Origin of the sequence: Thiomicrospira sp. S5, assembly GCF_003991075.1 — a bacterium.
Taxonomy (GTDB): domain Bacteria; phylum Pseudomonadota; class Gammaproteobacteria; order Thiomicrospirales; family Thiomicrospiraceae; genus Hydrogenovibrio; species Hydrogenovibrio thermophilus.
On the sequence record NZ_CP014470.1, the window covers coordinates 1,265,387 to 1,323,057 of the forward strand.

The 57,671-nt window shown below is 48.9% G+C and carries 44 protein-coding genes, 2 tRNA genes and 3 rRNA genes (2 of these 49 running past the window's edge); 33 read left to right on the forward strand and 16 right to left on the reverse strand.

All coding sequences use genetic code 11. From position 1 onward, the window contains the following. Both AYJ59_RS05695 and trpS read right to left on the reverse strand, forming a co-directional pair. A protein-coding gene (locus tag AYJ59_RS05695; protein ID WP_127119525.1) for an efflux RND transporter periplasmic adaptor subunit crosses the window boundary here: on the reverse strand, positions 1-279 show its start. The gene continues 945 nt to the left of window position 1, outside the view; only the first 279 of its 1,224 coding nucleotides appear in the window; its start codon is at positions 277-279; its stop codon lies beyond the left edge, outside the window. A gap of 332 nt (positions 280-611) precedes the next feature. Then, positions 612-1,616 (reverse strand): tryptophan--tRNA ligase, encoded by a 1,005-nt coding sequence (gene trpS / locus AYJ59_RS05700; protein WP_029938416.1) that lies wholly within the window; start codon positions 1,614-1,616, stop codon positions 612-614. 309 nt (positions 1,617-1,925) lie between these two features. On the opposite strand from trpS, the gene pcnB reads away from it, so the two are divergent. The 6 genes from pcnB (at position 1,926) to AYJ59_RS05730 (ending at position 7,170) form a co-directional block, all read left to right on the forward strand. Beyond that, positions 1,926-3,365, forward strand: a complete 1,440-nt coding sequence (gene pcnB, locus AYJ59_RS05705) for a polynucleotide adenylyltransferase PcnB (RefSeq protein ID WP_029938415.1) — start codon at positions 1,926-1,928, stop codon at positions 3,363-3,365. Positions 3,366-3,376: 11 nt separating this feature from the next. Continuing rightward, on the forward strand, positions 3,377-3,877 hold the full coding sequence (gene folK / locus AYJ59_RS05710) for a 2-amino-4-hydroxy-6-hydroxymethyldihydropteridine diphosphokinase (RefSeq protein ID WP_127119526.1): 501 nt from the start codon (positions 3,377-3,379) through the stop codon (positions 3,875-3,877). Between the two features lie 35 nt (positions 3,878-3,912). After that, the gene (gene panB / locus AYJ59_RS05715; protein ID WP_029938413.1) at positions 3,913-4,704 is read left to right on the forward strand and encodes a 3-methyl-2-oxobutanoate hydroxymethyltransferase; all 792 of its coding nucleotides are present in this window, start codon (positions 3,913-3,915) and stop codon (positions 4,702-4,704) included. Between the two features lie 2 nt (positions 4,705-4,706). Then, positions 4,707-5,561: a pantoate--beta-alanine ligase gene (gene panC / locus AYJ59_RS05720; protein WP_127119527.1), complete on the forward strand. Its 855-nt coding sequence runs from the start codon at positions 4,707-4,709 to the stop codon at positions 5,559-5,561. 68 nt (positions 5,562-5,629) lie between these two features. Continuing rightward, positions 5,630-6,391 carry a motility protein A gene (locus tag AYJ59_RS05725; RefSeq protein WP_127119528.1) on the forward strand — a complete coding sequence of 254 codons (762 nt, stop codon included), beginning with the start codon at positions 5,630-5,632 and terminating at the stop codon, positions 6,389-6,391. Next, positions 6,391-7,170 (forward strand): OmpA/MotB family protein, encoded by a 780-nt coding sequence (locus AYJ59_RS05730; RefSeq protein WP_127119529.1) that lies wholly within the window; start codon positions 6,391-6,393, stop codon positions 7,168-7,170. Before AYJ59_RS05725 ends, AYJ59_RS05730 begins: the two co-directional genes overlap by 1 nt. Before the next feature lie 54 nt (positions 7,171-7,224). Here the strand turns inward: AYJ59_RS05730 and panD are convergent, their stop codons facing one another. From panD to AYJ59_RS05755, 5 genes are all read right to left on the reverse strand, one after another. Beyond that, entirely contained in the window at positions 7,225-7,614 is a 390-nt protein-coding gene (gene panD / locus AYJ59_RS05735) for an aspartate 1-decarboxylase (protein ID WP_029938409.1), read from the reverse strand. 122 nt (positions 7,615-7,736) lie between these two features. After that, positions 7,737-10,526: a phosphoenolpyruvate carboxylase gene (gene ppc, locus AYJ59_RS05740; RefSeq protein ID WP_029938408.1), complete on the reverse strand. Its 2,790-nt coding sequence runs from the start codon at positions 10,524-10,526 to the stop codon at positions 7,737-7,739. A gap of 385 nt (positions 10,527-10,911) precedes the next feature. Further along, on the reverse strand, positions 10,912-11,847 hold the full coding sequence (locus AYJ59_RS05745; RefSeq protein ID WP_127119530.1) for a lysophospholipid acyltransferase family protein: 936 nt from the start codon (positions 11,845-11,847) through the stop codon (positions 10,912-10,914). Beyond that, complete coding sequence (msbA, locus tag AYJ59_RS05750) at positions 11,840-13,579, reverse strand: lipid A export permease/ATP-binding protein MsbA (RefSeq protein WP_127119531.1); 1,740 nt, start codon at positions 13,577-13,579, stop codon at positions 11,840-11,842. Before msbA ends, AYJ59_RS05745 begins: the two co-directional genes overlap by 8 nt. A 1-nt stretch (position 13,580) precedes the next feature. Then, positions 13,581-14,243, reverse strand: a complete 663-nt coding sequence (locus AYJ59_RS05755; RefSeq protein WP_127119532.1) for a fused DSP-PTPase phosphatase/NAD kinase-like protein — start codon at positions 14,241-14,243, stop codon at positions 13,581-13,583. A gap of 101 nt (positions 14,244-14,344) precedes the next feature. On the opposite strand from AYJ59_RS05755, the gene rfaD reads away from it, so the two are divergent. The 11 genes from rfaD (at position 14,345) to AYJ59_RS05810 (ending at position 26,185) form a co-directional block, all read left to right on the forward strand. Then, positions 14,345-15,313, forward strand: coding sequence for an ADP-glyceromanno-heptose 6-epimerase (gene rfaD, locus AYJ59_RS05760; protein WP_127119533.1), 969 nt, complete (start codon positions 14,345-14,347; stop codon positions 15,311-15,313). 14 nt (positions 15,314-15,327) lie between these two features. Continuing rightward, on the forward strand, positions 15,328-16,362 hold the full coding sequence (gene waaC / locus AYJ59_RS05765; RefSeq protein ID WP_127119534.1) for a lipopolysaccharide heptosyltransferase I: 1,035 nt from the start codon (positions 15,328-15,330) through the stop codon (positions 16,360-16,362). 8 nt (positions 16,363-16,370) lie between these two features. Continuing rightward, positions 16,371-17,486 (forward strand): polysialyltransferase family glycosyltransferase, encoded by a 1,116-nt coding sequence (locus AYJ59_RS05770; protein ID WP_127119535.1) that lies wholly within the window; start codon positions 16,371-16,373, stop codon positions 17,484-17,486. 74 nt (positions 17,487-17,560) lie between these two features. After that, complete coding sequence (locus tag AYJ59_RS05775; RefSeq protein ID WP_164730741.1) at positions 17,561-18,412, forward strand: glycosyltransferase family 2 protein; 852 nt, start codon at positions 17,561-17,563, stop codon at positions 18,410-18,412. 18 nt (positions 18,413-18,430) lie between these two features. Further along, positions 18,431-19,498, forward strand: coding sequence for a hypothetical protein (locus AYJ59_RS05780; RefSeq protein ID WP_127119537.1), 1,068 nt, complete (start codon positions 18,431-18,433; stop codon positions 19,496-19,498). Beyond that, positions 19,491-20,540 (forward strand): polysialyltransferase family glycosyltransferase, encoded by a 1,050-nt coding sequence (locus AYJ59_RS05785; RefSeq protein ID WP_164730742.1) that lies wholly within the window; start codon positions 19,491-19,493, stop codon positions 20,538-20,540. The genes AYJ59_RS05780 and AYJ59_RS05785 overlap by 8 nt, the downstream gene beginning before the upstream one ends. Then, positions 20,527-21,642, forward strand: a complete 1,116-nt coding sequence (locus tag AYJ59_RS05790) for a glycosyltransferase (protein ID WP_164730743.1) — start codon at positions 20,527-20,529, stop codon at positions 21,640-21,642. Before AYJ59_RS05785 ends, AYJ59_RS05790 begins: the two co-directional genes overlap by 14 nt. A 20-nt stretch (positions 21,643-21,662) precedes the next feature. Beyond that, complete coding sequence (locus AYJ59_RS05795; protein WP_127119540.1) at positions 21,663-22,955, forward strand: O-antigen ligase family protein; 1,293 nt, start codon at positions 21,663-21,665, stop codon at positions 22,953-22,955. Continuing rightward, positions 22,933-23,994 carry a lipopolysaccharide heptosyltransferase I gene (gene waaC / locus AYJ59_RS05800; RefSeq protein WP_127119541.1) on the forward strand — a complete coding sequence of 354 codons (1,062 nt, stop codon included), beginning with the start codon at positions 22,933-22,935 and terminating at the stop codon, positions 23,992-23,994. The genes AYJ59_RS05795 and waaC (AYJ59_RS05800) overlap by 23 nt, the downstream gene beginning before the upstream one ends. A gap of 8 nt (positions 23,995-24,002) precedes the next feature. Further along, positions 24,003-25,175 carry a nucleotide sugar dehydrogenase gene (locus AYJ59_RS05805; protein ID WP_127119542.1) on the forward strand — a complete coding sequence of 391 codons (1,173 nt, stop codon included), beginning with the start codon at positions 24,003-24,005 and terminating at the stop codon, positions 25,173-25,175. After that, on the forward strand, positions 25,175-26,185 hold the full coding sequence (locus tag AYJ59_RS05810) for an NAD-dependent epimerase (protein ID WP_206197909.1): 1,011 nt from the start codon (positions 25,175-25,177) through the stop codon (positions 26,183-26,185). The genes AYJ59_RS05805 and AYJ59_RS05810 overlap by 1 nt, the downstream gene beginning before the upstream one ends. A 24-nt stretch (positions 26,186-26,209) precedes the next feature. Here AYJ59_RS05810 and AYJ59_RS05815 read toward each other — a convergent pair whose 3' ends face one another. After that, positions 26,210-26,608, reverse strand: a complete 399-nt coding sequence (locus AYJ59_RS05815; protein ID WP_127119544.1) for a hypothetical protein — start codon at positions 26,606-26,608, stop codon at positions 26,210-26,212. Between the two features lie 114 nt (positions 26,609-26,722). Here AYJ59_RS05815 and AYJ59_RS05820 point away from each other — a divergent pair, with 114 nt between their 5' ends. The 9 genes from AYJ59_RS05820 to rrf all read left to right on the forward strand — a co-directional run bounded on the left by AYJ59_RS05820 (position 26,723) and on the right by rrf (position 38,441). Then, a complete protein-coding gene (locus tag AYJ59_RS05820; protein WP_127119545.1) occupies positions 26,723-27,301 on the forward strand; it encodes a Maf family protein in 579 nt (192 codons plus the stop codon). Positions 27,302-27,303: 2 nt separating this feature from the next. Then, positions 27,304-28,776, forward strand: coding sequence for a ribonuclease G (rng, locus tag AYJ59_RS05825; RefSeq protein WP_127119546.1), 1,473 nt, complete (start codon positions 27,304-27,306; stop codon positions 28,774-28,776). Continuing rightward, positions 28,776-32,276, forward strand: coding sequence for a YhdP family phospholipid transporter (locus AYJ59_RS13145; protein WP_127119547.1), 3,501 nt, complete (start codon positions 28,776-28,778; stop codon positions 32,274-32,276). The genes rng and AYJ59_RS13145 overlap by 1 nt, the downstream gene beginning before the upstream one ends. Further along, entirely contained in the window at positions 32,264-32,611 is a 348-nt protein-coding gene (locus AYJ59_RS13150) for a YhdP family protein (protein ID WP_127119548.1), read from the forward strand. The genes AYJ59_RS13145 and AYJ59_RS13150 overlap by 13 nt, the downstream gene beginning before the upstream one ends. A 421-nt stretch (positions 32,612-33,032) precedes the next feature. After that, positions 33,033-34,588, forward strand: a 16S ribosomal RNA gene (locus AYJ59_RS05840). Between the two features lie 78 nt (positions 34,589-34,666). Beyond that, positions 34,667-34,743: transfer RNA gene (locus AYJ59_RS05845), tRNA-Ile, on the forward strand. Positions 34,744-34,749: 6 nt separating this feature from the next. Further along, positions 34,750-34,825, forward strand: a tRNA-Ala gene (locus AYJ59_RS05850). Between the two features lie 442 nt (positions 34,826-35,267). Further along, a 23S ribosomal RNA gene (locus AYJ59_RS05855) occupies positions 35,268-38,125 on the forward strand. 201 nt (positions 38,126-38,326) lie between these two features. Next, positions 38,327-38,441 (forward strand): 5S ribosomal RNA (gene rrf, locus AYJ59_RS05860). Together the 16S, 23S and 5S rRNA genes with 2 tRNA genes alongside form the textbook arrangement of a ribosomal RNA operon. A 454-nt stretch (positions 38,442-38,895) precedes the next feature. Here rrf and AYJ59_RS05865 read toward each other — a convergent pair. From AYJ59_RS05865 to AYJ59_RS05875, 3 genes are all read right to left on the reverse strand, one after another. Continuing rightward, entirely contained in the window at positions 38,896-39,528 is a 633-nt protein-coding gene (locus AYJ59_RS05865) for a TIGR04211 family SH3 domain-containing protein (protein ID WP_237260382.1), read from the reverse strand. Continuing rightward, positions 39,506-42,280, reverse strand: coding sequence for a valine--tRNA ligase (locus AYJ59_RS05870; protein WP_127119549.1), 2,775 nt, complete (start codon positions 42,278-42,280; stop codon positions 39,506-39,508). The genes AYJ59_RS05865 and AYJ59_RS05870 overlap by 23 nt, the downstream gene beginning before the upstream one ends. 277 nt (positions 42,281-42,557) lie before the next feature. Further along, positions 42,558-43,352 carry a flagellin N-terminal helical domain-containing protein gene (locus tag AYJ59_RS05875; RefSeq protein WP_127119550.1) on the reverse strand — a complete coding sequence of 265 codons (795 nt, stop codon included), beginning with the start codon at positions 43,350-43,352 and terminating at the stop codon, positions 42,558-42,560. Between the two features lie 115 nt (positions 43,353-43,467). On the opposite strand from AYJ59_RS05875, the gene AYJ59_RS05880 reads away from it, so the two are divergent. Beyond that, complete coding sequence (locus tag AYJ59_RS05880; protein WP_029938386.1) at positions 43,468-43,896, forward strand: hypothetical protein; 429 nt, start codon at positions 43,468-43,470, stop codon at positions 43,894-43,896. Positions 43,897-43,963: 67 nt separating this feature from the next. Here the strand turns inward: AYJ59_RS05880 and AYJ59_RS05885 are convergent, their stop codons facing one another. Further along, on the reverse strand, positions 43,964-45,208 hold the full coding sequence (locus AYJ59_RS05885; protein WP_127119551.1) for an ammonium transporter: 1,245 nt from the start codon (positions 45,206-45,208) through the stop codon (positions 43,964-43,966). Positions 45,209-45,263: 55 nt separating this feature from the next. Then, a complete protein-coding gene (locus tag AYJ59_RS05890; RefSeq protein WP_011370920.1) occupies positions 45,264-45,602 on the reverse strand; it encodes a P-II family nitrogen regulator in 339 nt (112 codons plus the stop codon). Between the two features lie 145 nt (positions 45,603-45,747). On the opposite strand from AYJ59_RS05890, the gene AYJ59_RS05895 reads away from it, so the two are divergent. Next, the gene (locus AYJ59_RS05895; protein ID WP_237260384.1) at positions 45,748-46,578 is read left to right on the forward strand and encodes a class I SAM-dependent methyltransferase; all 831 of its coding nucleotides are present in this window, start codon (positions 45,748-45,750) and stop codon (positions 46,576-46,578) included. Between the two features lie 57 nt (positions 46,579-46,635). Continuing rightward, entirely contained in the window at positions 46,636-49,377 is a 2,742-nt protein-coding gene (gene glnE / locus AYJ59_RS05900; RefSeq protein WP_127119552.1) for a bifunctional [glutamate--ammonia ligase]-adenylyl-L-tyrosine phosphorylase/[glutamate--ammonia-ligase] adenylyltransferase, read from the forward strand. Positions 49,378-49,482: 105 nt separating this feature from the next. Here glnE and ppa read toward each other — a convergent pair whose 3' ends face one another. Further along, positions 49,483-50,031 carry an inorganic diphosphatase gene (gene ppa / locus AYJ59_RS05905; RefSeq protein ID WP_029938382.1) on the reverse strand — a complete coding sequence of 183 codons (549 nt, stop codon included), beginning with the start codon at positions 50,029-50,031 and terminating at the stop codon, positions 49,483-49,485. Positions 50,032-50,168: 137 nt separating this feature from the next. Next, positions 50,169-51,143 carry a class 1 fructose-bisphosphatase gene (locus tag AYJ59_RS05910; RefSeq protein ID WP_029938381.1) on the reverse strand — a complete coding sequence of 325 codons (975 nt, stop codon included), beginning with the start codon at positions 51,141-51,143 and terminating at the stop codon, positions 50,169-50,171. 223 nt (positions 51,144-51,366) lie between these two features. Here AYJ59_RS05910 and AYJ59_RS05915 point away from each other — a divergent pair, with 223 nt between their 5' ends. Beyond that, positions 51,367-52,245: an HDOD domain-containing protein gene (locus tag AYJ59_RS05915; RefSeq protein WP_029938380.1), complete on the forward strand. Its 879-nt coding sequence runs from the start codon at positions 51,367-51,369 to the stop codon at positions 52,243-52,245. Positions 52,246-52,296: 51 nt separating this feature from the next. Next, positions 52,297-53,745 (forward strand): tRNA uracil 4-sulfurtransferase ThiI, encoded by a 1,449-nt coding sequence (gene thiI, locus AYJ59_RS05920; protein WP_127119553.1) that lies wholly within the window; start codon positions 52,297-52,299, stop codon positions 53,743-53,745. A gap of 17 nt (positions 53,746-53,762) precedes the next feature. On the opposite strand, the gene AYJ59_RS05925 is transcribed toward thiI, so the two are convergent. After that, positions 53,763-55,286: a lytic transglycosylase F gene (locus AYJ59_RS05925; protein ID WP_127119554.1), complete on the reverse strand. Its 1,524-nt coding sequence runs from the start codon at positions 55,284-55,286 to the stop codon at positions 53,763-53,765. A gap of 241 nt (positions 55,287-55,527) precedes the next feature. Between AYJ59_RS05925 and AYJ59_RS05930 the strand changes: the two genes are divergently transcribed. Together AYJ59_RS05930 and rnr are read left to right on the forward strand one after the other, a co-directional pair. Then, complete coding sequence (locus tag AYJ59_RS05930; RefSeq protein WP_127119555.1) at positions 55,528-56,931, forward strand: dihydrolipoyl dehydrogenase; 1,404 nt, start codon at positions 55,528-55,530, stop codon at positions 56,929-56,931. 309 nt (positions 56,932-57,240) lie between these two features. Continuing rightward, positions 57,241-57,671, forward strand: the 5' end (the start) of a protein-coding gene (rnr, locus tag AYJ59_RS05935) for a ribonuclease R (protein ID WP_127119556.1). Its footprint extends 1,939 nt past the window's final position; 431 of the gene's 2,370 nt are visible here — the first part of the coding sequence; the start codon lies at positions 57,241-57,243; the stop codon falls past the right edge of the window.

The following is a 57,671-nucleotide window of genomic DNA, read 5'->3' on the forward strand; positions in this document are numbered from 1 at the left end:
TTCAAACAAACGCTCGGTGATGATGCCGTCGACCTGTGGGCGGACTTCGGCGATGGTGAACGGCACCGCGCGCCCGGTAAAGGAAAGTGTGTTCGGGACTTGGGTAGGTTCGGCTTTTTGAATGCCGACTTGCGGCATACGGTGCATGCCGGCACCGGCGTTTTGTTTTGCATCGCCGCCACCCGTTAGGCTGTCACAGCCGTTGAGCGTGACCGCAAGCCCGGCCGATAAAACCAGGGCGCTGAATTTGAGTGCTGAACGAGATGTAAAATTTTTCATTATTTTACCTACCATTTGTTATGTTCTTTGAATGAGGGGTCAGAGCATTACGGCATCGACTGTGTTGAGCGGCGCTTTGAGCCGGGCAGAGGAGGCCAGAAAATATACTGTTATGGGATTATAAATTAAATGCGTTACTTTTGTGTAACATTTTAGGTGAAAAAGGGGAAAAGAATCAAGCCTGAAAAAAGTGCGGTTGAATTGGGCGAATTCCTGAGCGCTTGATAAGGGTATTTAACCATAAAAAAACGCCGTGTGGAAAGTGGCGTTTGTATACGCAAAAAACGACCAGGCCTGGTCGTTTTTATGAAAGATCGATGAAACCGTCGTGCTTACGGTAGGACGAAGCCAATCGCTTCCTGAACGTCACGCAACGTTTTTTGGGCGCTTTCACGTGCCGTGTCGGCGCCTTTTTTCAAAATCGCTTTCAGTTCGGCTTCATCGTTACGAATCGTGTGATAACGTTCTTGAATCGGTTGCAGGTAGTCGGCGACCAATTCTCCCAGCTCGACTTTCAAGTGGCCATACATTTTGCCTTCAAAGTGTTTGACTACCTCGTCAATGGATTGTCCGCTGATGACCGAGTAAATGGTCAGCAGGTTGGAAACGCCCGGTTTGTTTTCCACATCGTAGGTGATTTCCGTGCCGGAATCGGTTTGCGCTTTTTTGAATTTTTTGATGATGGTTTTCGGGTCATCCAACAAGGCGATGAAGTTGTTTTTGTTTTCGTCGGACTTGGACATTTTCGAGGTCGGGTCCTGCAAACTCATAATACGTCCGCCGGACGTCGCCGGTGGGATGAACGGTTCCGGTACCTTGAAAATTTCCCGGTCGAAACGGTTGTTGTAACGTACCGCCAAGTCACGAGTCAGTTCCAAATGCTGTTTTTGATCCGCGCCGACCGGCACCATTTCGGTTTGGTACAGCAGGATGTCAGCCGCCATCAGAACCGGGTAGTCGAACAGCCCGACATTGATGTTCTGGGCGTGTTTCTGCGATTTGTCCTTGAATTGTGTCATACGGTTAAGCTCGCCCATGTAAGTCGAGCAGTTCAGCAACCAGGCCAGTTCGGCGTGTTCCGGGACGTGCGACTGAATGAAGACAGTGCTTTTTTCCGGGTCGATTCCGCTAGCGAGATACAAGGCGACAAAATCCAGACTGCGCTTTGCCAGCTCTTGCGGACTTTGTTCGACGGTGATGGCGTGCATATTGACCAACGAAAAAAGACAGTTGTAATCATCCTGCATCTGCACCCAGTTTTTGATGGACCCGATGTAGTTGCCAATCATAAGGTCGCCTGAAGGCTGGATGCCGCTGAATAATGTCGGTTTGTTCATGGTATTTTCCGTTGGTTTCGTTAACGTTTGTTTAAAAAGAGCCTATTAATAATTTTTAAAGGTCACAATTGTTTTTTCGCCGAATGGCGGTGAAATCGGCCTTGTCATGCAAGGACTTAGCCGATTATTTTCGCACTTTTAAAATGAAAAAGCGAGCGGTCAAGGCGTCTGTTGGTCTGGAAACGGAAAGAAAGCATTTCGAGTTTAGTGGACTTGTAAAAGTGTGAATCGTGCGCAAGTGGATTGCAGTCTGTGGAAAAGTCGTTAAAATGTTTTCTTTAACCACTCGAAAATCCTATCCTTATAAATATGCAACGATTGATTCATAAAATAAAATCCTTTTTCTCTGCCTCTGATTCAGACCTTTCTTTTCAATCGCCTTCCAAACTCAAGATTATTGATCGTAAACAGCATGGGATTTCCCGTAAGCAAATCGATAAGGAAGCGTTGGATGTACTTTACGGCTTGAAGCGTGCCGGTTATGAGGCTTATCTGGTCGGTGGCGGGGTACGTGACATTTTGTTAGGTTTGGAACCGAAGGATTTCGATGTGGTGACCAATGCCGAGCCGGAGCAGGTCAAAGCGGTGTTTAAGAGCCGTTGTCGCTTGATTGGGCGCCGTTTTCGTTTGGCCCATGTGTATTTCGGGCGAAACGTCATTGAGGTGGCGACCTTCCGTGGCGATGGCGAAGGGCGTCAGTCGGGCAATCGTAAGCAAGTCAACAATACCCGCGCGGTGGACGATTCCGGGCGTTTGGTGCGTGATAATGTGTATGGTTCCATCGATGAAGACGTTTGGCGCCGTGACTTTACCATCAACAGTCTCTATTACAATATTCGCGATTTTTCAGTAGTGGATTACGCTGACGGCATGACCGACTTGCGCAATGGACAACTGCGTTTGATTGGTGATCCGGAAACCCGTTACCGGGAAGACCCGGTCCGCATGATTCGTGCGGTGCGTTTTGCCGCCAAACTGGGCTTCGAAATCGAGCCACGCACCAAGGCGCCGATTTACGAGTTGGGACATTTGTTGAAAGACGTGTCGCACGCCCGTATGTTCGAAGAGGTTCTGAAGCTGTTTCACAGTGGGGTGGCGATTGAAGTCTTTGAAAAACTGCGCCACTTCGGGCTTTTTACCTTTTTGTTCCCGCAGACGCATCACCTATTGTCGCAAGAGTCGGAAGGCTTTCCGCGCATGCTGGTCATCGAAGCCCTGAAGAGTACCGATGCCCGTATTCAGGCCGAAAAAGGGGTTAATCCGTCGTTCTTGTTCGCAGCCATGCTGTGGGAGCCGATGTTGCAGCGTATGGAGCAGCATTTGGCGGAAGGCTTTTCCCGTCAGGATGCGATGTTTGCTGCGGCCAACGATGTGATTGAACAACAAATTTATTCCACATCGATTCCGAAGCGTTTCATTTCCCAAATCAAGGAAATCTGGAGCCTGCAATTCCGACTGCTGAACCGGCACGGTAATCGGCCGCAGAAGTTGTCGGAGCACCCACGCTTCCGAGCGGCTTATGATTTTATGGGCATTCGCGTTGCGGCGGGTGACGACAGTCTGAAAGAAGTGTTCGACTGGTGGACGGAATATCAAAATTTGGATGCGGTGGATCAGGTGGCGTTTGCCAATGATGTGGAAAAACCGAAAGGTCGGAGCCGTCGTCCTCGACGCAATCGAAACCCTTACCGTAAACGCAGCCACGGTCGTGGCGACCAGGCGGAAACGGTGTCGTCGGACGACGCCTGAAGCCTACAGCGATGACAACGACCATAACGGCGAGGGAAACCGATGCCTTTATCGGCATTGGCAGTAACCTGGAAAACCCCAGGCAGCAGGTTTTGACTGCGATTGAGCGTTTGAAAAAGTTACCGGAAACTCACTGGCAAGGTGTGTCTCAATTGTATGGCTCTCGCCCGCAAGGACCTCAGGATCAACCGGATTTTGTCAATGCCGTCGCTTGGGTCAGAACCGGACTGTTGCCTTTGGCATTGTTGGATGCATTACAGGACATCGAGCGTACGCAGGGCAAAGTCAAAAAACGCCATTGGGGCGAGCGCTTGATTGATTTGGATGTGCTGCTGTATGGCGAAACGGTTATTGACGGACCGCGTTTGCAGGTGCCGCACCCGTTTATGACGGAACGGGACTTTGTATTGTTGCCGCTACTGGATTTAAAACCGGATGGTTGCATGCCGGACGGTCGGTCGTTTCAAGAATTGGCCGACCGGGTGTCGGACGTTTTCGTTAAACCGATTTGATTCCAAAATCGGTTTCACTCACACTGGAAATTATTATGAAAACCTTATCGAAGCTCAGAAAGATGAAAGTCGAAGGCGAAAAAATCGCCTGTTTGACGGCTTATGAAGCCAGCCAAGCCTATTGGGGCGTGGAAGCGGGGGTCGATGTTCTGCTGGTCGGCGATTCGCTCGGTATGGTGGTGCAAGGGCATGAGAATACCTTGCCGGTTTCGTTGGATGACATGGTTTATCACACCCAAATGGTACAACGTAAAAACCACCAGGCCTGGTGTGTCACCGATTTGCCGTTTATGGCGGATGCCGACGTGTCGCAAGGTTTGGCCGCGGCGAGCCGTTTGATGAAGGAAGGTTTGGCCAATATGGTCAAGGTCGAAGGCGGCAAGCGGGTTTTGTCGCTGGTGCGTGCCTTGACTGATTTGGGTGTGCCGGTTTGTGGGCACTTGGGGCTATTGCCGCAATCGGTGCAGCTGAAAGGGTATCAAGTCGCCGGACGTGAAAAACAGGCCGCGCAAAAGTTGTTGGACGATGCAATCGCTTTGCAGGAATCCGGGGCGGAAATGCTGGTCTTGGAATGTGTGCCGGCCAGCTTGGCAAAAACCGTTACCGACCGTTTGTCGATTCCGGTGATTGGTATTGGTGCCGGTGTGGATACGGATGGACAGGTACTGGTTTGGCATGATGTGCTGGGCTTGACGCTGGGAAAAGCGCCGAAATTCGCCAAAAACTTTTTGCAGGAAGCCGATTCCGTACAAACGGCCTTGGCGCAATACGTGGCCGATGTGAAGCATCAGCGTTTTCCGGGGCCGGAACACTGGATGGGCGAATAAAAATGCTGCAGCTGGACAAAGTGTCGTCTCTGAGAGAGGCGGTGATGGAATGGAAGCGTGCCGGACAACGGGTGGCACTGGTGCCGACGATGGGCAATTTGCATGCGGGCCATCTCAGTTTGGTGGACAAGGCTCGGCAAAAGGCCGACCGGGTGGTGGTCAGCGTTTTTGTGAATCCTTTGCAGTTTGGACCGAATGAAGATTTTGACCGTTACCCCCGCACCTATGAGCAGGATTGTGCTTCTTTGCGGGAAAAACGCGTGGATGCCGTATTTGCGCCCTCCGTCGAGGAAATGTATCCAAATGGACAAGAACAGACATTGGTGGTGGCGCCGTCGCATTTGACCACGATTTTGGAAGGTGCCACCCGGCCAGGGCACTTTGATGGCGTCACCACGGTGGTGAATAAGTTGTTCAATATGGTTCAACCGGATGCGGCGGTTTTTGGTCAGAAAGATTTTCAACAGGTGGCGGTGTTAAAACGTATGGTCGAAGATTTGTCCATGCCCGTCGAGTTGATTCGGGCCGAGATTATGCGGGATGCGGACGGTCTCGCATTGAGCTCCCGAAATCAGTATCTGGATGAAGCTCAACGTCGGATCGCGCCCAAACTGTTTGTGGTGTTGCAATCGGTTCGGATGGCGATTGAGTCCGAAAACGATGATTTCAGGGCATTGGAAGCAACAGCCACGCAACAGTTGCTGGCAGAAGGGTTTGACGCTGTGGATTATGTGAATATCCGTCAAGCCGACTCGCTGGAACCGGTTGATTCCGTGGGCGAGAACTGTGTGATTGTGGCCGCCGCCCGTTTAGGGAAGACGCGCCTGTTGGATAATGTGCTGGTGGCGCCGCATTAAAAAACAAAAATAACCAGGCCTGGTCAGAACAGGTCTTTCGATGACACTCTAACAATAAGATATTAACCATGAGTTTTTCTACCTTTATAGGCCTCTTTCTCGGGGTGGCCATCGTTCTCGTCGCCATGTCGATGGGATCTTCCATTCTGATCTTTATTAATATTCCCGGTTTGATGATTGTCATCGGCGGTACCATCGCCGCGACCATGATTCGGTATTCCTATCATGAAGCCATGCATGCCGTAGCGATGTCGTTTCGCATTTTGATGCCGTCTAACGATATTAAAGACAAAAATGAATTGATTGATTTGACGGAAGATTTGCTGAGAACGTCGCGTTCGAAAGGCTTTTTGGCTTTAGAAAACATGGACGTTGATCACGAATTTTACCGTCGCGGCATTCGCATGATGGTGGACGGTTATTCCAAGGATTTGATTCGTCAGACTTTGTTGGAAGAGAACAAACTGCTGGTGGAACGTGCGGAAACCAGTGCCGGGGTGTTTGCTTCCATTGGCGGTGCGGCACCGGCTTTCGGTATGATCGGGACACTGGTGGGTTTGATTCAAATGTTATCGAATCTGTCGGACCCGGCGTCGATTGGACCGGCGATGGCCGTTGCCATGCTGACGACCTTATATGGGGCGATGATTGCCAACCTGTTTGCCTTGCCGATGGCCGATAAAATCACAACCTGGGGGCAGGAAGAATCCTTGCGTCAGTTGATGATTGTCGATGCTTTGGAAGCCATCAGTCAGGGACAAAATCCAAATATCATGCGGGACATGCTGTCACCTTATTTGGAAACCAAACCTTTGGTGGACGAGGCCTGATGGCGAAGAAAAAGTGTAATGATGCGCCTTGGTTGGCGACGTTCGCGGATCTGATGTCGCTATTGATGGCGGTTTTTGTGCTGTTGTTTGCCATGTCGACTTTGGACGCCCATAAATACGAAGCGATTGTTAAATCTCTGACGCATACCTTGGGACACGGGTCGGATTTGACCCAAACTCAAGTACAGTATTTCAAGCAGGCGGACGAACAGCGAAAGGTTGAGCAAGACCAAGATGGAGAAACGACGATTGAAAACCTGAAACCCTTGTATGAGAGTTTGGTGGAAACCTTTGCCATGGCGAGCCGCCAAAGCGATGTACAAGTCTCCTTGGACCCGGAGAAAAAACGGGTGCACATTTCCTTTCCCGAAAACATTTCCTTCCCCACCGGCAGTGCAGAATTGAAACCGGGGTTTGCGGTTTATTTAAGCAAATTACAGCCTTATGTCACTGAGTTTTCCAGAGTTCAGGCGGTTGGCCATACCGATAAACGCCCGGTTGTGGGCGGGCGCTTTAAATCTAATTGGGAACTGTCCAGTGCCCGCGCCGCGGCGGTTGTTCAAAAGCTGATTGAGAACGGTATTATTCAGTCCCGTCAGGCCGAAGTGGTTGGCGTGGCGGATACGTCGCCCTTGTCCTTGGCGGAAACCGAGGCTGGTTACGCGATGAACCGTCGAGTGGAGATTGTCATTGAACCAAACTATTTTGAAGACGAAGGCCAGGGCGAGAATGTTCGAACTCAGTCGATTTCAGTAGAGGAAATGCAGATAAAAAAATAGCCCGATTAGACGGGCTATCGATAATGCGGCTAAATTAGCCTAATGAGTCTGAATTTAAGCCATCTGCTGCATTTGCACCGGAATGGTATTCCGGGTATGAGTGATTTGGTTGTTTTCGTCGAAATACACCATAATCGGCTTATGCTCATCGGCTTCTTCTGCGTCCATGGTGGCATAAGTCGCAATGATGAGCAAATCTCCAGGCGCCGCTTTATGCGCGGCCGCGCCGTTCACGGAAATGATGCCACTATTGTTTTCCGCACGAATGGCGTAAGTGGTGAAGCGGTTACCGTTATTGACGTTGTAAATCTGGATTTGCTCGTATTCTCGAATCCCTGCCACTTCCAAGAGGTGGCCGTCAATCGCGCAGGAACCTTCGTAGTCCAGTTCCGAATGCGTGGTGGTAACCCGATGGAGTTTCGATTTTAGCAAGGTAATTTGCATGCTTAACCTTCCTGTTAAATAAATCAGCTAGCTTTGTATTATAACCGATTTTGGTAAATGTTGTTCAGACCAAACAAGCGCTTCAATCGGTTGAAACGCTTGTAGTGCACGGAAGCCCGGTTTTAACCGGTGTTGCGCATACCGGCCGCAATGGCGTTGATGCTGTTCAATAATGGTGTCAACCAGACTTCTCTTTCCTCTTCCGAGGTCTGTTCGTCTTTGTAACGTTTCAGAACCGCAACCTGGATGTGATTTAACGGCTCTAAATAAGGCGTCCGTCTGGAAAGCGACAACGCCAGTTGCGGTGTGTCGGCCATCAGATAGTTGTTACCGCTGATTTCCAGGCAGGTGTCCACCGAGCGGACATGTTCCGACGCAATCATATTGTAGATTTTGTCGGACTGAGCTTTGTCTTGCCCCAGTTCGCTATAGTCTTTACCGATCACCAGGTCGGTTTTGAACAGGGACATCTGAATGTTGCTCAACAGGGCGCGGAAGAACGGCCAGTTTTCATACATGTCTTTCAGCTGAGCATCGCCTTGTTCGTTGACCCAGTTGTCCAAAGCGAAACCGGTGCCGTACCAGGCCGGGAAGGTCAAACGCGCTTGTGCCCAACCGAAAATCCATGGAATGGCGCGAATCGAAGATTTGGACAAATTGCCTTTCTTACGGTGAGACGGACGAGAACCGATGTTCAGCAGGCCGATTTCGTTGACCGGTGTGGCTTCGTAGAAGAATTTGAAGAAACCTTCGGTATGGTCGGTCAAATCGCGGAATGCGTGTTCGCCTTCTTTTGCCAGCTTTTGCATGGCTTCCAAGTGAGCCGGGTTGTCTTCCTGCGGTTTGCGTACCAGGCACTTACTGGCTTTCATCAAGCCGGTAATCCCCATCGACAATTCGTACATGGCGGTTTCGGCGTTGCTGTATTTGTAGGACAGCACTTCACCCTGTTCGGTGAACTTGATTTCGCCGCGAACCGTACCGGTCGGCTGCGAAAGAATGGAGCTGTGAGTCGGGCCGCCACCGCGACCGACCGTTCCGCCACGTCCGTGGAACAAGCGGCAGTCGATGCTGTATTCGTCGGCCAGCTTCATGATCTGCTGCTGGGCCTGGTAAAGCGTCCAGGCCGAGGAGAGGTTACCGCCGTCTTTTGCGGAATCCGAATAACCCAGCATGATTTCCTGTTGGTTACCGGACGCTTTCAGCAGGGCATGGTAAGTCGGGTTTTCGAACAGCGCCGAGGTGACCGGTACGATGTGTTCCAAATCCTGAATGGTTTCGAACAATGGCGAAACGCGGATTTTACAGTAAGGTTCGCCCGCATTGTAGCCTGCCAAGCCGGCTTGGTGGGCCAGGAACAACACTTCCATTACGTGGCTGGCTTCGTGTGTCATGGAGATGACGTAGTTGTTGAAGGCCTTTTCACTGATTTCTTCGCGCATGCGGCGCATGACGTGGAAGACTTCCAATACTTCCAGTGTCATGTCTTTCAAGTCCAGATGCTGGGTGTCGATAATGGTCGGAGAAGACACTTGCTGCGACAGTAGGTCCAGGCGTTCGGCTTCCGAAAGGCTCATGTAGTCGATGCCAAGGTGCGACAGCAGGTCGGCAACCGCTTCGGTGTGCACGGTGGATTCCTGACGGATGTCGAGACGCATCAGGTAGAAACCGAAGGTCTGTACCAGACGAATCAGGTCTTTCAAGTTGGCGTCCGCGACTTCCTGGTCACCGTGGCTGCACAGTGAATCGTAAATCAATCGCAGGTCATCCAGAAACTCTTGTTCGTTTTTGTAGCCGAATTTCGGTTTTTCGGTCGGCTCATCATTCAATTGCGCTTCAATGTACGCGAGGTTGTCTTGCAAACGGCCGTGCATCAAATATAAGAAGCGGCGATAAGGTTCGTCGCGGAAACGGTCGGCACGTTTGTGGAAGACACGTTCTTGAAGGTCGGCGTCGATAATGGTCGCGCGGTTGATGACTTCTTGTTTGATGTCGGAAATATAGCGCGATTGCGTCAAATGCGTGCTCAGTTCGAACACGCGGCGCTGATATTCGTAGATAGCGGCGCGGCTTTGCATTAACAGAGCGTTCACGGTGGTTTCATGGGTGACGAACGGGTTGCCGTCTCGGTCACCGCCAATCCAGGAGCCGAATGTCAGGAAGTTCGGGGTTTCGATGTTGTCGTCCGGATAGTGGCGGGCCAAAGCGCGCTCCATGTAACGGTAAACGCGAGGCACGGCTTTGAACAAGGATTGGCGGAAATAGTAGATGCCGTTACGGATTTCATCTTCAACCGTCGGTTTCATGCGACGGACTTCGTCGGTTTTCCACAGAACCTGGATTTGGTATTGAAGGCGTTTAATGACCTCTTCTTGAGCGTAAGGATTGTTGTAGGCTTCCGCTTCGTTCAGTTCGCCCAGGGTAATGAAGATACGGCGCAGGTTTTCCATGACCGCGCGGCGTTTCGATTCGGTCGGGTGAGCCGTGAACACCGGAATGTAGCACAGCTTATTGATCAGTTTTTCCACTTCCTGCGCAGAAAGGCCTTCTTGCTTGAATTCGCTGATGGTGTTCAAAACCGACCCCATCCAAAGCGGCCCGTCGGATTTCAGTTGGCTTTGACGTTCATGATATTGATGTTCTTCTTCGGCCAGGTTAACTAGGCTGAAATAAAGGTTAAACGCTCGGATGATGAGGATGAGGCTTTCAGGCGATTGTTCTTCGATGAATTGTTTGAGTTCTTGGCGGAGTTTCGGGTCGTCTTCTTTGTGGAGTTTGATGTAACCTTTTCGGAGTTTTTCCACGGCGTCGAGTGTGGACTTTCCGACTTGGGTTTCAATGACTTCCCCAAGGAGGGAACCCAGTAGTTTGACTCGAGATCGAAGTTGCTTATCGCGAAGTTCCTTTGCCATATTCTTTCCGTTTCTGATTTAAAATTCTAAAAAAATTGATGATATTATAGCATTTTTGAATGGTTAAATATCAGTGCGTCTGATGTATTCCCGTCGGCTTACGTGTTTTTAGGGAACCTCTGATTGAATCGGTTTGGCTTCTGGCAACGCCAAATTTTCCAGATCAAGGCGTGAAGTTGAAGTAATGTCTAGACCTTACAAAACTTTACAACGCAGAGCTGGTAATTTTGGCTAAGCCCCTGCGGGCGGGGCTTAAAGCCCACCTCTTCGTTGTTATGACTCTTGACCTTAGAATGACTAAGGTCGGCGAGCCACGCCTAGAATAGGTAGGCTTTAAGTCCCGCAGAAACTCAAACCGATTCAATCATAGGTTCCTTGGTTAAGCCTAGAAATCCTTTCCTTTCTTTAAGCTCCAACGGTTGTGGCTCCATAGATATTGAGCCGGGTTGGCCCGAATTTCGGCTTCATAAAGTGCGTGTAACCGTAGGACGTCCTGGTAGTCGTCGCCGGTCGGAAAATTCTCCAGGCCTGGCAGAATGTTCAGCTCGTAATCGGTACCGATGCGTCGTGTGAAAACCGGCAACACTTTGGCGTTTCCAAGTTTGGCCAGTTTGCAGATTCCCGGGTTGCTGGGTGCCGGTCGGCCAAAAAACGGTACGTCGACTTTGCCCTTGGCGCGATAACGCTGATCGGGCAGAATCATCATGGCTTCACCCGCTTTTAAGGCTTTGATCATGGCACGCGTGTCGGTATTCATGAGCGGTTTGACGGTATCTCCTTCGTCCGAGGTGAGCGTCCGGCTTTTGGTAATCAGGTATTCCATCAGTGCGTTGTCGTGTTTCCGGTAAATCGGTCGAAATTGGGTGATTTTCGACAGCATCAACCCGGTGGTCTCGAGGGTGGTGAAGTGCGGTACCAATAATAGCACGCCTTGCCCGGCCGCCTTTTCCAGATTTTCCAGCCCTTTGTAATGCTGGTGACTGCTCGCTTGATTGTTGTTCGGGCCTTTGCGGTGGTCGCCCCACAGGTTGATGCTGGTTTCAATCAAACTGATGCCAAGCGACTCGAAGTGCTCTTTGACGAGGGATTCGAGATCTTTGTCGGCCTTTTCCGGAAAGGCAATGGTCAGGTTTTTGCGCACCAGGCGTCTTCGGCTCGGCGCGACGCGATAAAGCAGGCGGCCAATGGTTTTCCCAACACGGAATTTGGTTTGATAGGGGAGCCATCCGATCAAGCGAAGTAAGCCATAGCCTATCCAGATGCCCCAATACCTTGGGCATAAGAAGCTTAGCCGAAAGGTGTCTGGACGGAGGTTACTCACTTAAATTTCCTTGGGTGTACAGTTGATAGTAGATGGCGTTCAAGGCCATCAGTTCATCGTGGCTGCCTTGTTCCTGCAGGACGCCATCCTGCAGAACAACGATATTGTCGGCATTTTCAATGGTGCTGAGCCGGTGTGCAATGATAATGACCGTGCGGTTTTCACGCAATGTTTCCATCGCGTCTTGAATCAGTTTTTCACTTTGATTGTCCAGTGCCGACGTGGCTTCGTCCATGATCAGGATCGGGGCGTTTTTCAGAAAGGCCCTGGCGATGGCAATGCGTTGACGTTGTCCGCCTGACAGTAAGGCGCCGTTGTCGCCGATGGTCGTATCAAGCCCTTCAGGAAGCGTTTGGATGAATTCCCAGGCATGGGCGGCTTTGGCGGCGGCGATAATGGCCGCTTCATCAAACTCATCGTGACCGTAGGCGATGTTGGCTGCTATTGTATCATTAAACAGAATGACGTTTTGGCTAACGAAGGCGATGTGTTGTCGTAGGTTGTTGAGTTCGATGTCGTTGAGCGGCGTATCGTCCAGGGTGATTTGGCCGTCCGTGACGGTGTAGAAACGGGCAATTAAATTCGCCAGTGTTGATTTGCCGCTACCGGACTGGCCGACCAGTGCCGTGGTTTTTCGAGCCGGGATGGTTAAGTCTAATTCGGTGAGAGTGGGTTTGTCGGCGCTTGGGTAGGTGAAGGACACTTTTTCAAAGCGAATACGGCCGTCAATCTGCTCCAGTGTTTGGGTGCCGTTGTTGTCTTCACTGGGCGCGTCGAGAATGGCAAAGATACTTTTGGCGGCGGCCATCCCTTTTTGGACAGTGGCGTTGATGTTGGTGATGCGGCGGATGGGCTCGAAAATCAGGCCCATGGCAGTGACATAGGTGATCAAGTCCCCGGCGGTCATGGTGCCGGCATTGACCATTTGAACGGCGATGTAAACCACAATGGATAAGGCAATCGCGGCGATGACTTGCACCAACGGTACGTTCAAGGCGGAAACCTTGGTGACTTTCATGGTGTTTCGGCGAAGGGATTCAGCCGACGTTTTAAAGCGGTCGAGCTCATAGGATTCTGAACCGTATATCTTGACGTCTTGGTAACCTTTGAGGCCTTCTTCTAGGCGGTGGGTGAGTTGACCCATGTCGTCCTGCATGTCGGTGCTTGATGTTCGCATCAGTTTGCCGGCACGATCGATGAAAAACGCCACAATCGGGCCGATGACCAGCATGACCAGAGTAAGCTGCCAAGAGTAATAGATTAAGGTGGCCAGTAAGGCGAGAATGGTCAAGCTGTCGCGCGTGATGACAATCCAGGCTTCGGACAAGGCGTTACCGGTTTGGGTGACGTCGTAGGTGATTTTCGACATCATGCTACCGGTGGAGGTTTCATTGTAGTGCGATCTCGGTAGGAAGAGCATCTTGCTATAGAGCTCGGAACGAATGTTTAAAATCGCTTTTTGCGCAATCCAGGTGCTCATCACTTTACTGAAGTATTCGGCGATGCCTTTTAATATGAAGACGCCGGCCAATTGCAGTGGCAGGAGTATGAAAGAATTAGGATCTTTTTCAATCAGGCTTTCATCGACTAGGTTACCGAGGATGATGGCGCTCAGCGGTTCCATGCCGGCAATCACGGCAATGGTGATCAGGGTGATGAATATGGCCGCTTTGTAGTCACGAATGTATCGCAGCAGTCTTCCGTAGAGTGACAGCGTTTGTCGGTCGAACATATTACTCTCTTTTTAGGATGCGATTGACGACGATGTTGGCCCAACCGGCGGCGTGGAATTCTTGATTCAGTTTGGGTTTATCATAATGGTTTTCGACCCATTCGATAAAGGTGGTGTCGGGATTTTCTTTTTCAAAGGCCAGAAAGGTATCGAAAAACACGTCCAGTTTGCCGGTGTCGGCCCAGCGAAAGTGGCCGTATTTCATGCTCAGTTCGGACAGGGCTTCCGATATCGGCTGTTTAAGGATGAAATGTTTGTAGAAAACGCTCATCATGCCGGCCCGGTCGGCGCCGGATTTGCAGTGAATCAAAATAGGGTATTCTGCAGTTTCCAGTATCTTTTTGGCTTGCAGGATTCGATCCACATCCGGAAAGCTTCGAGATGACATCGGGTGATTGATGAGCGTTATGCCGTGTCGTTCGCAGGCTTCTTTTTCCAGTTGGTATTGGCCGGTGTTGTCGGCACGGCGCAAACTGATAATGGTGCTGATGCCATATTTTTGCTTCAATTTTTTAATGAAAGCCGGTGACGGGTGGTTACTGCGGAAGGCATTTTCAGACAACCGATGAAAATTGCGATAAAAGAATCGCAGAATTTCGTGGTCGACCAACCAGGCTTCGATGTGCGCCTTGAAGCGCCCCCATTTTGTTTGCAGTTTTTCCATGTGTCGCGTCTGTGTTTTTTGGCGCCTATTCTACCTTTTTTCGCAACTGGCGTGGGGTTAATGATAGAATTCTCATGATTTGAATTGAGAAGGAAAGATTCATGATTGTGGTCACGGGCGGTGCCGGGTTTATCGGCTCGAATATTGTCAAAGCCTTAAATGCTCAGGGGCGTAGCGACATTTTGGTGGTGGACAACCTGAAGAACGGTAAGAAGTTCATCAATATCGCGGATTGTGACATCGCCGACTACTTGGATAAAGAAGACTTTCAGTCGCGTATTTTCGCCGAAGAAGGGTTGCCGGACATTGAATGTGTGTTTCATGAAGGGGCCTGCTCGGCAACCACCGAGTGGGATGGCAAATATGTCATGGACAACAATTATGAATACTCCAAAGACCTGCTGAATTACTGTCTGAATCGCAAGATTCCCTTCTTATATGCGTCTTCGGCCGCCGTTTACGGTGACGGACCGACGTTTGTCGAAGAGCGTGAATATGAAAAGCCGCTGAATGTTTACGGCTATTCCAAGTTTCAGTTCGATCAGTATGTTCGCCGTGTGCTGCCGCATGCGGAAAGTCAGGTCGCCGGGTTCCGTTATTTCAATGTGTACGGGCCGCGCGAGCAGCATAAGGGTGATATGGCCAGTGTGGCGTTCAAATTGCATAATCAGTTGCTGGCCGGAGAACCGTTGAAATTGTTCGGTGCATACGATGGTTATGAAGCGGGTATGCAAACGCGTGATTTCGTTTATATCGACGATGTCGTGAACGTGAATCTGTGGTTTATGGAAAACCCGGAGCAGTCGGGCATTTTCAATTTGGGGCCGGCCGCGGCGGAGCCGTTTCAGAACATCGCCGAAGCGGTCATCCAGTTTCACGGTCAGGGCGAAATCCAATACATTCCTTTCCCCGAGCACTTGAAGGGGGCTTACCAGAGTTTTACCCAAGCGGATAATACCCGTTTGAGAAAGGCCGGTTACGATAAGCCTTTCCATTCGGTGGCTGAAGGTGTGGCAAAGTATCTGGCTTGGCTGTCGGAAAACCCACGTGTATTGGATTTCGTTCGGTAATCGCGTCGAAGTCAATGCGGATACTGTTAATCAAAATGTCCTCAATGGGGGATGTCTTTCATACCTTTCCGGCCTTGAGTGATGCACTTCAGGCCTGGCCGGATTTGCAAGTCGACTGGGTGGTGGAAGAAGCCTTTGCCGAAATTCCGCAATGGCATCCGGCCGTCAATCAAGTCTTTCCCATCGCGCTGCGACGTTGGCGCAAAAACTTCTGGCAAACCGCTACCCGCCAAGAAATTCGAATGTTTTTTCAAACGATTAATCAAACCCATTATGACGTGGTACTGGACGCACAAGGCTTATTGAAAAGCCTTTGGGTCCTGCGCAAAATTCGTAGCGGTGAGCGTGTCGGAATGGATTGGCAAAGTGTGCGTGAGCCGCCCGCCAGCTTGGGGTATCAACGAAAAATTTCGGTTCCGAAGGCGCAACACGCGATCGTGCGGTTGCGGCAATTGTTTTCTGCGGCATTGGAGTATGAAGATGTCTCTGCGTCACCGGTTCAGTATCGACTGGATACCTCGAACTGGCAAGGCCCCGACAGTTTGCCGGCGGACTTTCAAAATAATTCTTATTATGTGTGTTTGCATGGCACGACTTGGGAGACCAAGCTTTGGCCGGAGGCGTATTGGCGAGACTTGCTTGCAAAACTGGTGGCTTCAGGACAAAAAGTGGTGTTGCCCTGGGGAACCGAAGCGGAGCACGAACGGGCTTTGCGATTGGCGAAATCCCTTAAAAACGACCAGGCCTGGGTGCCGGATTCGTCTCTGGGGTTGAATGCCATGGCTCGGCTGTTGAAGTTTGCGGACGGTATCGTGTCGGTGGACACCGGTTTGTCGCATGTGGCGGCGGCTTTGGAGACTCCGATGGTGGTGCTGTACCGGGTTACCGATCCCGAGTTGGTCGGAGCATTGGGGGCGAATGTTCTTCGTTTGGCTTCGCCCTGTGCGCATCAGTATCTGAAACGTTTTCAGTCTGAAGAGCAGGCCGAACAATCACTTGAACACCTGCGGCCAGACGACGTGTTACATGCGTTGGAGAGGGCTGGGTGACAACGAATATGACAAAAAAAACGGCCTACTACCTAGTCTCTACTCCGTTGCACTTATTGGTGTCTCTTGCCGTGGCGTTATCCCGCCGTGATGAGGAAGTGGCCAAGCTCTTTTTTGTCGCGCAAGAAGCGGATAACCGCCGGATGGATTTCTTTCGAGAATCCATGCAGGCCTGGCAAAATTCGCCTTTTGTGGATACGAAAACGTTTTTCCGGCCGAGCGGGAAGGGGTGGGATAAAGTCGCCAGCCGAAAGCGTTTGTTTGAGGAGTTGAAATCGGACGTGGGCGCTTTCAAACCGGAACGAGTGTATGTCGGTAACGATCGTCATCTGGAATTTCAGTGGATCATGCATCAAACTCGAGAATTGGGTGTTAAAGTGCAAGGCATTTATCTCGATGAAGGGCTTTACACCTATGTCGGCCGTAAGGCGTCCAAACGCTTTTCAGATCGGGTGATCGATGATTGGCTGAAAAAGCTGGTTTACGGTTTTTGGTGGCAAACACCGCCGACTATCGGTGGCAGCCGATGGATTGATGAGATGATTGTAGCCTATCCGGATTGGGTGACACCTTTATTGAAAGAGAAGGTCGCCGAGCCCTTGCAGTCCAGTTGGTTTGAAGATAAACGCTTGCAGGAAATGACCCAGGCCTGGTTAAGATCCTTTGCCATTGACCAAACGCGTCTTGCACACTGCCAGTTGGTGTTGACCTTGCCGGAAACCAATGATATGCGCCAAGTGCCCGGTTATGAATTGGAGGCGCGGGATTTGTTGACCAGACTTTCCAGTAATGGTTGGCAAATTGGCGTAAAATACCACCCAAAAGATCTGGAAAATGACGTATTATCCGTGTTGTCGTTGCCCGGTGTGTTTGAAATTCCGGCCAATGTACCGTTTGAGGTCATTCTGCCGTCGCTGCCGGCCAACTGCTTTGTACTGGGAGATATGAGTACAACGATCCTCACAACGCGATTGTTTCGCCCGAGCGTGCAAGTGATGGTCATGCAGTTGGGAGAATCGTCCGGCCACTTCGATCAGTTCTTGGGCTTTTATGAAAGGCTGGGGTTAACGCCCAAAAAACTACCGGAATTAGTTGAGAGCCTTGGCGTAACAAAGCGTACTTAGGAGAGCGAGTGTTACTTAGAAATTTAAAGTTGTTTACCTGGCGTCAGTTTTCTGGGAAGCCGATTCGATTGGCCATGACGTACATGGTCAAAAACGAAATCGACATTATTGAAAGCAATATTCGTTTTCATGCCGCCAAGGGCGTGGATTGCTTCGTGGCAATTGATAACGGCTCAACAGACGGTACGTTGGAAAAATTACAAGCGCTGGCATCGGAGTTTGATTTGCATGTGATTTCACGCCCGATTACCGATTACCGTCAAAGTGATTGGCGCACGGAAATGGCTTTGATTGCCCGTGAGGACATGCAGGCGGATTGGGTAATTTCCAATGATGCCGATGAATTCTGGTTGCCGAAAGAAGGGCAGGATTTGAAAACCGGGTTGACGCGCAGCAAGTCCATCGTGCATTGTCCGCGCTATGACATGCAGCTGGATTGCCATTCGGAAGGCAAGCCGTTTTATGAGCGAGTTTACCGCACTTTGTTTCCAATCGATTACGGAAAGGGCACCGAGTTGAAACAGGATAATATGTCGGTTCAACTGAGTAAGATTCACGGCAAGGTGATGGTCAACCTACAAGGGTTTTTACGTGCCAAGGGCGGAAATCACCGGGCCTGGCATCTGTGGAGTAAATTGAACTATGCCGAAAGCGATTCGGTGGAAGTGTTTCATTATGCCATTGGTAGTCGTCATCATTTTGAAACGCATGTGGAAAACCGTAAACCCTTGCTGAAAATCGGTGCCCGAATGGGAAATCATTATCGCCGTTGGGTAAGAATGTCGGAAGAAGGCCGTTTGGATGAAGAGTGGAAACGCCTGGTTTTGGATGATGAGGCCATTCAGGTGTTGACGAAATACGGCGTGGTAGTGAAAGACGACCGTGCTCGTGATGCGATTAAAGCGGTGTTGGCCGATAATGGCTAGACTCAAAATGGGGATGTTTTGAAACACGCATTGTATTTGCCTTCCACACCACTGAATGTATTGCTGGCGGCCGCACATGCGGTGGAGCAGCGACATGAACAGTCGGCGGCGCTTTGGTTGATTGACCAAAAGCGGGTAGATGATAACCCTTATTATGAGGTGCTCCAGGCCTGGCCGGATTCGCCATTCGAGGAGATTAACCTCTTTCGTGGCACCGCAGTTGGCTGGCGGAAGCTGGCAGAACGTCGAGAAAATTTCCAACGAATGCAACAGTTGTTGGAAAGTCGTCATTTTTCGGATGTCTTGGTCGGCAGTGACCGTCGTGTGGAGTTTCAATATATTATGCATCTTCTGAAGCAAGCCGGGTATCCTGCGAAAGGGCATTATCTGGATGATGGCTTGTATTCTTACGCCGGTCGGCCGTACCATCCCTTGAAAGATCGTATGAATGCGGGGTTGAAAAAACTGTTTTACGGTGTCTGGTGGCAAGAACCCAATACCATCGGTGCATCGGCATGGATCAGCGATGTTTGGGTGATGGCGCCTGACTTGGTGTGTGACCCGCTTAAGGCTAAAAATTGTCATCGATTGCCGCCGACGCTTTTTACCGCGCCGGAGCTCGCCACTTTGAGTGAGGCGTTGTTGGCGCATTTCGGCGAGTCACCAGAAGACTATCGATCGCTTGATGTGGTGATATTGCTGTCGCACCCGAACAATATTCATAAAATGCCGGGCTATGAAACCAACCTGAAACGAATGATTGAGCATTTTATTGAGGATAAACAGCGAATCGCGGTCAAGTATCACCCAAGAATGCAAGGCGAAGATGCATTTGAACTCAAAACGCTCGGGGTGGAAAAGGTGATTCCATCCAGTATTGCGTTTGAGTTTTTATTGCCTCTGTTTAAGCCGAACGCCAAGTTGTTTGGTGATGTCGGCAGTTCGCTGTTAATGGCAAAATGGCTGAGACCGGATTTGGATGGAACGGCTATTTTGGATGAACATAACGCTTTTCAGCGCCGCTTTTTGACGTTGTTTCAGCAAGCAGGTTTGTCTGTTAAAGCGCCGGGAGATGGTTTTGTTTAATCTGTTTATTGTCAGTACGCCTCGCCATTGGCTGATAAGTGTGTTTTTGCGATTGACCCGTTTTCAAGACGAACCGGCCATGATTGTATTTGAATCCGGTTTTCCACGAAAACTGGCGGAAGACGCGATTAATTTAGACTATTTTTCGAATGCGGAAATCTTGCCATCAGGCTCTGAAAAAGTCCAAATTCGGGCGATGGCAAAACTTCTGGATGGGCATCGTTTGAACCATATTTTAACAGGGTCTGTTAATGAACCTTTTGTACAGTTTACGATTCAAGCGGCTAAAATTCAAAACCCGAATTTGGCATCGTATTTATTGGATGATGGTCTGTTCAGTTACCAGGCGACGAGTCGAAAACCGATGCCCGCGTTACGCCTATTCAGTCGAAAACTGAAATACGGTTGGTGGTATCAAGAGCCGAACCCTCTTAAAATTAATGCGCCGTGGATAGACGGTGCATTTTTGTTTTTTCCGGATAAGTTACAAGGTGCGTTGCCGGAAAAAAATGTGCATGGCATTGATTCAAACTGGTTGTCCGTGTTGGATAGCGCCGAGGTTTTAAAAAAATTAAATGAAATTTATGGCTTGGCACCTCAGAGAGCCGATATTGATGTGGTGGTGATTTTGGATGTTTATCGAAAAGCGATTGAAACATCGCAAGACTATCCAGAAGACGTGGTGCATTTTTTGACGAAGTTGGATCAGAGCGGAAAACGGTTTTTGTTGAAATATCACCCTCGGGATAAAGCGAACGACCCACTGGAGATTCAAAAACGTTTTCCGAAACAAACGGTTTTGCGGGGTGAAATCCCGTTTGAACTGTTGCTGCCGAACTTAAATGAGGATGTAATGTTTACCGGCGACATTTCCACGATCTTGCTGGAAGCCAAGTCGTTTTTGCCCAATGCGAATGTTTCCGTTGCATTGATTGGAAGCCATGATCGGACGCCGTTACCAATTTTGCAAAATGCGAATATTAAAGCTTATCAGCGATTTTCCAATATTCCAGTCGGATACAGAAGTGATGCAGTTAACTGAAAAAACATATTGTCTTGTTATTAGCTCATTAACTGGCGGCGGTGCGGAGAAATTAAATTTGGATTTACTTCGTCGATTGCAAGAAATGGGGCATTACGCCGTTTTGATTGTGCTTGAGTCAAAGGGCGCTGACTACGACTATCACCACCATCAAAATATTTATTTTTTAGATCATGTCTTTCAGAAACCTTTTTTGGGGTTTTTGGATTATCCGTTAAAGGCAAAAGCGCTTGAAAAATTAATTGATCGGTTGGTTGTTGAGTCTGGAAAGCCATTTGATTGCGTCATTGCTTCGCTTTATGGAACACATCGTTTGTTTGCCCGTTTAACCATGTCTAATGTTTGGTATTGGGTACACTGCAATTTATCTTGTGAAGCTTATGACCAGACTTCAAAAAAGAAAACCAGACGTTATTTTCGTACCCATAGAAAAGTTTATAAGAACAAAAAGATTATCGCTGTTTCACAAGGTGTTAGGCAGGACTTGATTGATAATTTCGACGCATCGCCAGAGAACGTTAAAGTACTGCATAATTTTTTTGACTATGAAGACATTCAAAAGCAAGCTTTCGATGTCAGAGATATAGAAGCGCTTAAAAATTTGGAGTCGCAAGGTTTTTTATTGCATATCGGCCGTTTTTCGTCCCAAAAAAGGCATGATCTTTTGTTAAAGGCTTACCGAGAGGTAAATACCGAACTGCCTTTGGTATTATTGACAAAGTCAACTCCGAAGCTAAAAGCTTTAATTGACAGTTTAGGCTTGTCTCATAGAGTTGTGATTGCCGGCTTTCAGGCAAATCCTTTTGTATGGTTGAAAGCGGCAAGGTTACTTATTTTATCGTCAGATTACGAAGGGTTTGGAAATGTGATTGTTGAGGCGCTGTCTTTAGGAACCCCTGTGGTTTCAACCGATTGTCCTTCCGGGCCTAATGAAATTTTAACGGGCGAGCTAAAAAATTATTTAGTACCAGTAGGGGATGAGTTGGCGCTGGCTAAAAGAATTGAGGAAGAGCTTCGGTTACAGCAAGCAACGCTACCCGTATTCGACAAGGAGCCGTTTTCATTTGAAAGTTTTTATAAAGGATTGCGACAGCTGTGTTAGACATAATACGAAATGATTGGGTGAAACCATTTGAAGTGTTAGGGCATGGACTTTTGATCATGTTCTTTTTTGCTCTTTTTTACAATGGGCTTGTTAGTTATGAACCTTTCTTGGTTTTGATAACGTTGTGGGTTTTGTTGGCAAAATTCGTATTTCGTATGAATGCTGGTTTGATGGGACGGGCCTATGCAGGATGGCGTATCGTATTACTTTTTTATGTGTTAATGGTTTTTTTGCCTCTAGGCCTTCATGCAACCGCTGAAAATTCACAGGAAACGTTGGCTTTTGTCAGCAAATACAGCAAGGTCCTATATTTATTGCCGTTTTTTTTCATGGTGGCTTATTTGAGAATGTCCATTAAAGACTTTAATCGATTTGCCATGGTGCTAGCATATTTGATTATTTTGATTTCTTGCTATGAGATTTATGTGCGCTTCGATAGTGATTTCGGATCGGCATCTAATCGTTTGGGTGAGTTATATTCCGAACGTGGCGAGGTGGCTTGGTTTATTGGTTCGGTTTTGATCGGGCTTGTGGGGGCAGGACTCACAGAACGGTTTTATGGTCGTCCCGCTAAGCACTATCTTTTATTGGCGGCTGTTTTGGCAATCTTGATCCTATTGACGGCGACAAGAAGTTATTGGTTATCTCTCTCCATTGCCGGAATTGTGTCCTTGCCATTTTTATTGTTACTTTTTAAGCAAACCATGACCCAAAAAATGCTGGTGTCGTCAGGTGTTGTGATTCTGCTGCTAGGCGTGTCTACTTTTGTCATTGATAACCCGATAAAATCCCGTTTCCAACAGGCGACGGTAGATTTTAATAAAATTGTTGATGGAGATTTATCTGGATCTGTTGGGCAGAGAATCTTTATGGCCCAAGTTGCCGTAGACGGTATTAAACAAATGCCATGGCAGGGATTGGGGGAACAAAATTTCTTGGCTTATAAAGAGCGTCTTTTTCAAGAACATCAGTCGGATTCAAATGCTTTTTTATATCAGCAAATCATAAGTTATCAGCATATCCATAATCAATTTTTGATGGATTACTGGATGAAAGGCATTTTGGGATTGTTGGCATTACTGGGAATCCTTTTGAGTTCTTTTTGGATTTTTAGGAGGGGTGTGGTTTATTCAATTCCAGAGTCATTTATGTTTAACTTGGGGAGTATTGCCTTTTTAGTTTCTTCTATTGTTTTCTTTTTGTTTGGCGCTGTGCTGACATATTCACATGGTATTGTCTTTTTTACATTCTGGCTGACTTTGCTGGTATTGATTTCGTTGCGTTCCTATGAAGAAAATTCTCATTCTTAAACCCTCTTCGTTTGGAGATATCGTTCATGTGTTTGCCGCTGTTGCGGATGTCATAAGAAAACGGCAGGATGTGGAAGTCCATTGGTTAGTCGACGATCAATATCATGATATTCCAAAGTGGAGTCGTCATGTCGATAAGGTCTTCGCAATCAATCGCAAGCGTTTGAGAAGGTTTGACTCTTTTACGTTTGGAATGTTTTCAAGATTTGTTATACAAAAACTGAAACGGGAAAACTACGATTTAATTTTGGATTTTTATTTTGGCTGGCAGGATGCTAAGCTCGTTCAAAAAATCGGCGCGCCGTTTGTTGGGCCTACTCGTTCCATGTTGGAGATCATGAAAGATGACCCGCGTATTGCTGGACTGTATGCTAGGACGGTTGATTTTGACCCGACACTACCGTCTGTTTTATTTTACAGAACTCTCATGGCAAAAGCTGTAGGCTATGAACTGGACACTCTTCGTCTCAAGTATGACGTGGATTTATCCCATAGTAATTCTGGTGTTAGTTTTCAGGGACCATATGTAGTGTTTGTGCACTCGACAAGTGGAGCGGCTAAAAACTGGCCGTTAGAGTATTGGGAACGCTTGGCAGAGTTCTTTATCGCCGACGGAGTTACCGTGGTGTTACCCTGGGGCTCAGAAGAGGAAAAAGTTCGAGCGCAAAAAATTGTGAATGGACGGCCGGAGATTGTATTGCTTCCTGGAATGACTTTGAAAGCGTTGGCTGTTTTAATCACGGAGTCAGTAGGCGTTATTGGTGGTGATACGGGGTTGACGCATATCGCTTCGATTCTGGCTGTGCCGACCGTGAGAATCTTTGGAGCAACCAGCTCAAATGCTGCAGTACCTTCAAACGAGGCGATTGATTTGTGTTCCTCGTTAGGCTGTTCTCCATGTATGAATCGCAACTCTTGTGAACGTAATGATATTGAAACGTTTAGCGTGTATCCTCCGTGCTATGAGAGCATTGCGCCCGAGAAGGTGTTTTTATCGTTTAAACAAGCGCAACAGTTGAGTGTTGCGGCATTGAGGTGAGAAAAAGTATGAAAATTGCCGTGGCCGGTACTGGCTATGTTGGGTTGTCCTTAGCCGTGTTATTGTCGCAGCATCATGAAGTGGTGGCGTTGGACATTGTCAAAGAGAAAGTCGATTTACTCAATCATAAAAAATCACCTATTGTCGATGCTGAGATCGAAGAGTTTTTGCTGAACAAAGAGTTGAACTTTTCTGCGACCCTGGATGCGGAAAAGGCTTACCGGGGCGCGGAGTTTATCATTATCGCAACGCCCACCGACTATGATACGGAAACCAATACGTTCAATACGCGTTCGGTTGAAGCCGTAATTGCGGATGTGGTTCGAGTCAACCCTGAAGCGGTAATGATCATCAAATCGACGATTCCGGTCGGTTATACGCAGTCGGTCAAAGAAAAATTCAATACCGATAAGATTGTGTTTTCGCCGGAGTTTTTGCGCGAGGGCAAAGCGCTTTACGATAATTTATATCCATCGCGCATTATTGTGGGTGAAGAATCCGAGCGCGCGGAACGCTTTGCGCAATTGCTTGTCGAGGGCGCGGCTAAGCCTGCCGAAGAGATTCCGGTTTTATTTACCCATTCCACCGAAGCGGAAGCGGTGAAACTGTTTTCAAATACGTATCTAGCGATGCGAGTCGCTTACTTCAATGAGTTGGACACCTATTGTGAAACCCATGGTCTCAGTACGCGTCAGGTGATTGAAGGGGTGGGGTTGGACCCGCGCATTGGCAGTCATTACAACAACCCTTCGTTCGGTTATGGCGGCTATTGCCTGCCGAAGGACACCAAGCAGCTATTGGCCAATTACGACCAAGTTCCCAATAATTTGATTAAGGCGATTGTCGATTCCAATACGACCCGAAAGGATTTTATTGCAGACTCGATTATTCGTAAGCAGCCGAAAGTCGTCGGAATTTACCGTTTGGTGATGAAAGCCGGCTCGGATAATTTCCGCGCGTCCGCCATCCAGGGCGTGATGAAACGGATTAAAGCCAAAGGGATTGAGGTGGTCGTCTATGAGCCGGTGCTGACGGAAGACACCTTTTTCAACTCGCAAGTGGTGTCATCTTTGGAAGAGTTTAAAGCCATGTCGGACATCGTGCTGGCTAACCGTATTACCGATGAGATTAAAGATGTGTGTGATAAAGTTTACACACGCGATTTATTTGGACAGGATTGATGAAAGTATTGGTGACCGGTGCAGCCGGGTTTATTGGTTTCTATGTGACGCTGGATTTATTGAAGAAAGGCCATGAGGTCGTCGGGCTGGATAACCTGAATGATTATTATGATCCAGCGTTGAAGCGTGCGCGCTTGGCTGAAATCGAGCGCTTCTGTGCCGAACAGTCGGTTTTGGAGGCATTTGAATTTGTGGAAATCGATATTGCCGACCGAGCGGAGACTCAAGCACTATTTGACGCACAAGCTTTCGATCGAGTGATTCACCTGGCCGCTCAGGCGGGGGTGCGTTATTCAATTGAAAATCCGCATGCTTATGTGGATTCTAATCTGGTCGGTTTTGTGAACATTCTGGAAGGTTGTCGCCACCAGAAAACGGCGCACTTGGTTTATGCGTCTTCAAGTTCGGTGTACGGCATGAATACCAAAATCCCATTTTCAACCGACGACCGGGTGGATTTTCCCATTTCCCTTTATGCCGCGACGAAAAAATCCAACGAATTGATGGCGCACACGTATAGCCATTTGTATGGTATTCCAACGACCGGATTGCGGTTCTTCACTGTCTACGGCCCTTGGGGGCGCCCGGATATGGCGTATTTTTCGTTTACCCGCAAGATATTAGCGGGTGAGGCCATTGATGTGTTTAACCATGGCCAAATGGAGCGGGACTTTACCTATATCGATGATATAGTCGAAGGCGTCGTGCGGGTGATGGATCATATTCCGGCGATGCATCAATCGGATATCACCACGGCGCAAGCGCCTTATAAAATCTACAATATCGGTAATAATCAACCGATTACCTTACAGCGCTTTATCCAAGCGATTGAAGCGGCGACGGGGAAAAAGTCCGTTCAAAACCAGTTGCCGATGCAAGCAGGTGATGTGCCGAGAACCTATGCAGATGTGTCGGATTTGATGGCCGATGTCGGTTTTAAACCGGCGACGGAAATTGAAGCAGGCATTGAGCGTTTTGTACGCTGGTATCGTGATTTTTACCAGGCCTGACGGTCCGGGTTTCTGTTGCAACTCTTAAGCTTGGGCAAAATACTGTTCCAAGCACGTTTTAAACCGCTCAATCACCGACACGTCTTCTTTTAAATCCAACCCCCAAATCGTTTCCGGCCAGGCCTGGTCGTTTTGATTTCTCATGACCAGGTGAATGTGGTAATAGGGGAGTTTATTGCCGATTTTGGCGATGTTGTAGTGTTCGCCAAAGCCTTCCGATCTCAAATATTCCGCCAGCGCAACCATTTCGGCATAAAGCTGCCCGGCATAGTCTGGGGTAACCGGTCGGTTTGGAATGAATTGCAACCAGGGAATTTCTGTACTTTCACACATGATTGCATAATCGCTGTTCTGATAGAGGAAGTGGTTTTCAAATTTATCTTCAAGGTTTTCCGGCGAATGGTCTGTAATGATAATATCCATAGATAAACTCCCTCAGTAATCTTACGAAAGCGTTAGAATAAGTGTAATTTAATGGCTAATCATATCCGATATTTCGTCGCGGTTGCGCTGAGAATTGGGTGCTTTGAGAGATTTATGAGTAAGAAAGTGTATTTGGCGTCGTCTTCACCGAGACGGCGAGAACTATTGGAACAAATCGGGGTGGACTTCGAACTGGTTGACGCGCCGGTTGAGGAAACCTTTTTGCCCAATGAAAGCCCCGAGTCGTTTGTGATTCGGATGGCGGTTGAGAAAGCTTTCTCCGGTTTTAATAAGGTGCCGGAAAAGAAGGCTTGGGTGATTGGTAGCGATACGGTGGTGCTCAAAGACGGCAAGCTTTTTGGCAAGCCGCGCCACAAAATGGATGCCCAGCGGATGATGAGAGCATTATCCGACGCCCGGCATGATGTGTTAAGCGCCGTGTCGGTGGTGTACGACGGCCGTATTTTGTCTAAACTATCGCGAAGTGAGGTAACGTTTCGAGCTGTTTCCGACGCGGAGTTCGAGGCCTATTGGCAAACCGGGGAACCGGAAGGGAAAGCGGGTGGTTACGCTATTCAAGGGCTTGGCGCTAAATTTATCTCGCAGTTGCACGGCAGTTACTCCGGCGTAATGGGGTTACCCTTATATGAGTTGGACCAATTGCTGGCCGAATCAGAATTTTATGTGGATTGAACATGTATAACGAAGAAAAAATATTGGTGAATGTGACGCCGTCCGAAACTCGGGTTGCCTGGGTCGAGAACGGTGCTTTGCAAGAAGTGTGGATTGAACGGGCCAACAAACGGGGCTTGGTCGGTAATATCTACATTGGCAAAGTCGATCGGGTGTTGCCGGGCATGCAAGCCGCTTTTGTGGATATCGGGCTGGAACGGACGGCCTTTTTGCATGTATCGGATATTTGCAAACGTTCCATCGGTAAACAGGCTGATGAAGATTGTGAAGACATTACAAAATTCCTGCATGCCGGGCAGCAGGTGATGGTTCAGGTCGTCAAGGATCCCATCAGTTCGAAAGGTGCACGTTTGACGATGCAGGTCACGATCCCTTCTCGTATGTTGGTGTATATGCCGGACGAAAAGATGATTGGCGTATCGCAGAAAATTGAAGACCCGGAAGAGCGGGATCGGTTGCGGGAGGTCATTAGCTCGATTCCCGAAGTGCAGGAATCAGAGGGTGGTTACATTGTTCGAACCGTCGCCGAAGGCGCGGATTTTCACGAGATGCGAGCAGATCTGGTGTATCTGCAGCGTCTGTGGAAGTCGATACAGGATAAAGCCAAAAAAGCCAGAAAATCGGCATTGATTTATGAGGATCTGCCGCTGTATCTGCATATCTTGCGCGATGTGCCGATTGATCGAATTGAAAAAATTCGAGTGGATTCGTCGGAAACCTACAAGAAAATGGTCGAGTTTTCGGAAAGCTATGTGATGGATTTGTCTGATAAGCTTGGACTCTACTCCGGCGAGCGACCCATTTTCGATTTGTACAATATTGAAAACGAAATTCAGCAGGCTTTGGAAAAACGCGTGGAGTTGAAGTCCGGCGGTTATCTCATTATCGATCAAACCGAAGCCATGACGACGATTGATGTCAATACCGGGGGATTTGTCGGACATAAAAATCTGGAAGAAACCATTTACCGTACGAACCTGGAGGCGACGCAAGCCATTGCCCGTCAGTTGCGGTTGCGTAACCTAGGCGGAATCATCATTCTGGACTTGATTGATATGGATGATGCCGAACATAAATCGGTGGTGTATTCGGCCTTGCAACGGGAGTTGTCGAGAGATCGGGTCAAAACCTCAATTACCGAAATTTCCAATCTCGGCTTGGTCGAGATGACCCGTAAGCGAACGCGCGAAAGCCTGGAACGGGTGTTGTGTGAACCCTGTCCGATGTGTAATGGCCGCGGTACCGTGAAAACACCTGAAACCATTGCGTTTGAAGTGTTTCGTGAAATTACGCGCATGGCGAAATCGTTTGATGCCGATTTTTATCGTGTCATTGCATCCGAACCTGTGGTTTCTTATATTCTGGACGAAGCGTCCAGTAATGTGGCCGAGTTGGAAACGTTCTTAAATAAAAATATTCGGTTCCAGGCCGAGAGTGGTTACTTTATCGAGCAGTTTGATGTGGTGATTTCCTGATGTTGAGACGGCTTCAACAGCTTTCTTTTTTCTTACTGGCCTTGTTTGTCATTTACTTGCTGGTGGTCAGGCTGTTGATTTCCTGGGTGCAATACGCGCCCAACCAGTTCTTCTCTTACATCGAAAAGCTCAATGACGCGCAAATTCAAGTCGAGCGCATTGACGTCGAACAAAATTGGCTGGGGCTCAAGTTTGATATCCGGCAACTTCGTTATCGTGATGCGGAGGTCACCGCTGCTTTGCAGGAAGCTAAAGGCGATTTCAATATTTTTTCCCCTTTTATTTACGATGTCAGTTATGGTCAGAAGCTCCAAGTGACCGGCCTGAAACTTGCCTTTTCCGATACGGCTTTGAATCAACCGGGGGCTCAACCCCGTTCCTTTCAATTGGATTCCTTGAATATTCCATTTTCAAAGTTATGGCGGGCAATGACGTTGAAAGACATCGTCTTTGACGTTCCAGTGGAAAATGAGACGAGTGGGCAGGTCGCGATTGAAAATTTTCAAACTTATCGAGGGTTGAAATGGTCGTTTGGCGGCGTGGCCAGTTTGATTAGCCCGCAAGGTGATGTGTCGCGCATGCAAATGAAAGGGGATTTCGCCACCGACAGTTGGGGGCGCTTGGCTGAAGGGGAAATGAACACCAACCTGCTTACCCCTTTGATTCTGGAAAGCTTATATCAAATGATGCCCCAGGCCTGGTCGAAAAAGTTACCGACCGGCGAGTTGCTTGGTGATTTGAAACTTCAGATGCGTCGTGGGCAATTATCGAAGTTGAACGTGACAGCCAGTGCGCAAGATTTGGTGTGGCCACAAAATGATGAGCTTTTGCCGAAAAGCATTGGCTTGGCGTTGAACTGGACGGCGGAGAATCAGTTTAAAGGCGATGCCTTGGAAAATTGGCGCTTTGAGGTGGAGCGCATTCGTTTGGGACGCCGTTATTTGCAGAGTGTTTCACCGATTTTTGTGAGTTTGTCCGATAATAGAACGCTGACGTTTGAAGCCCAAAAGTTGAATTTCCAAGTCGTCAAACCCTTGTTCAACGTGCTGATGGCGAACCTGAATTACGAAGGGTTTGGCGATAACCTGGAAGCGCTCGAACTGCAAAACGTGAACGGTTCCGTGGATTTGAATAAACTCGCCTTGTCGTCGTTGACGTTACAGGTTCCGAGTTTGGATTTACCGGAAAATGAAAACCTCCCAGGCCTGGCACTGAAAAATCTTTTTGTCGAAAAGCGTGGCGAAGATGTCTGGTTGAAAACCGATTTCCCTATCGAGTGGACCATCTCGATGGTGCACGATAAACCGATTCAAATGCAGTTACCTAAAGGGTTCCACTTCCAGTTTCTGGACGGCTTAAAAGGCTGGTCCGTGCCGAAAGCGGATTTTACTTTGGACGGTATGCCGGTCTGGGTAACCGCCAAGGGGGACTTTGAAGGCCAAGTGGACGGCCGTGTCGACATCGAGCCAAAACAGTTGAGTTTTGTGAAGCAGTATCTGCCTTATAAGTTAATGACGCCGGATTTGGAAAAATGGTTGAAAACGGCACTGGTTTCCGGTGATCAAGTCTCGGCGAACCTGGTGGTGAAAGGTGATTTAAACGATTTTCCGTTCAAAGACGGGCAAGGCATCTTTAAAGCAACGGGCGTGGTGCACAACACCGTATTGAAGTTTCAACCGGATTGGCCGGCGGTGGAAAAGTTCACCGCGCACTTGATGTTTACGCCTTATGATTTACGAATTTCCGCCGACAAGGCGAAGCTTCAAAATGCCGAAGCCCGGAATGTGGTGGTGGATATCAATCACTTGGATACGAAAAACATTGCCGTGCAAATTGCCGGGCAGGCCGAAGCGTCGGCGACTGACGCCAAGCGTTTCGTGCTGAGTTCGCCGTTGGCGAAAATGGTCGGTATTGACGATTTTTTGAAAGAGGATGTCAAGATGGCGGGGCGCGTTTCCGTATCCTTGCCGAAAATTTGGATTCCGGTACACGGTTATGCCAAGCAAGAAGAGACCGTTGATGGCACCATTCAATTTCATGGCGTGGAAGCAACTTTGTTTGACCGTTTCACCTTTAAAAAGTTGACAGGACCTTTGGCGTTTACGGAAAAAAGTGTCGACTCAAAAGGCATGACGGCCGAATTCGGAAACGGCCCGGCGAACCTTCAAGTCAATACGCAGCAAAAAGTGGCTCGCATCAAGGCCTCCGGTGAGGCGCATTATGAGGAAGCGTTGTATTCGGGCGACTTACCTTGGCAGGTGGAGGTTGCGATTCCATTTGAGGGTGGCAAATTTCCGAACATTAATGCGCGTTTGGACTTGAACACGATGAAAAGTGCTTTGCCGGCGCCGTTCAGTGAAGCGGCGCTGGCTGATGGACGTCTCCGGCCTAAAACTTTGGAAGCGCAGTTGACCTTGCAGGATAAAAAACAACTGGCGATTTCCGCTTCGGTGGATTCTTTTCTGACACTGAAAGGCCTGTATTCGACTCAGGATGCGGTGTTGCAACGTTTAGCCATTGCTTTTAATGAATCGCCATTGGCTTTAAAGAAAGATGGATGGCGTGTGAACGGGCACTTTAATCGACTGGATGTGGCCGGCTGGCAGCAGGCCTGGCCAAAAATAAAACAAGCTTGGTTCCCGGAGGACGGTGGTGGGGAGAAGGTTTCAGGCGAAGTGAAAAATGAAACGACACGTTGGTTACCGTCGGCGATACGGTTTAAAACCGTTGATGTCTCAGATTATCATTTGAAAGACGTTACCGTTAGCTGGGAGTCGGTGGCTGGTTCGCCTTACGTTCGATCACAAATTCATAATCAGAATATGGATATGGTGATTAATCAAACGGCTCCGAACGATTACAGCGTGGCACTGGATAAATTGAAACTGAAGGTCGATGCCAAGGCGCCCGAAGAAACACGTGTGGAAGCACCGTGCCCGAAATCGGAGATCAAGTCGCAAGAAAATACCAAGATTACGTTCCAAGGTAAAAACATTCAAATTAATGATCGTTATTTGGCCCGAGCCGACTTTGTACTGCTGGATAATGCTTCGGAAATGTTGGTCAATGACATCGTGGTGCAACCGACGCAATTGAAAGAACCCTTTAAAGGAACTTTCCGTTATGACAAAGCCGAAAACAAAAGTTTTCTCAAGGCGTCGATTGACAGTCGTAATGCGGAAGCATTGGTAGAATTTATTGGGGTGCGAAAAGGTTTCAAAGGGGATAAAGCCTGGATTGAAGCTAATTTGCAATGGCCGGGTAGTTATCCGTGTTTTTCAAGAGCACGCTTAACGGGCGATCTGGCGTTTGAGTTTAAAGACGGTGTGATCAAAGATGCCGAACCAGGCCTGGCGAGAATTTTGGGGTTACTTAGTTTTGAGTCGTTGGCGCGGCGTTTAAAGCTGAATATCCAAGATGTGACCGATGCCGGATTGGCTTACGATGACATTAAAGGCAAGGGGACTTTTATCAGGGTACGTTTGCGTTGCGTGAGTTGAATCTGAAAGCGCCCGCGGCCAAGGCACAAGTCACCGGTGAAATCGATTTGGTTAAAAACGAATTGGATTTGTCGGCTCGAATCACGCCTGCGGTCGGCAGTACCTTACCCGCGATTGCTGCTATCAGCGGGGTGGCGACGCCTTTAGCGGGCCTCGCGGCTTATGCCTTAATGAAAATTGTGCCAATTGTGAATGAAGACTTGGTGACTTATCGCTATGAAGTGACCGGCACCTTCCAGGACCCAAAGATCAAAGACAAAGGGCTCAACCTGGAACCGCTTAATTTAGAGCAACCGTCCAAAGGGAAAACCAACTCGATTTTGGACATGGAATAAATTTTTTTCAAAAAAGATGCAAAAAGCTATTGCAAAAAACTGGAGAGGCTATAGAATACGCATCTCTTTCACGGAGACGCCAAAAACAACCCTGTAAAGGGAGTTGAATTGAGCGGAAACGGGGAAGAAAAAAAAGCGTAAAAAAAGCTTGACGGAAATAAAATCAAGCGCCTATAATACGCGGCTTACCGAGACAGGGTGCAGCGCACTGAGTTGAGGAAAAGCAAGACCAAGAGTTCTTTAAAAATCAGGTAATTCAGAGATAATTTATGTGGAAGTTGCTTAGGTAAGTGGCTGTCCAAAAATAAATATCTCGACAACTATGTATATGGTTAATCACATTTATGTGAAACATGTACCTGTTAATTTCGAGTGTTTAATTCGTGCAGACAAGCACACAAAAAAATCGAGTAAAAAGATTAAACTGAAGAGTTTGATCCTGGCTCAGAATGAACGCTGGCGGCAGGCCTAACACATGCAAGTCGAACGGAAACGACAAGAACAAACTCTTCGGAGGGCGATCTTGGGCGTCGAGTGGCGGACGGGTGAGTAACGCGTGGGAATCTACCCTTTAGTTGGGGACAACATATGGAAACGTATGCTAATACCGAATATGCTCTACGGAGTAAAGGTGGCCTCTACTTGTAAGCTATCGCTAAAGGATGAGCCCGCGTTAGATTAGCTAGTTGGTGGGGTAAAGGCCTACCAAGGCGACGATCTATAGCTGGTTTGAGAGGATGATCAGCCACACTGGGACTGAGACACGGCCCAGACTCCTACGGGAGGCAGCAGTGGGGAATATTGCACAATGAGGGAAACCTTGATGCAGCCATGCCGCGTGTGTGAAGAAGGCCCGAGGGTTGTAAAGCACTTTCAATTGTGAGGAAAGGTTAGTCGCTAATATCGGCTAGCTGTGACGTTAACTTTAGAAGAAGCACCGGCTAACTCTGTGCCAGCAGCCGCGGTAATACAGAGGGTGCAAGCGTTATTCGGAATTACTGGGCGTAAAGCGCGCGTAGGCGGACTGTTAAGTCGGTTGTGAAAGCCCTGGGCTCAACCTAGGAATTGCATCCGATACTGGCAATCTAGAGTTTAGGAGAGGGAAGTGGAATTCCTGGTGTAGCAGTGAAATGCGTAGATATCAGGAGGAACATCAGTGGCGAAGGCGACTTCCTGGCCTAAAACTGACGCTGAGGTGCGAAAGCGTGGGTAGCGAACGGGATTAGATACCCCGGTAGTCCACGCCGTAAACGATGTCAACTAGCTGTTGGCCTTATTAAAAAGGTTAGTAGCGTAGCTAACGCGCTAAGTTGACCGCCTGGGGAGTACGGTCGCAAGATTAAAACTCAAAGGAATTGACGGGGGCCCGCACAAGCGGTGGAGCATGTGGTTTAATTCGATGCAACGCGAAGAACCTTACCATCCCTTGACATCCTGCGAACTTTCTAGAGATAGATTGGTGCCTTCGGGAACGCAGTGACAGGTGCTGCATGGCTGTCGTCAGCTCGTGTCGTGAGATGTTGGGTTAAGTCCCGCAACGAGCGCAACCCTTATCTTTAGTTGCTACCATTTAGTTGAGAACTCTAAAGAGACTGCCGGTGATAAACCGGAGGAAGGCGGGGACGACGTCAAGTCATCATGGCCCTTATGGGATGGGCTACACACGTGCTACAATGGGGGGTACAAAGAGCAGCTAGCTGGCGACAGTGCGCGAATCTCATAAAACCTCTCGTAGTCCGGATCGGAGTCTGCAACTCGACTCCGTGAAGTCGGAATCGCTAGTAATCGTGAATCAGAATGTCACGGTGAATACGTTCCCGGGCCTTGTACACACCGCCCGTCACACCATGGGAGTGGGTTGCAAAAGAAGTGGGTAGTCTAACCTTCGGGAGGGCGCTCACCACTTTGTGATTCATGACTGGGGTGAAGTCGTAACAAGGTAGCCCTAGCGGAAGCTGGGGCTGGATCACCTCCTTTAAGACAAAGACGGCCGCGAGCCTAAGTTAGCTTTCACATAAATTGTCTCTGAATTACTGAGAAAAACGAGAACGACCTGGGTCTGTAGCTCAGTTGGTTAGAGCGCACCCCTGATAAGGGTGAGGTCGGTGGTTCAAATCCACCCAGACCCACCAATGAATGGGGCTATAGCTCAGCTGGGAGAGCGCCTGCCTTGCACGCAGGAGGTCTGCGGTTCGATCCCGCATAGCTCCACCACTACACCTGTGAATAGGTTCTGACTTTAAGTCTAAAGCAGAGGTTATTCACAGTCGTATTGGTGACAATAGACTGAAGAAAGAAATAGATCTTTAACAATTAGGAAAAATCTCTAAGTGACTGTCGAGCGTCACGTTTGGTTTAACAATTTTAAAAAGTTAAATTGAAAAGACGCACGACAGTGTAGTTAGAAACATACAGAATACCGACATATTCTGTATGACCGGCATTCAAGCAACTCCAACAGCTTGAATGCCAAGGTAACAATGTATCTTAAAGAGTTCAAACACACGCAAGTGTGATGATACAAACTCAAGCGAGAACATGTCAGCGTAAAACTTTAGTCATTGCAGCGAAATAGGCTTTGATTGAGACATGGTTTTTTATGTATTTAAAAGATGATGGATCAACACAAAAGGTCAAGGTTATTTTTGAGTTGTATAGTTAAGTGACTAAGCGTACACGGTGGATGCCTAGGCGGTAGAAGGCGACGAAGGACGTAGTAACTTGCGATAAGCCACGGGGAGTTAGTAAACAAGCTTTGATCCGTGGATTTCCGAATGGGAAAACCCATCCTTTATGGATATCCCCTTGTGGGAGGCTAACCCGGAGAACTGAAACATCTAAGTACCCGGAGGAAAAGAAATCAACCGAGATTCCCCAAGTAGCGGCGAGCGAACGGGGACCAGCCCTAAAGCATTTATTAAGATAGCAGAACAGTCTGGAAAGTCTGACGATACAAGGTGATAGTCCTGTATGCGAAATCTTATTAAGTGTTATTCGAGTAGGACGGAACACGTGAAATTCTGTCTGAACATGGGGGGACCACCCTCCAAGGCTAAATACTCTCTACCGACCGATAGTGAACCAGTACCGTGAGGGAAAGGCGAAAAGAACCCCTGGAGGGGAGTGAAATAGAACCTGAAACCGTGTACGTACAAGCAGTAGGAGCCCTTCGGGGTGACTGCGTACCTTTTGTATAATGGGTCAGCGACTTACGTTATGTTGCGAGGTTAACTGAATAAGGGAGCCGAAGGGAAACCGAGTCTTAAATGGGCGACTAGTAGCATGGCGTAGACCCGAAACCGGGCGATCTATCCATGGCCAGGTTGAAGGTGCCGTAACAGGTACTGGAGGACCGAACCCACGTATGTTGAAAAATGCGGGGATGAGCTGTGGATCGGAGTGAAAGGCTAATCAAGCCCGGAGATAGCTGGTTCTCCTCGAAATCTATTTAGGTAGAGCCTCATGTCTCACTGCTGGGGGTAGAGCACTGTTATGGTCTAGCGGGCCGTCAAGGCTTAGCAGCCCATTGCAAACTCCGAATACCAGCAAGTGCAATCATGGGAGACAGACTGCGGGTGCTAACGTCCGTAGTCAAGAGGGAAACAACCCAGACCACCAGCTAAGGTCCCTAAACACTACTCAGTGGGAAAGGATGTGGGAAGGCTTAGACAGTCAGGAGGTTGGCTTAGAAGCAGCCACCCTTTAAAGAAAGCGTAATAGCTCACTGATCGAGTCGGCCTGCGCCGAAGATTTAACGGGGCTAAGTAGTGTACCGAAGCTGTGGATGCCATTTATGGCATGGTAGAGGAGCGTCGTGTAAGCCTGCGAAGGGGTGTTTGTAAGCATCCTGGAGGTATCACGAGTGCGAATGCTGACATGAGTAGCGATAAAGGGAGTGAAAAGCTCCCTCGCCGAAAGACCAAGGTTTCCTACGCAACGTTAATCGACGTAGGGTTAGTCGACCCCTAGACGAGGCCGAGAGGCGTAGTCGATGGGAAGCAGGTTAATATTCCTGCACTTTTTATAACTGCGATGGAGGGACGGAGAAGGCTAAACTAGCTTGCTGATGGTTGCAAGTTTAAGGTAGTAGGCAGAGATCTTAGGCAAATCCGGGATCTTAATGCTGAGAACTGATGACGAGTCCTCTTTTGGACGAAGTAGTTGATGCCATGCTTCCAAGAAAAGCTTCTAAGCTTCAGGTTATAAAGAATCGTACCCCAAACCAACACAGGTGGTCAGGATGAGAATTCCAAGGCGCTTGAGAGAACTCGGGTGAAGGAACTAGGCAAAATAACACCGTAACTTCGGGAGAAGGTGTGCCCCTGCCGGTGATGAGACTTGCTCTCTAAGCTAGTGGGGGTTGCAGAGACCAGGTGGCTGCAACTGTTTACTAAAAACATAGCACTGTGCAAAATCGAAAGATGACGTATACGGTGTGACGCCTGCCCGGTGCCGGAAGGTTAATTGATGGGGTTAGCTTAGGCGAAGCTCTTGATCGAAGCCCCGGTAAACGGCGGCCGTAACTATAACGGTCCTAAGGTAGCGAAATTCCTTGTCGGGTAAGTTCCGACCTGCACGAATGGCGTAATGATGGCCACACTGTCTCCACCCGAGACTCAGCGAAATTGAACTCGCAGTTAAGATGCTGCGTACCCGCGGCTAGACGGAAAGACCCCGTGAACCTTTACTACAGCTTTGCACTGGACTTTGATACTATCTGTGTAGGATAGGTGGGAGGCTTTGAAGCAGTGACGCCAGTCATTGTGGAGCCATCCTTGAAATACCACCCTGATATTATTGAGGTTCTAACCTAGGGCAGTGAATCCTGCTCAGGGACAGTGTATGGTGGGTAGTTTGACTGGGGCGGTCTCCTCCCAAAGTGTAACGGAGGAGCGCGAAGGTACCCTCAGCACGGTCGGACATCGTGCAATGAGCGCAAGAGTAAAAGGGTGCTTGACTGCGAGACAGACACGTCGAGCAGGTGCGAAAGCAGGTTCTAGTGATCCGGTGGTTCTGTGTGGAAGGGCCATCGCTCAACGGATAAAAGGTACTCCGGGGATAACAGGCTGATACCGCCCAAGAGTTCATATCGACGGCGGTGTTTGGCACCTCGATGTCGGCTCATCACATCCTGGGGCTGAAGTCGGTCCCAAGGGTATGGCTGTTCGCCATTTAAAGTGGTACGCGAGCTGGGTTTAGAACGTCGTGAGACAGTTCGGTCCCTATCTGCCGTGGGCGTTGGAGAATTGAGAGGGGCTGCTCCTAGTACGAGAGGACCGGAGTGGACGAACCTCTGGTGTTCCGGTTGTCACGCCAGTGGCACTGCCGGGTAGCTATGTTCGGAAAGGATAACCGCTGAAAGCATCTAAGTGGGAAACCTGCCTCGAGATAAGTTCTCCCTAGACTTTAAGTCTTCTTAAGGGCCGTTAAAGACTATGACGTTGATAGGCTGGGTGTGGAAGTTCAGTAATGGATGAAGCTAACCAGTACTAATTACCCGTGAGGCTTAACTATACAACTCAAAAGTAACTTTTGAGCAATGACTCGAAGTATGACGTGAAGACGTGTTCGAGCTTGAGTTTAGTATTAAGAACGCTTTAAGCGCATTGTGACATCATGTGAGATAGCATGAGATAAGCTGACTCGAAAAGCTTAAGAGATTTTTCCGAATTCAGTGAGCTGTCTGTTTAATAGACAACTTACATAACCAAATTGCTTGGGGACCATAGCGAGATGGAACCACCTGATTCCATTCCGAACTCAGTAGTGAAACGTCTTAGCGCCGATGGTAGTGTGGGAGGTCCCATGTGAGAGTAGGTCATCCCCAAGCTTATATTCCTAAAAACCCGTCTTTATGATGGGTTTTTTTTTGCCTCGGATTTATATCTTAACGGCTTATATTGTCTTCTTCGCCTTCTTCTTCCGGTCGAGTTTTGGGTTCTTGGTTCTTCCTTCCGCTTTTTAGGTCTCGCGTGTCCATTCGCTTTTTTTTAAGCTTTCTGTGGGGTCCGTTCTTTACGATACTTGTTTGCCTGTTGATGAAGGACGTCTAATCTGGGATGTAGGGAGTTTAGGACGTACTGAGGTAAACGATGTCTGGTAGGACTTATATTAAGGGGAAATGCACGTTAAGAAGATATAAAAAAACCGCCAGGTCTGGCGGTTTTGATCACAATAAAGCGTTCTTTTGAAACGCGCTTATAGCGTATTCCATTTGTTTTTACGATTTGGCATGCGGAAGAAGCGGCCTAACAGTAAGCCGAGTAACAATACCCCGCCACCGGTCAGGAACCATGACGTTGAACCACGTCTTCCGCCTGATCGATTTGCTCTTTCATAATGGCGTTTTCATTATTCAGGCGTTCGATTTCTTGCACCATGCGCTGGTTTTCTTCATTGAGCTTAATGGACTGCCCTGAAATCGCCTCAATCTCTTCCAGTTGCTTATTGAGTTCGAAGTTTTGCTGCTTGACTTCTTTTAGCTCGTTATCGGTATCACTGAAACGGTTTTGAAGGGTTTCTTTTTCCAAGTTCAATTGATTCAATTGCTTTTCAATGCGAGCAATTTTTTTCTCTTTCTCTTGAAGCTGCATTTTGGCGATCGGTTGGCTTTGCAGTACGATTGACGGCATCCAGCCTTCGGTTTCTTTACCGTTATGCTTGTACAGCAGTTTGGCCCAGCCGTCTTCGTTGACTTCCAAAATTGTCACAGCAGCGCCGGAGCGTACCATTCTCAGAATTTTGTACTTGTAGCCCGGCTGACTGCGAAGCGGAATTTCAACGGAATCCGTGACATAGTGGGTATAGCCGGTTTGCAATTCTGCTTGCGCACCGCCTGTATAAAGCAATGCAGCGGACAGGCCGGCTGCAATGAGAAGAGGGCGCATTTTGGAATTAGAATTGGCTGATTTTTGCATATTGATCCTTTAAGTTTTTCAATGCTATTTCAGTATCTTGCAGTTTTTGTTTCTCTTTTTCAACTACGGCGGCCGGTGCCTTGGAAACGAAACTTTCGTTGGACAGTTTGCCGTTGAAGCGTTTGACTTCACCTTCCAGACGAGAAATTTCTTTATCGAGACGGGCCATTTCAGCGTCTTTATCGATTAACCCGGCCATCGGAATCAGGATTTTCATTTCGCCGACCAGTGCAACCGCGGACTCGGGCGCTTCGTCTTCGTTATCCAGTAGGGTAATGTCTTCGAGTTTGGCTAGGGTTTGTAGGAAAACCTTGTTCCGGTTCAGCCAATTCTTATCCTGGTCGGATAGGTTGCTGAGCAGAATGGATAATTTTTTGCCCGGTGCGATGTCCATTTCAGAACGGATTTTTCGAACCCCCATGATGACGTGTTTGACCCACTCCAATTCTTTTTCGGACAGTTCGTCTTCCAACGCTTCATTGCTGGTTGGGTAGGGTTGCAACATGATGGTGTCGCCATCTTTGCCTGCCAAAGGCGCGACTGTTTGCCAGGCTTCTTCGGTAATGTAAGGCGTGATCGGGTGCAATAATCTTAGAATGGTTTCCAGAACACGCACCAGCGTCCGGCGTGTACCGCGTTTTTGAGCGTCGGTTGCCGAGTCGGAATTGATGATTGGCTTTGAAAGTTCCAGGTACCAGTCACAATATTCATTCCAGGTGAATTCATAGAGGGTGCTGGCCGCCAAGTCGAAACGATATTGCGTGAAGTTTTTCGCCACGTCGGCTTCCACTTTTTGCAGCTTGGACACGATCCATTTATCGGCCAACGACAGTTCGATTTCCTGAGTGTCGTCCAAGCCGGTATCTTGTCCTTCGGTGTTCATCAGAACGTAACGGGTTGCATTCCACAGCTTATTGCAGAAATTACGATAGCCTTCGCAGCGATTCAAATCGAAACGGATGTCGCGGCCGGTGGAGGCGAGCGATGCAAACGTAAAGCGCAATGCATCGGTCCCGTAAGATTCGATGCCGTCGGCAAATTGTTTTCGTGTGGCTTTTTCGATTTTAGCGGCTTTTTCCGGCTGCATCATGCCGGTAGTGCGTTTGGCGACCAAACTTTCCAGGTCGATGCCATCAATGAGGTCGATTGGATCCAGAACATTGCCTTTGGATTTCGACATTTTCTGGCCTTCGCCGTCGCGAACCAAGCCGTGCACGTAAACCTGTTTGAACGGTACCTGACCAGTGAATTTCAATGTCATCATAATCATCCGAGCGACCCAGAAGAAAATGATGTCGAATCCGGTGACCAAAACCGATGTCGGGTGGAACTTTTCCAATTCCGGTGTTTTGGCCGGCCATCCCAGCGTGGAGAAAGTCCACAGGGCCGAGCTGAACCAGGTGTCCAGTACGTCATCATCCTGGTGCAATGTTGTGTCGTCTGCGATTTGGTATTTTTCGCGGGCTTCTTGTTCGGTGCGTGCCACATACACTTGACCGTTGTCGTCATACCAGGCTGGGATACGGTGGCCCCACCAAATTTGGCGTGAAATACACCAATCCTGTAAGTTGTTCATCCACTCGAAATAGGTGTTTTCCCAGTTCTTTGGGACGAATTCGATATCGCCGTTTTTCACGGCATCAATAGCGGGTTTGGCCAGTTCCTGCACCGCCACATACCATTGGTCGGTCAGAAATGGCTCGATGACAGCGTGGGAGCGGTCACCACGCGGCACCATCAATTTATGCGGCTCGATTTTTTCCATTAATCCCGCCGCTTCCAGGTCGGTGACGACCTGTTTACGGGCAGCATAGCGGTCCAGGCCTTGGTATTTCTCCGGGACTTCGTCATTCATGGCGGCATCTACCGTCATGACATTCAGCATCGGCAGGTTATGACGTTTACCCATTTCGTAGTCATTGAAATCATGGGCCGGGGTGATTTTGACACAACCGGTTCCGAATTCCATCTCGACGTAATCGTCAGCGATAATCGGAATTTCGCGGCCGACCAACGGAAGGGTAATGGTTTTACCGATGAGAGCCTGATAGCGTTCGTCGTCCGGGTGCACCGCGACGGCTTGGTCACCGAACATGGTTTCCGGACGCGTGGTAGCAACAACCAAATGTCCGGAGCCGTCAGTCAATGGGTAACGCATGTGCCACAGGCTGCCCATTTCTTCTTCGGAAAGCACTTCCAGATCGGAGACGGCGGTGTGCAGAATCGGGTCCCAGTTGACCAGGCGTTTGCCGCGGTAAATCAATCCTTCATTGTATAACTGAACAAAGACTTCCTTGACGGCGTCGGATAGCCCGTCGTCCATGGTAAAGCGCTCACGGCTCCAATCGGGCGAGGCACCGAGACGACGCAATTGTTGAGTGATGGTGCCGCCGGATTCCGCTTTCCATTCCCAGATTTTTTGGGTGAAGGCATCACGTCCCAAATCGTGTCGGCTCAAACCTTGTGCGGCCAGTTGGCGCTCGACCACCATTTGCGTGGCGATACCGGCGTGGTCTGTGCCGGGTTGCCAAAGCGTTTCGTCACCTTTCATGCGGTGGTAACGAATCAAGGTGTCCATGATGGTGTCTTGAAAAGCATGTCCCATGTGCAGGCTGCCGGTGACATTCGGCGGTGGAATCATAATGCTGTAGCTGTCGCCGGATGTACTGGTTTGTGGTTTGAAGTAGCCACTCTTTTCCCACGTTTGATACCACTTTGTTTCAATTGATTTAGGGTCGAAATGCTTTTCCATGTTTGGTTTGTGTCTTCTCGGTCTTTAATCGGGTTTACGAAGAGGTCGGTTCATCCAATTCCGGGACGGAATGGAGGGGAATCGCCTCGCGATTTAAATTATGAAATTCTTGGGATTATAGCAAATCAAAAGGGGCTTTTATGAGAGAAAAAGCGATTTGAATGGAGATGTGGCGTTTGGCGGGGCGGCCCAATGGGTCGAACCGGTTTTGTTGTGAAGGCTTGGTCGTTTAATGCATGGAATCCGTTAAAACGACCAGGCCTGGTGATTTTGAGGATTAGCCCAGCAAGGTGAGGACGTTGCTGTAATTTTGGTTGCTTTGCGCCTGCATGGCTACACCGGCATCGGTCAGTACCTGTTGCCGGTTCTGCTCTGTGTAAACGCGCGCCATGTCCGCATCGCTGATTTGGCTACGTGACGCCATCGCATTGAGGTTTTGGTTGGCCATGGTATCGGCGGCGGCCGTCAAACCGTTTTGTTGCGCGCCGAATTGGGCCTGACTCTGTGAGGTCAATCCCAGGGCTTCATCCAGCAGTGCTTGGGTGGCGGCCGCTTGATCCGGTGAGGTCAGGTTGGAACCGGTTAAGCCAAGCGCATCAATGGTCAGGTTGGGTAAATTAATGGTTGAACTGCTGGTGTCCAGAGCGATGTCCACGGTTGAGGTGTCGGCGTTGAGCAGGTTGATGCCGTTAAAGGTGGTTGACTCTGCGATTTGGTTCAGTCCTTCCAATCCTTGTTGGTAGGCTTGATTCAGCATGTCGCGTTGGCTGGCCGAGTAGGTGCCGTTTTGGGCTTGTACACTCAAGTCGTTTAAATATTGCAGTTGTTGGGTCATCGTTTGGCTGGCGGCATCGGCGGTTTGAATGAGGTTGATGCCGGTGTTGGCATTTTTAATCGCCATGTCCTGACCTTGAATCTGCGACGTAAAAGCCGACACAATCGCCTGGCCCGCGGCATCATCGCCACTGTTGTTGATTCGAGAACCGGACGCAGCGCTTTGGTCAACCGACGTCATGCGGTTATCCAAATATTGGGAATAATAATCGGTGGAATTTAATGAATCGATGGCCATGATATGCTCCTTACGATAACGGATGAGTAAGGTTTCCGGTTTTAAGGCTTGCTATTCGCTTAAGCTATTCTTTATTATACGCTTTTTTATATTGTTTGAAAGTGATGCTTACGTCATGTCATGTTGCCCCGCTAATTTTTGCCAGTTTCAATTTCCGGATGGTCCGCCGTTAACCGATAATCCGGTGACCAATTTAAATGCCCGTTATCTGTTTTTGCCGTATGGCACCTTGTTGCAGGAAGGAGAGGTGGTCCGAATTTGGATGGAGTCGGGGCAAACGCAAACCGTGTTGCTGGAAGCCAAAGTGCCGCTTGTGATTGAACCGTCGGGTGTAACGGGCCAGGAAGACGGTGTGTTTTTGCCTTGGCAGTTGATTGCTTTGGACTCGGGGATGGAAGAGGAAGACATTCGGAAATGGTATTTTCATCCGCTGCATAATCCAGAAACCCAGGCAGTGGTGTTGAAGTTCAAGCATCCGCTCAACACGAAGCCGACGTTGAAAATGCGCTTGATGCAATGGCTGTATAAGTTGCGGACCCTTTAATTTTAGAGTTATTTCAGACATAAAAAAACCGCCTTTCGGCGGTTTTTTGTTTTCGAGGAAGTGAGACTTACTTTGTAAACTCTGGGTAAGCTTCCATTCCACATTCAGATTGGTCTGCACCTTCGAATTCATCTTCTTCAGAGATTCGAATGCCCATAACCGCTTTGATGATACCCCACACGATCAAGCTCGCGATGAAGACCCAAGCGAAGATGGCCGCAATACCGATCAACTGAGCGACCAAGCTTGCATCCGGGTTGGTGAAAGTAACCGCAATCAAACCGAAGATACCCACCACGCCGTGCACAGAGATAGCCCCGACTGGATCGTCGATCTTGAACTTCGTGTCCAGGATGATGATGGAGAAGACCACGATGATACCGGCTACGACACCAATCAGCGTTGCAGACAAAGCGGTTGGCGTTAGAGGTTCAGCGGTAATCGCAACCAAACCAGCCAAAGCACCGTTCAACATCATGGTCAAATCCGCTTTACCGAACTTGATCTTAGACATCAATAGGGCACCTACAACACCACCAGCGGCCGCCAATAGCGTGTTCACAAAAATCATCGCAACGGCGTTGGCTTCTTCAACGTTCGAGATTTTAAGCTCTGAACCACCGTTAAATCCGAACCAACCCAACCATAGGATGAAGGTGCCCAAGGTTGCTAGCGGTAGGTTCGCACCTGGAATCGCACGGGATTCGCCGTTTGGTCCGTATTTACCTTTACGAGCACCCAGCAGTAGCACACCTGCAAGAGCGGCCGCCGCACCGGCCATGTGAACGATACCGGAACCAGCGAAGTCTAGGAAACCAAGACCGTCTAGGAAACCGCCGCCCCATTTCCAGTAACCTTCAACCGGATAGATCACGCCTGTGAAGATGATGGCGAAAACGAAGAAAGACATCAGCTTCATACGTTCTGCCACCGCACCGGAGACAACCGACATGGCCGTTGCAACGAATACGACTTGGAAGAAGAAGTCAGACATGTTTGAGTAATAAGGTGCATCGTCGCCACCTGCAACAACCGCTGCAGTTGCGTTATCACCACCGATGAAGAAGCTTAGGCCAGGAACGATCGAGCTGATGGCATCGCCGTACATGATGTTGTAACCAACAAACATATACATAATACAGGCGATGGCAAACAGCCCGACGTTCTTAGCTAAGATTTCCGTTGTGTTTTTGGTTCTGACCAGGCCTGCCTCCAGCATGGCAAAACCAGCGGCCATCCACATGACCAAAGCGCCAGACATTAGAAAATAAAACGTATCCAATGCATAGCCGAGTTCTAATACTTGTTCCATAACATGAGTTCCTTACCGTTAAATATCAAGACTTGTAAAGGGTAGCCGTTGTTGCTTAAAGGGCCACTTCACCTTTTTCTTCGGTTCTGATACGGACAGCTTGTTCAATCGGGCTGACAAAAATCTTGCCGTCACCGATTTTGCCTGTTCTCGCAGCATTTCCGATGGCTTCGATTACGCTCTCCACTTTCTCCTCCGGTACCGCAATTTCAATGCGCACTTTTGGTAGGAATTCGATCGCGTATTCAGCGCCACGATAAATCTCTGTGTGGCCTTTTTGACGGCCGAAACCTTTCGCTTCCGTGACGGTCATGCCATGCACATCGATTTCGTGCAAGGATTCACGAACATCATCAAGCTTAAAAGGTTTGATAATTGCGACTACAAGTTTCATACTAACCTCTGTATTTTGTTATTAAAAAATGTTCAAACGGTCTATAGCTTCGGTTATGCCACTTTTGAATTATTTTTTTAAAACATGAAGTTACGTCATTTTTTGCGTTTTTTTTGAAAAATAAAAAATTTTTTGTGGTGCTCTGTTGAAACAAGTTGGTGCAATCGGAAAAACACTGGCAAGATTTCCGAAGATTATCGTGGCCTTATTGGCACAAATGGTGGCGTTGGCCGTGTTAGCCGGGATTGTCTGGTGGTTGCCCTGGGTGGTTTCGCCGCCTTACCCTTTATGGGCTTTAGTGATTGCGCAAGGCGTGCTGGCCGCCTTTTTAAGCTGCCGGATGGGCTTGCCTTGCTGGTGGCGCATCATTCAATTCAGCTTACCCGTCGGCTTGTATCTCGGCGTGCATTACGCGGTTAATCCCATATGGGCGCTGGGGATGTTCCTGGTGTTGTGGTTGGTGTTTTTTAATGCCATCAAAGAACGGGTGCCACTGTATTTGACCAATGCCACCACGCGGAATGCACTGAAACGGTTAATCAAACGTCGCAAATCGGTGCGCTTTTTGGATTTGGGTTGTGGCCTGGGCGGAAATGTGGTGTTTATGGCGCAGCAAGTCAATGTCGAACGTTCCGATGGCGTGGAAACCGCGCCGATTCCGTATCTGATCGCCAAACTCTATTCGTTGCTGCGAGGCGGAGATGTTTTTGCCATGGATCTTTGGAAAACCCAGCTGGATTATTACGATGTGGTCTATGCGTTTTTATCCCCGGAACCGATGCCGAAGCTGTGGGAAAAGGTTCGTGAGGAAATGCGCGAGGATGCCGTATTCGTATCCAACAGTTTCGCCGTGCCGGATGTCGAACCCAGCGAGGTTTGGTCGTTGTCGGACCGGCGTGAAACCCAGCTATATGTCTATTATTTGAACGATTTTAAAACACGTCCACAAGGCTTCGCAGATGAGGCCGAATCGTGATTTCGGCCAGGCCTGGTCGGAATGGAATGTGGTATTAAGGAAGAAAAAGAGAAAAACATGAGTCACGAAATCAGTTTGGAACAAGTGCAATCCTGGAGTTTGTTTGTGGAGCGGGAAACCAATCGCTTTCCCGAGTTATTGGCGGAAACCCATTGGCAAACGGCTTATGCGCCGAGCGAATTGGTTCAGCGCATTCATGCAGACTTGGTGGCGTCCGACAGTTTGGCGAAGCTGAATCAGCGTCTCAGATACCACCGTCGGGCGGAAATGGTACGGATTGCCATTCGTGATTTGAAAGGCCTGGCCGAGGTGGAAGAAACTCTGCAGGATTTGTCCGATTTGGCGGACGCATTGGTTTCAGGCGCGTTGGATTGGCACTATCACGTTTTAACTCAGCGTTACGGCACGCCCATCGGCCAGGAAAGCGGCGAGCCGCAAAAACTGATTGTGCTGGGAATGGGAAAACTCGGCGGTCAGGAATTGAACTTCTCGTCGGACATCGACTTGATTTTCGTGTATCCGGAAAAAGGCCAGACCGAAGGCGCCGACCGCGCCATTCCCAACGACCAATTTTTTATTCGTTTGGGGCAGGCGCTCAATAAATCCTTAACGGAGTTCAGCCCTGACGGCACTGTGTACCGTGTTGATATGCGCTTGCGCCCATTCGGGCAAAGCGGGCCTTTAGCGGTCAGTTTCGCGGAAATGGAAACCTATTACCAAGTGCATGGTCGTGCTTGGGAGCGTTATGCGTTGGTCAAAGCGCGCATCATCGCCGGAGATCATGAGAAGGGGCAGGAACTGTTCGAGATTTTGCGGCCATTCGTGTATCGCAAATACGTCGATTTTTCGGCGATTGAGGCCTTGCGTGACTTGAAAGCCATGATTAACGTCGAGGTTCAGAAAAAGGACATGCACCGTAACATCAAATTGGGGCCGGGCGGCATTCGGGAAATCGAGTTTATTGTCCAGGCTTTTCAGCTGGTGCATGGCGGGCGGGAAAAACCCTTGCAAGGCCGTCGGTTGATGCCGATGCTCAGTGTGCTGATGGAGCGGCATTATATCGACGAAACGACGCAACAGCGGCTGCTGGAGGCCTATATCTTTTTGCGTCGGGCGGAAAACCGCTTGCAGGAGTGGAGCGATCAGCAGACCCATGACTTGCCGACGGAAGCACGTCAACAACAAGCGTTGGCCGAATCGATGGGCTTTGACGACTACACGGCTTTCAAAGCCGCTTTGGATGTGCATTTGGCGTTTGTGCAGTCTGAATTTGACCAGGTGTTTGCGGATGAGGCACAGGATGCGGTGACCGATAAGACGCTGAAAGAAGTCTGTCTGTCCGACGAAATTGTTTCGGCCGGGTTGCAGTCTCTGGCGTTGGAACAGCCGGACGAAGTGGCGGATAAAATCAATAAATTCATGGCTTCGCGGGCCTATACCCATGCCAGTGCCGAGGCCGTCGAGCGTTTCAAGGCGGTGTTACCGCTGGTGTTGACGGAGTTGAGTCAGGTCGATAACCAGACGCTGGCACTGGAGCGCTCCTTGAGTGTCTTGGCCAGTGTCATGAATCGCAGTGTGTATCTGGTGCTGCTGAAAGAAAACCTGCAAGCGATTAAACATTTACTGCAACTTTGCGCTTTGAGTGCTTGGATGGCGGAAGTGCTGGTCAAATATCCAGCCTTGTTGGACCAGTTGCTGGATGAAAGCATCCTGTATGAGCCGCTTGATTTGATTGGGTTGAAGCAGGAAGCGTCGGCGATTCTGGCGGAAACTTTCGACGACGATGAAGCCTTTATGAACCAGATTCGGCAGTGGAAGCACGCTCAGGTGTTCCGGGTGGCGGCGGCGGACATTACCGGGCATTTGCCAATCATGAAGGTAAGTGATTACCTGACGTGGATTGCCGAGGCGGTACTGGAGGCGACCACGGAATATGCCTGGCAGTTTATGCAAAAACGTAGTGGCTTGCCCGGCGGTTACGATCCGCAAGCCGGCATGCCATTTCTGATTATCGGTTACGGTAAATTGGGCGGGATCGAGCTGGGTTACGGTTCCGACTTGGATATCGTTTTCCTGTACGACGAACTGAATCCTTCTGCAATGAGTGATGGGCCGAAAGCACTGGAAAACAACCTGTATTTCATGCGGTTAACGCAGAAGGTGATTTCGCTGCTGACGACCTTTATGCCGACCGGAGTGTTGTATGAAGTGGATACTCGTTTGAGACCGAACGGTGCCAGTGGGATGATTGTGACCGATTTGGCCGCATTCGAAGCCTATGAAAAGAACAAAGCCTGGGTTTGGGAGCACCAAGCCTTGGTGCGGACCCGTGCCATCGTCGGTTCCGAACAAGCGCAGACCCATTTCTATGACTTCAAAAAAACGTTTATTGCGCAACCTCGGTCGTTGGATGATTTGAAGGGAGAAGTGGTGTCGATGCGTCACAAGATGCGCGCCTCTTTGGATAAAACGTCGGCGGAACGGTTTGATTTGAAGCAGGGTGCCGGCGGGATTGTCGATATTGAATTCATGGTGCAATACTTGGTGCTCGGATTTGCGCATCAATATGAATCTTTAACCGATTGGTCGGATAACATTCGTTTGTTGGAAACGATTAAATCGGTTGGGCTGCTGGATGCCGAACGTGCCGATCAGCTTATTGATGCTTATCGGGTTTATCGCAACCGTTATCATCGTTTGGCATTACAGAATGAAAAGGCGCTGGTGTCGACAGAGGAATTTGTCGAGGAGAGAGAAGTGGTCAGTGCGGCCTGGCAAGCATTGATGGAGCCGAAGTAGTTCACGGTTACATTCATTTCGTTTGGATACAAAAAAGCCCCGCTTAAAAAGACGGGGCTTTTTTATGATTGAAATGACCAGGCCTGGTCATTTTTCGCTTGAAGCTTAGGCTGGTTGAGAGCCCATTTTGGTGGCTTCGTACTGTTCGATGCCGTCCAAAATCTCTTTGCGCGCCGCTTCAACGTCGCCCCAGCCGTCGACTTTGACCCATTTACCTGGTTCGATGTCTTTATAGTGACTGAAGAACAGTTCGACTTGCTCTTTCAAAAGTGGAATGTCTTCGACTTTTTCCACGTCCTTGTAGATTGGCGTCAGTTTATCGACCGGTACGGCGATGACTTTTGCATCTTCACCGCCATCGTCGGTCATATGGAAGATGCCGATCGGACGACAGCGAATAACGGAACCGATCATCAATGGATGCGGCGTTACCACCAAAACATCAACCGGATCGCCATCATTCGACAAGGTGTCGTTGATATAGCCGTAGTTGGCTGGATATTGCATGGTGGCACCTTGCAAACGGTCCACCCAAACCAAATCGGTTTCTTTATCGACTTCGTATTTGATTGGTGGCGCAAACGCCGGAATCTCGATGATGACGTTAATGTCGTTAGGAGCGTCTTTTCCGGCTGGAACAGCTGAATAACCCATGATATTTCCCTTTTTAATGCTGTGAGAGTTTTGTCTGTGTAGCCATTTTGCTCAAAACTCTCTGGTAAAAATAGTGGTTAGAGACTAAAACACCCGCCGGAAGCGGGTGTTCATCAAACATTACAGAAACTGTAAGCTTATTTAGTGTGGTATGCAACCACTTTGGCCACTTCGTTCTTGGAGCCCAAGACCACTGGAACACGGTCGTGGATGCCTTCCGGCTGAACGTCCATGATGTCCATGCGGCCCGTTGAGGAAGCGCCACCGGCTTGCTCGACGATCATCGACATAGGGTTGCCTTCATACATCAAGCGCAGTTTACCGGCTTTAGACGGATCGCGGTTGTCGTAAGGGTACATGAAGATACCGCCACGAACCAAGATACGGTGAACTTCCGCTACCATGGACGCAACCCAACGCATGTTGTAACGTTTCGCCAGAGGACCTTCTTCGCCCAGCAAGCAGTCGTCGATGTATTGCTTCATTTCCGGTTCCCAGAAACGTTGGTTCGACATGTTGATGGCGAATTCAGACGTGTCGGCTGGGATAGTCACGCCTTCTTTGGTCAGAACGAATTCACCGACCGTTTGGTCTAGCGTGAAGAAGTTGACGCCTTTACCAGTGGTCAGTACCAAAATGGCGGATGGTCCGTAAAGAACGTAACCGGCCGCGACTTGCTTGCGTCCATTCTGCAAGAAGATGGACTGGTCGTCCGCAGCGCGGTCGTCTTCCGGCGCTTCAAGCACGGAGAAGATGGTACCGACAGACAGGTTGACGTCGATGTTTGAAGACCCGTCTAATGGATCGAATGTGACCAAGTATTTGCCTGGCGTGGTGCTGGCAACCGTGTAGTCTTCTTCTTCGGAACCGATGGCTTTTACATATGGGTTGTCGATCAGAATGTCTTTCAACAGGTCGTTGGAGATGACGTCCAGTTTCTTTTGGGTTTCACCTTGAACGTTTTCGTCTTCGGTGGCGCCCAGAATACCGGCTAATTCACCTTGAGCCAGTTTGTATGCGATGTCCTTACAAGCGATCATGATGTGATCGATGACCAATTCCAATTCCGCTGGAACACCGTCACGTGCTAATACTTGATCCAATCTTTTCATTGAGATTCTCTCTTTATAGTCGATAAAAAAACTGGCGTAAGCATAACAGGCAAGGGAGTAAATATCAAGCTGGGAAACGCAAAGCCCGCCGCGCTTAAGGTGATGGATTTGCTGATAAAGCCAGGGTGATAAAGCTGACACGACCAGGCCTGGGTGTTTTATAATATCGCACAGTCCATCCGGTTATTTGCACAGAGTGATGTGTGGTTGAGGATTCGTTCGGATGGATTCGCTCAATGACATTCAAAACAGACGGTATCAAATGGATTTAAAGCAACAAATGCTGGAAGCGCACCGGCAACTTGAAGGGTTTGAAATTCCCACCATTCCGGCCGAACTGCTGGAGTTGCAGTCCTTGCTGCAAAAAACCGATTTTCCGGATTTCGGTGAAGTGGCGGAAATCATCGGGCGCAATACCGTCTTGTCCGGCGAATTGATTAAAGTCGCCAATCAGGCGCAATTTCTTCCCAAAGATTCCGATCCGGTCAGCACCATTCGCGGTGCGATTGACTCCTTGGGCTTATATCGACTCAAAAATCTGGTATTCAGTCTGGGCTTCAAAACGCAGGTTTCGGATATCATTTTCGATGATTTGATGGATCACAGCATTGATGTGGCCAACGTTGCCACCGAGCTGGGGCGATGGGTCAGTGATATTTCACCGGATGAAATCTATCTGGCCGGTGTGTTCCACAATGCCGGCGCGATTATCATGGAAATGAAATTTGGCAACTACCAGTCTACTTTTTACAATACGCTCACCAATTGTTACACCGGTTTGGTTCGAGAGCGCAAGATTTACCAGGCCCATCATGGGGTTTACGGTTTGCTGGTGGCAAAAAAGTGGCACCTGGATTCGGTGTTTGCGCAGGTGATGTTATTACACCACCAACGCGACTTGAGTGTGATTAAAGACGACTATGTTCGAACCCTGGTGGCCCTGATTCAAGTGGCGAATGCGATTGTCAGCGAGGTCAGCTTCGGGAGCTTTTTGGGGACGGAAGTGAAGGACATGCTGCATAACGCCCAGGAAGAATTGCTGATTAAAGATGAAGTCATCGATGAAATTCGCATGGCGCTGATGAGTAACAGTTTGGTGTGATGTAAAAGGGGTGTGCCCCCGGTTTTAGGTTAAGGATTTTGAACGTCGTTTATGAAATTTATTATTAAGCTGTTTCCGGAGATCATGGTCAAAGGCCATGCGGTTAAGAAAAAAATGGTCAATCAGCTGCATTTCAACCTCCGGAATTTGCTGGGCCGAGGCATTGCCGAAGTCGAGACCAAGCGTTACTGGGATAAAATTGAAGTTTTCTGCCAACCGGATGAAGCGGATTTTGTGCGCCAAGTGTTACTGAATACCCCGGGTGTGGAACAGTTTTTGGAGGTAGAGCAATTCCACGCCACCAGCCTGGATGAAATTTCGGAGTTGGTGGCGGCATTTGCCTTGCCGAAAATCGACGGTAAATCGTTTGTGGTGCGAGTAAAACGTACCGGAAACCACTCTTTTTCCTCATTTGATATGGAACGAACCATCGGTGCCTACTTGTGTCGCCACGGTAACCCGGCCAAAGTGGACCTGCATCATCCGGATGTGAAAATCGAACTGGAGTATCACCAGGATCAATTGAATATTGTGAAACACCGTCGGCCAGGCCTGGGTGGTTTTCCACTTGGCTCCCAGGGGGACGTTTTGTCCCTGATGTCCGGAGGGTTCGACTCCACAGTGGCGAGCTATTTGACCATCCGTCGAGGCTTGAAAACCCATTTCATCTTTTTCAATCTGGGCGGCGCGGCACATGAAATCGGCGTCAAGCAAGTGGCCTTGTATCTGTGGGAAAAATTCAGTGCTTCGCATCGGGTGATGTTCGTCACCATTCCGTTTGAAGATGTGGTGGCGGAAATTTTCCGCAGTACACCGGAGCCGTATATGGGCGTGACATTGAAGCGTTTGATGATTATGGCCGCGGAAAAGGTGGCGGATGATATGGGCATTGATGCGCTGGTGACTGGGGAGTCGGTCGCGCAGGTGTCGAGCCAAACCTTACGGAACCTGGCTTTGATTGACCAGGTGTCTGAAAAGTTGGTGCTGCGCCCTTTGGCGGTGATGAGTAAGCCGGATATTATGGCAATTGCCGACCAAATCGGTACACGTGAATTTGCCGAAAATATGCCGGAATATTGCGGTGTGATTTCGCAAAACCCGATTACGCACGGGTCTTTCAAACGTATGGCGGTGGAAGCGAAAAAATTCGATTACAGTGTGTTGGATCAAGCGGTGGATTCGGCGGAAGCGATTCCGGTGGATTCGATTATTGAAAATGTCAACCAGGCTCAAGCGGTGGAAATCATCGATGACGTTGGGCCGGACGATGTCGTCATTGATATTCGCAAATCGGAAATGGCTAAGGCGCATCCGCTGTCGATGGAGGGCGTGTTGACAATCCCTTTTCATGAACTCAACCGAGCCTTTAAAAAACTGGATGCTTCCAAGCGCTACCTGCTGTATTGTCAGAAAGGGGTGATGAGTCAGTTGCATGCCCAGTATTTACGCGATGCGGGCTTTCAGAATGTGAAGGTCTATCGCCCGAAGTCCACCGGCTAGTCGAGCCGGCATTCAAATCAGTCGTTATCCGAGGGCCTGAAAAGTTCGACTTGGCTGGCGTCTTGAATGCCTTCATCATCATTATCCAGCAGTAAGCGTTTGTTTTGATCCAGTCGTTTCGATGCGTCGAGGAAAATACGCATTTTTTGAATGCTGGTGACGTAGTTAACGGTCTCGTGGCCGATGACCTGCCGGGCAGTGGTTTCCACATTGTAAAACCATTTATAAGGGTTGAGCCCCAGTTCGCGGGTTTTCTGTTGCAATTGCAAGACCTTGCGCGGCCCGGCGTTATAAGCAGCCAGGGCAAAGTTTTCCTTTTCTTCCGGTGTATAGTCATTGCTTGAAAAATAGCGGTCTCGTAAAAATGCCAGATACTTCACGCCGGCGTGGATGTTGGTTTCCAGGTCGGAAATATTTGGCAGGTTAACGTTGCGGTCCCGTGCTGTGGACGGCTTGATTTGCATAATGCCGATGGCGCCGGCATGGCTTTTCTTCTTCGGTTGGAAGCGTGATTCTTGGTATGCCAGGGCGGCGATTAACTTCCAATCGAAGCCGTAAAATTCGGCATAGAGTTGAAAGTAATACTTCAAGCAATCCACTCGTTTCAGCAGATCATGAGTCAATGGCCGTTCAATCCAATAGGTGTCTTCGAAATATTTGCGGTAAACGGCGTTGCCTAAAAAACGCCCAGGCTTGGCGTAGGCTTGAATGAAGGCATTGAGTGAGGCCAATAATTTCGGATGGTTTTTTTGAACCGCCCAGGCGATATCGCTGTTGTGGTGGATGACGATGTTCGGATGCAATTCGATGTTGTCGAGAATCTTTTGCCAGATGTCCGCGATATGACTGTCGACCACAGTGTATTGGTAAATGTCTTCATTGAGCATTTCCAGTATGTCTTCGGCTTCGACCAGCGGATCAGCCTTGATGATTTCCATGGTCGGTAACCCTAAAAAGCCGAGGGTCTGATTGATGCGCTCGAGGTGAATGATGTAACTGCTGTTGCGGACTACGATGACGCGTTTACCTGAGAAATCTAGCAAGCTGTTGATGGGAGGCGCCATCTTATTGGAGACCAGAATTTCTTTGACGTCTTCGATATACGGTAAGGTGAAATCAACCAAGGCCTTTCGCTCGGGCGTAATCGTGAGGCCGGAAGCCGCAATGTCGCCATACCCGGCCTGTAAACTGGGCAGTATCTTGTTGAAAGTGGTCGGAATAAAGGTCAAATGGGTTTGATAGCGCTGACGCCTGGGGCCCCGGTTCAAATAAGCTTCATAAGCCATGAGCAGGTCGTATTCCACACCTCGAAAACCGCGTGGAGTGAGGAAAAAGTTGGTGCGGGTGTAGCTGACGAGGACTCGAATCAGTCGCCGTTCTCGCAATTCGGGCAAATCCCCGTGAAACGGTTTGAGGATGCGTTCCGAAATCGATATTTTGGGTAAGGGTACATTCTGATCCCCGAGTGATGAAATCGGTGCCAAGCCGAATGTCACTCCTAGGGCGGAAAACAGTAACGCGCGTTTCGATTTCTGTAGCAAACTCGTTATCTCAAATGGATCAGAAGGTTTGATTGTATTTTGGCGGGCGTATTAATCAAGTCATAATTAAGAAAAAACACGGTTTTCGGCTTCATTTCTTTAAGTTGTCATAATCTAGCGGTAGAATGAACCCAAACTGTGCGTTAAATTACGAGCAGCAGAAGCGGCACCCAATGATGGTACTTCGTCGTCTGTGGCACGATTGAATGCAACTGAAAATACGTTGAGAGATGGAAAAAGAATGAGACAGGTTAAGTACATTATTTTGGGTGCCGGCTCGTCCGGTTTGACGGCGTTAGGTCAGATTCGTCGTGAAACGGACGATTTTGTCATGATTAACGGCGGGCATTTCGGAACTACCTGCGCGCGGGTGGGCTGTATGCCTTCGAAGGCTCTGATTCATTGCGCGGAGCACTTTCATGCCCGCAAGCATTTCTACGATTTCGGTATCGATGGGGCCGATGGGTTGACCATTGATCAGCCGGCGGTGATGAAACGGGTTCGGGCGTTTCGGGACCGTTTCACCAAAGGTGTACAGTCCGGATCGACGGATACTTTGACCGAAGAACAGCTGATTAAAGGCTACGCCAAGTTTGTGGCGCCGAATGTTGTGGAAGTTAATGGCGAACGCATTCAAGGCGAACGTATTATCATCGCGACTGGTTCTCGGCCGGTGGTGCCGACTCCTTGGAAGACGGCGTTGGGTGATCGTTTGCTGACCAGCGATGAAATTTTTGAACTTGAGACTTTGCCGAAGCGCATTGCCGTCATCGGTTTGGGCGTGATTGGCCTGGAATTGGGCCAGGCGCTGTCGCGCATTGGAGTGGACGTGATTGGGTTTGAAATGACCAGTACCATTGCCGGGCTTCGTTCGCCGAGTGTTTCGAAAGAGGCCGTTAAATTGATTTCCAAAGAATTTCCGATTTATCTGGGAGAAGCGGCGGAAATCGAAGCGACGGCATCGGGTGCGAAAATCACGGTTTCCTCCGGCACCTTTGAAGTGGACGCTGTGCTGGCCTCGCTTGGACGCCGTCCGAATATCGACCAAATCGGTATTGAGCATTTAGGCGTCGAACTGGATGAGCGGGGGATGCCGCCGTTTAATCTGCAAACCATGCAAGTGGCCGACTTGCCGGTGTTTATCGCTGGAGACGTCAATGGCTTCCGTCCGATTCTGCATGAAGCCGGACACGAAGGTAAAATTGCGGTATTGAACGCCATGCAGTATCCGTCTATTCAGTCCTATAAGCGTAAAACCGCTTTAGGGGTGGCATTTACCGACCCTCAAATTGCGTCGTTTGGTTGTGGTTATGACGATCTGGACCTGGCGGAATCGGTGGTGGTTGAGTTCAACCTGGAGCGCAACAATGGCCGAGCCATTGTGATGGGCGAAGATCGGGGAATGATTTCCTTATATGCCGATAAAGTTTCGAAACGCTTGGTCGGCGGAGAGCTGATGATGCCGGAAGCCGAACACCTTGCGCACTTACTGGCTTGGGCGGTTGAACAGGAAATGGACGTGTTGCAGTTGGTGAGAATGCCTTACTATCATCCAGTGTTGGAGGAGGCGGTCGAATCGGCCATTCAGCTATTGGCGAAAGAATTGTATTCGCCGGAAACGCTGAATGCCTTGGAAACTTGTTAAAGACTTCTGCTGACAAAATGCCGGGCATGGGCGAGGCGAAAATCTTAATACTTACATATTGTTATAATTGGTATATAATAGGCGCGCCCGATGCGTTCGGGCTTTTTAAATAGAAAATTTGAATTCGACCGAATGTATGGAAAGAAGGCCGCCTTGTAAGGGGCCGTTCGGACGGTTTAAATCGAGTGAAAAATCCTTTAAAGTGTGGAATAAATAACTTTAGATTTTTCAAAAATAGACACAAAAATAGTTGAATTTCGAGTGACTGAAAAAAGTAAAAATGAAAATATCGAGTCGTCGCCAGAGACGATGACAGAAGAATCCCACCCACAAATCCCATCTGATAATCGCACCGATACGCCTCCTGCGGATCCGCATGCCGATCGCGAGGCCGATAAATACGACAATCCGATTCCGAGCCGAGAGTTCATTATCGATTTGTTAGAGAAAGAACAGAAGCCGATGCGTATCAAACAAATCGCCGATAGCTTAGATATTGACGATGATGAGCGTTTCGAAGCCTTATCGCGCCGTTTGAAAGCCATGGTACGGGACGGGCAGTTGTTGCGAAACCGTCGCGGGGCCTTTGGTTTGATCCAAAAAATGGATTTGATTAAAGGGAAAGTCATTGGTCACCCGGGCGGTTTTGGTTTTGTTCAACCGGAAGACGGTGGTTCCGATTTGTTCCTGGGTGACCGGGAGATGCATAAGGTTTTCCACGGCGATTTGGTAATCGCTTC

Bases quoted from the DNA above. Each gene is read 5' to 3' on its own strand.
- trpS (WP_029938416.1), bottom strand. From the start codon at position 1,616: ATGAACAAACCGACATTATTCAGCGGCATCCAGCCTTCAGGCGACCTT.
- pcnB (WP_029938415.1), top strand. From the start codon at position 1,926: ATGCAACGATTGATTCATAAAATAAAATCCTTTTTCTCTGCCTCTGAT.
- folK (WP_127119526.1), top strand. From the start codon at position 3,377: ATGACAACGACCATAACGGCGAGGGAAACCGATGCCTTTATCGGCATT.
- panB (WP_029938413.1), top strand. From the start codon at position 3,913: ATGAAAACCTTATCGAAGCTCAGAAAGATGAAAGTCGAAGGCGAAAAA.
- panC (WP_127119527.1), top strand. From the start codon at position 4,707: ATGCTGCAGCTGGACAAAGTGTCGTCTCTGAGAGAGGCGGTGATGGAA.
- AYJ59_RS05725 (WP_127119528.1), top strand. From the start codon at position 5,630: ATGAGTTTTTCTACCTTTATAGGCCTCTTTCTCGGGGTGGCCATCGTT.
- AYJ59_RS05730 (WP_127119529.1), top strand. From the start codon at position 6,391: ATGGCGAAGAAAAAGTGTAATGATGCGCCTTGGTTGGCGACGTTCGCG.
- panD (WP_029938409.1), bottom strand. From the start codon at position 7,614: ATGCAAATTACCTTGCTAAAATCGAAACTCCATCGGGTTACCACCACG.
- ppc (WP_029938408.1), bottom strand. From the start codon at position 10,526: ATGGCAAAGGAACTTCGCGATAAGCAACTTCGATCTCGAGTCAAACTA.
- msbA (WP_127119531.1), bottom strand. From the start codon at position 13,579: ATGTTCGACCGACAAACGCTGTCACTCTACGGAAGACTGCTGCGATAC.
- AYJ59_RS05755 (WP_127119532.1), bottom strand. From the start codon at position 14,243: ATGGAAAAACTGCAAACAAAATGGGGGCGCTTCAAGGCGCACATCGAA.
- rfaD (WP_127119533.1), top strand. From the start codon at position 14,345: ATGATTGTGGTCACGGGCGGTGCCGGGTTTATCGGCTCGAATATTGTC.
- waaC (WP_127119534.1), top strand. From the start codon at position 15,328: ATGCGGATACTGTTAATCAAAATGTCCTCAATGGGGGATGTCTTTCAT.
- AYJ59_RS05770 (WP_127119535.1), top strand. From the start codon at position 16,371: ATGACAAAAAAAACGGCCTACTACCTAGTCTCTACTCCGTTGCACTTA.
- AYJ59_RS05775 (WP_164730741.1), top strand. From the start codon at position 17,561: ATGACGTACATGGTCAAAAACGAAATCGACATTATTGAAAGCAATATT.
- AYJ59_RS05790 (WP_164730743.1), top strand. From the start codon at position 20,527: ATGCAGTTAACTGAAAAAACATATTGTCTTGTTATTAGCTCATTAACT.
- waaC (WP_127119541.1), top strand. From the start codon at position 22,933: ATGAAGAAAATTCTCATTCTTAAACCCTCTTCGTTTGGAGATATCGTT.
- AYJ59_RS05805 (WP_127119542.1), top strand. From the start codon at position 24,003: ATGAAAATTGCCGTGGCCGGTACTGGCTATGTTGGGTTGTCCTTAGCC.
- AYJ59_RS05810 (WP_206197909.1), top strand. From the start codon at position 25,175: ATGAAAGTATTGGTGACCGGTGCAGCCGGGTTTATTGGTTTCTATGTG.
- AYJ59_RS05815 (WP_127119544.1), bottom strand. From the start codon at position 26,608: ATGGATATTATCATTACAGACCATTCGCCGGAAAACCTTGAAGATAAA.
- AYJ59_RS05820 (WP_127119545.1), top strand. From the start codon at position 26,723: ATGAGTAAGAAAGTGTATTTGGCGTCGTCTTCACCGAGACGGCGAGAA.
- rng (WP_127119546.1), top strand. From the start codon at position 27,304: ATGTATAACGAAGAAAAAATATTGGTGAATGTGACGCCGTCCGAAACT.
- AYJ59_RS13145 (WP_127119547.1), top strand. From the start codon at position 28,776: ATGTTGAGACGGCTTCAACAGCTTTCTTTTTTCTTACTGGCCTTGTTT.
- AYJ59_RS05865 (WP_237260382.1), bottom strand. From the start codon at position 39,528: ATGCAAAAATCAGCCAATTCTAATTCCAAAATGCGCCCTCTTCTCATT.
- AYJ59_RS05870 (WP_127119549.1), bottom strand. From the start codon at position 42,280: ATGGAAAAGCATTTCGACCCTAAATCAATTGAAACAAAGTGGTATCAA.
- AYJ59_RS05875 (WP_127119550.1), bottom strand. From the start codon at position 43,352: ATGGCCATCGATTCATTAAATTCCACCGATTATTATTCCCAATATTTG.
- AYJ59_RS05880 (WP_029938386.1), top strand. From the start codon at position 43,468: ATGTCATGTTGCCCCGCTAATTTTTGCCAGTTTCAATTTCCGGATGGT.
- AYJ59_RS05885 (WP_127119551.1), bottom strand. From the start codon at position 45,208: ATGGAACAAGTATTAGAACTCGGCTATGCATTGGATACGTTTTATTTT.
- AYJ59_RS05890 (WP_011370920.1), bottom strand. From the start codon at position 45,602: ATGAAACTTGTAGTCGCAATTATCAAACCTTTTAAGCTTGATGATGTT.
- glnE (WP_127119552.1), top strand. From the start codon at position 46,636: ATGAGTCACGAAATCAGTTTGGAACAAGTGCAATCCTGGAGTTTGTTT.
- ppa (WP_029938382.1), bottom strand. From the start codon at position 50,031: ATGGGTTATTCAGCTGTTCCAGCCGGAAAAGACGCTCCTAACGACATT.
- AYJ59_RS05910 (WP_029938381.1), bottom strand. From the start codon at position 51,143: ATGAAAAGATTGGATCAAGTATTAGCACGTGACGGTGTTCCAGCGGAA.
- AYJ59_RS05915 (WP_029938380.1), top strand. From the start codon at position 51,367: ATGGATTCGCTCAATGACATTCAAAACAGACGGTATCAAATGGATTTA.
- thiI (WP_127119553.1), top strand. From the start codon at position 52,297: ATGAAATTTATTATTAAGCTGTTTCCGGAGATCATGGTCAAAGGCCAT.
- AYJ59_RS05930 (WP_127119555.1), top strand. From the start codon at position 55,528: ATGAGACAGGTTAAGTACATTATTTTGGGTGCCGGCTCGTCCGGTTTG.